Annotated in this window: 60 protein-coding genes, 1 pseudogene and 1 CRISPR repeat array (1 of these 62 running past the window's edge); of the genes and pseudogenes, 48 read left to right on the top strand and 13 right to left on the bottom strand. The window is 43.6% G+C overall.

Translation table 11 applies throughout. The features are described from left to right. Nucleotides 1–887: 887 nt before the first annotated feature. The 5 genes from HHX48_RS17310 to HHX48_RS17330 all read right to left on the bottom strand — a co-directional run bounded on the left by HHX48_RS17310 (nt 888) and on the right by HHX48_RS17330 (nt 8,125). Entirely contained in the window at nt 888–1,487 is a 600-nt protein-coding gene (locus tag HHX48_RS17310) for a methyltransferase family protein (protein ID WP_191026596.1), read from the bottom strand. A gap of 125 nt (nt 1,488–1,612) precedes the next feature. After that, nucleotides 1,613–4,723, bottom strand: coding sequence for an efflux RND transporter permease subunit (locus HHX48_RS17315; RefSeq protein ID WP_139758264.1), 3,111 nt, complete (start codon nt 4,721–4,723; stop codon nt 1,613–1,615). 60 nt (nt 4,724–4,783) lie between these two features. Beyond that, nucleotides 4,784–5,719 carry an efflux RND transporter periplasmic adaptor subunit gene (locus HHX48_RS17320; protein ID WP_191026597.1) on the bottom strand — a complete coding sequence of 312 codons (936 nt, stop codon included), beginning with the start codon at nt 5,717–5,719 and terminating at the stop codon, nt 4,784–4,786. Then, a complete protein-coding gene (locus tag HHX48_RS17325; RefSeq protein ID WP_029937684.1) occupies nt 5,719–7,053 on the bottom strand; it encodes a TolC family protein in 1,335 nt (444 codons plus the stop codon). The genes HHX48_RS17320 and HHX48_RS17325 overlap by 1 nt, the downstream gene beginning before the upstream one ends. 454 nt (nt 7,054–7,507) lie before the next feature. After that, complete coding sequence (locus HHX48_RS17330; RefSeq protein WP_015065928.1) at nt 7,508–8,125, bottom strand: cation transporter; 618 nt, start codon at nt 8,123–8,125, stop codon at nt 7,508–7,510. Between the two features lie 79 nt (nt 8,126–8,204). Between HHX48_RS17330 and cadR the strand changes: the two genes are divergently transcribed. The 11 genes from cadR (at nt 8,205) to HHX48_RS17385 (ending at nt 13,635) form a co-directional block, all read left to right on the top strand. Then, entirely contained in the window at nt 8,205–8,594 is a 390-nt protein-coding gene (gene cadR / locus HHX48_RS17335; RefSeq protein WP_015065929.1) for a Cd(II)/Pb(II)-responsive transcriptional regulator, read from the top strand. A gap of 128 nt (nt 8,595–8,722) precedes the next feature. Then, nucleotides 8,723–9,487, top strand: a complete 765-nt coding sequence (locus tag HHX48_RS17340) for a helix-turn-helix transcriptional regulator (RefSeq protein ID WP_139758262.1) — start codon at nt 8,723–8,725, stop codon at nt 9,485–9,487. A gap of 97 nt (nt 9,488–9,584) precedes the next feature. Further along, nucleotides 9,585–10,028: a hypothetical protein gene (locus tag HHX48_RS17345; protein WP_191026598.1), complete on the top strand. Its 444-nt coding sequence runs from the start codon at nt 9,585–9,587 to the stop codon at nt 10,026–10,028. A gap of 190 nt (nt 10,029–10,218) precedes the next feature. After that, nucleotides 10,219–10,374, top strand: a complete 156-nt coding sequence (locus HHX48_RS17350) for a hypothetical protein (protein WP_168190734.1) — start codon at nt 10,219–10,221, stop codon at nt 10,372–10,374. Nucleotides 10,375–10,509: 135 nt separating this feature from the next. Next, nucleotides 10,510–10,890: a DUF7659 family protein gene (locus HHX48_RS17355; RefSeq protein WP_139758260.1), complete on the top strand. Its 381-nt coding sequence runs from the start codon at nt 10,510–10,512 to the stop codon at nt 10,888–10,890. Nucleotides 10,891–10,993: 103 nt separating this feature from the next. Continuing rightward, nucleotides 10,994–11,224, top strand: a complete 231-nt coding sequence (locus HHX48_RS17360; RefSeq protein WP_139758259.1) for a hypothetical protein — start codon at nt 10,994–10,996, stop codon at nt 11,222–11,224. A gap of 111 nt (nt 11,225–11,335) precedes the next feature. Then, the gene (locus HHX48_RS17365) at nt 11,336–11,905 is read left to right on the top strand and encodes a hypothetical protein (protein ID WP_139758258.1); all 570 of its coding nucleotides are present in this window, start codon (nt 11,336–11,338) and stop codon (nt 11,903–11,905) included. Nucleotides 11,906–12,079: 174 nt separating this feature from the next. Continuing rightward, the gene (locus HHX48_RS17370) at nt 12,080–12,514 is read left to right on the top strand and encodes a GIY-YIG nuclease family protein (protein ID WP_139758257.1); all 435 of its coding nucleotides are present in this window, start codon (nt 12,080–12,082) and stop codon (nt 12,512–12,514) included. A 262-nt stretch (nt 12,515–12,776) separates the two neighbouring features. Further along, complete coding sequence (locus HHX48_RS17375) at nt 12,777–13,115, top strand: hypothetical protein (RefSeq protein WP_191026599.1); 339 nt, start codon at nt 12,777–12,779, stop codon at nt 13,113–13,115. Then, entirely contained in the window at nt 13,112–13,375 is a 264-nt protein-coding gene (locus HHX48_RS17380; protein ID WP_139758255.1) for a hypothetical protein, read from the top strand. Before HHX48_RS17375 ends, HHX48_RS17380 begins: the two co-directional genes overlap by 4 nt. A gap of 32 nt (nt 13,376–13,407) precedes the next feature. Beyond that, nucleotides 13,408–13,635: a hypothetical protein gene (locus tag HHX48_RS17385; RefSeq protein WP_139758254.1), complete on the top strand. Its 228-nt coding sequence runs from the start codon at nt 13,408–13,410 to the stop codon at nt 13,633–13,635. Between the two features lie 37 nt (nt 13,636–13,672). On the opposite strand, the gene HHX48_RS17390 is transcribed toward HHX48_RS17385, so the two are convergent. Next, the gene (locus HHX48_RS17390) at nt 13,673–14,266 is read right to left on the bottom strand and encodes a hypothetical protein (protein ID WP_139758253.1); all 594 of its coding nucleotides are present in this window, start codon (nt 14,264–14,266) and stop codon (nt 13,673–13,675) included. A gap of 153 nt (nt 14,267–14,419) precedes the next feature. Between HHX48_RS17390 and HHX48_RS17395 the strand changes: the two genes are divergently transcribed. From HHX48_RS17395 to HHX48_RS17425, 8 genes are all read left to right on the top strand, one after another. Continuing rightward, on the top strand, nt 14,420–14,644 hold the full coding sequence (locus HHX48_RS17395) for a hypothetical protein (RefSeq protein WP_139758252.1): 225 nt from the start codon (nt 14,420–14,422) through the stop codon (nt 14,642–14,644). A gap of 412 nt (nt 14,645–15,056) precedes the next feature. After that, a complete protein-coding gene (locus HHX48_RS17400; RefSeq protein ID WP_223858525.1) occupies nt 15,057–16,343 on the top strand; it encodes a ParB/RepB/Spo0J family partition protein in 1,287 nt (428 codons plus the stop codon). Nucleotides 16,344–16,390: 47 nt separating this feature from the next. Continuing rightward, nucleotides 16,391–16,759 (top strand): hypothetical protein, encoded by a 369-nt coding sequence (locus HHX48_RS18830; protein WP_223858527.1) that lies wholly within the window; start codon nt 16,391–16,393, stop codon nt 16,757–16,759. A 50-nt stretch (nt 16,760–16,809) separates the two neighbouring features. Further along, nucleotides 16,810–17,220: a PRTRC system protein E gene (locus HHX48_RS17405; protein ID WP_139758250.1), complete on the top strand. Its 411-nt coding sequence runs from the start codon at nt 16,810–16,812 to the stop codon at nt 17,218–17,220. A gap of 14 nt (nt 17,221–17,234) precedes the next feature. Next, entirely contained in the window at nt 17,235–17,459 is a 225-nt protein-coding gene (locus HHX48_RS17410; RefSeq protein ID WP_139758249.1) for a hypothetical protein, read from the top strand. Between the two features lie 117 nt (nt 17,460–17,576). After that, complete coding sequence (locus HHX48_RS17415; RefSeq protein WP_139758248.1) at nt 17,577–18,956, top strand: hypothetical protein; 1,380 nt, start codon at nt 17,577–17,579, stop codon at nt 18,954–18,956. Beyond that, nucleotides 18,922–19,689: a PRTRC system protein B gene (locus HHX48_RS17420; RefSeq protein WP_139758247.1), complete on the top strand. Its 768-nt coding sequence runs from the start codon at nt 18,922–18,924 to the stop codon at nt 19,687–19,689. Before HHX48_RS17415 ends, HHX48_RS17420 begins: the two co-directional genes overlap by 35 nt. Next, nucleotides 19,689–20,459, top strand: a complete 771-nt coding sequence (locus HHX48_RS17425; protein WP_139758246.1) for a PRTRC system ThiF family protein — start codon at nt 19,689–19,691, stop codon at nt 20,457–20,459. The genes HHX48_RS17420 and HHX48_RS17425 overlap by 1 nt, the downstream gene beginning before the upstream one ends. Before the next feature lie 374 nt (nt 20,460–20,833). Here HHX48_RS17425 and HHX48_RS17430 read toward each other — a convergent pair whose 3' ends face one another. Then, the gene (locus tag HHX48_RS17430) at nt 20,834–21,664 is read right to left on the bottom strand and encodes a hypothetical protein (RefSeq protein ID WP_139758245.1); all 831 of its coding nucleotides are present in this window, start codon (nt 21,662–21,664) and stop codon (nt 20,834–20,836) included. Between the two features lie 310 nt (nt 21,665–21,974). Here HHX48_RS17430 and HHX48_RS17435 point away from each other — a divergent pair, with 310 nt between their 5' ends. Further along, nucleotides 21,975–22,178 (top strand): hypothetical protein, encoded by a 204-nt coding sequence (locus HHX48_RS17435; protein WP_139758244.1) that lies wholly within the window; start codon nt 21,975–21,977, stop codon nt 22,176–22,178. A gap of 233 nt (nt 22,179–22,411) precedes the next feature. Here the strand turns inward: HHX48_RS17435 and HHX48_RS17440 are convergent, their stop codons facing one another. After that, complete coding sequence (locus tag HHX48_RS17440) at nt 22,412–23,311, bottom strand: Abi family protein (RefSeq protein WP_139758243.1); 900 nt, start codon at nt 23,309–23,311, stop codon at nt 22,412–22,414. 440 nt (nt 23,312–23,751) lie between these two features. On the opposite strand from HHX48_RS17440, the gene HHX48_RS17445 reads away from it, so the two are divergent. Continuing rightward, the gene (locus HHX48_RS17445; RefSeq protein WP_139758242.1) at nt 23,752–24,390 is read left to right on the top strand and encodes a Ref family recombination enhancement nuclease; all 639 of its coding nucleotides are present in this window, start codon (nt 23,752–23,754) and stop codon (nt 24,388–24,390) included. 38 nt (nt 24,391–24,428) lie between these two features. Here the strand turns inward: HHX48_RS17445 and HHX48_RS17450 are convergent, their stop codons facing one another. After that, nucleotides 24,429–24,911 carry a PH domain-containing protein gene (locus HHX48_RS17450; RefSeq protein WP_168190732.1) on the bottom strand — a complete coding sequence of 161 codons (483 nt, stop codon included), beginning with the start codon at nt 24,909–24,911 and terminating at the stop codon, nt 24,429–24,431. Between the two features lie 199 nt (nt 24,912–25,110). Between HHX48_RS17450 and HHX48_RS17455 the strand changes: the two genes are divergently transcribed. The 11 genes from HHX48_RS17455 (at nt 25,111) to HHX48_RS17505 (ending at nt 37,700) form a co-directional block, all read left to right on the top strand. After that, on the top strand, nt 25,111–25,344 hold the full coding sequence (locus HHX48_RS17455; RefSeq protein WP_139758240.1) for a hypothetical protein: 234 nt from the start codon (nt 25,111–25,113) through the stop codon (nt 25,342–25,344). 37 nt (nt 25,345–25,381) lie between these two features. Then, nucleotides 25,382–25,588, top strand: a complete 207-nt coding sequence (locus HHX48_RS17460; RefSeq protein WP_139758239.1) for a hypothetical protein — start codon at nt 25,382–25,384, stop codon at nt 25,586–25,588. A 377-nt stretch (nt 25,589–25,965) separates the two neighbouring features. Further along, nucleotides 25,966–26,934: a type I-F CRISPR-associated endonuclease Cas1f gene (cas1f, locus tag HHX48_RS17465; protein WP_139758238.1), complete on the top strand. Its 969-nt coding sequence runs from the start codon at nt 25,966–25,968 to the stop codon at nt 26,932–26,934. A gap of 1 nt (nt 26,935) precedes the next feature. After that, nucleotides 26,936–30,307 (top strand): type I-F CRISPR-associated helicase Cas3f, encoded by a 3,372-nt coding sequence (cas3f, locus tag HHX48_RS17470; RefSeq protein ID WP_139758237.1) that lies wholly within the window; start codon nt 26,936–26,938, stop codon nt 30,305–30,307. A 33-nt stretch (nt 30,308–30,340) separates the two neighbouring features. Next, on the top strand, nt 30,341–31,675 hold the full coding sequence (csy1, locus tag HHX48_RS17475) for a type I-F CRISPR-associated protein Csy1 (protein WP_139758236.1): 1,335 nt from the start codon (nt 30,341–30,343) through the stop codon (nt 31,673–31,675). Next, nucleotides 31,675–32,610: a type I-F CRISPR-associated protein Csy2 gene (csy2, locus tag HHX48_RS17480; RefSeq protein WP_168190731.1), complete on the top strand. Its 936-nt coding sequence runs from the start codon at nt 31,675–31,677 to the stop codon at nt 32,608–32,610. The genes csy1 and csy2 overlap by 1 nt, the downstream gene beginning before the upstream one ends. A gap of 19 nt (nt 32,611–32,629) precedes the next feature. Beyond that, nucleotides 32,630–33,634 carry a type I-F CRISPR-associated protein Csy3 gene (gene csy3 / locus HHX48_RS17485; RefSeq protein ID WP_139758234.1) on the top strand — a complete coding sequence of 335 codons (1,005 nt, stop codon included), beginning with the start codon at nt 32,630–32,632 and terminating at the stop codon, nt 33,632–33,634. Nucleotides 33,635–33,645: 11 nt separating this feature from the next. Beyond that, the gene (cas6f, locus tag HHX48_RS17490) at nt 33,646–34,209 is read left to right on the top strand and encodes a type I-F CRISPR-associated endoribonuclease Cas6/Csy4 (protein WP_139758233.1); all 564 of its coding nucleotides are present in this window, start codon (nt 33,646–33,648) and stop codon (nt 34,207–34,209) included. A 128-nt stretch (nt 34,210–34,337) separates the two neighbouring features. Continuing rightward, nucleotides 34,338–36,105: direct repeats of the CRISPR family, unit length 28 nt; unit sequence CTTAACCGCCGCACAGGCGGCTTAGAAA. Between the two features lie 540 nt (nt 36,106–36,645). Further along, nucleotides 36,646–36,945, top strand: a complete 300-nt coding sequence (locus tag HHX48_RS17495; RefSeq protein WP_139758231.1) for a HigA family addiction module antitoxin — start codon at nt 36,646–36,648, stop codon at nt 36,943–36,945. Nucleotides 36,946–37,179: 234 nt separating this feature from the next. Further along, the gene (locus tag HHX48_RS17500) at nt 37,180–37,497 is read left to right on the top strand and encodes a hypothetical protein (RefSeq protein WP_139758230.1); all 318 of its coding nucleotides are present in this window, start codon (nt 37,180–37,182) and stop codon (nt 37,495–37,497) included. Further along, nucleotides 37,485–37,700, top strand: a complete 216-nt coding sequence (locus tag HHX48_RS17505) for a hypothetical protein (RefSeq protein WP_191026600.1) — start codon at nt 37,485–37,487, stop codon at nt 37,698–37,700. Before HHX48_RS17500 ends, HHX48_RS17505 begins: the two co-directional genes overlap by 13 nt. Before the next feature lie 680 nt (nt 37,701–38,380). Here the strand turns inward: HHX48_RS17505 and HHX48_RS17510 are convergent. Further along, entirely contained in the window at nt 38,381–39,160 is a 780-nt protein-coding gene (locus HHX48_RS17510) for a hypothetical protein (RefSeq protein WP_139758228.1), read from the bottom strand. A 461-nt stretch (nt 39,161–39,621) separates the two neighbouring features. Here HHX48_RS17510 and HHX48_RS17515 point away from each other — a divergent pair, with 461 nt between their 5' ends. The 5 genes from HHX48_RS17515 to HHX48_RS17535 all read left to right on the top strand — a co-directional run bounded on the left by HHX48_RS17515 (nt 39,622) and on the right by HHX48_RS17535 (nt 44,738). Beyond that, nucleotides 39,622–39,942 carry a hypothetical protein gene (locus HHX48_RS17515; protein ID WP_139758227.1) on the top strand — a complete coding sequence of 107 codons (321 nt, stop codon included), beginning with the start codon at nt 39,622–39,624 and terminating at the stop codon, nt 39,940–39,942. 109 nt (nt 39,943–40,051) lie between these two features. Next, nucleotides 40,052–40,387 carry a hypothetical protein gene (locus HHX48_RS17520; protein WP_139758226.1) on the top strand — a complete coding sequence of 112 codons (336 nt, stop codon included), beginning with the start codon at nt 40,052–40,054 and terminating at the stop codon, nt 40,385–40,387. A 111-nt stretch (nt 40,388–40,498) separates the two neighbouring features. Continuing rightward, nucleotides 40,499–41,965, top strand: coding sequence for a hypothetical protein (locus HHX48_RS17525; RefSeq protein ID WP_191026601.1), 1,467 nt, complete (start codon nt 40,499–40,501; stop codon nt 41,963–41,965). Nucleotides 41,966–43,923: 1,958 nt separating this feature from the next. Continuing rightward, nucleotides 43,924–44,133, top strand: a complete 210-nt coding sequence (locus tag HHX48_RS17530) for a hypothetical protein (RefSeq protein WP_191026602.1) — start codon at nt 43,924–43,926, stop codon at nt 44,131–44,133. Continuing rightward, a complete protein-coding gene (locus tag HHX48_RS17535; protein ID WP_191026603.1) occupies nt 44,130–44,738 on the top strand; it encodes a hypothetical protein in 609 nt (202 codons plus the stop codon). Before HHX48_RS17530 ends, HHX48_RS17535 begins: the two co-directional genes overlap by 4 nt. A 199-nt stretch (nt 44,739–44,937) precedes the next feature. Here HHX48_RS17535 and HHX48_RS17540 read toward each other — a convergent pair whose 3' ends face one another. After that, entirely contained in the window at nt 44,938–45,093 is a 156-nt protein-coding gene (locus HHX48_RS17540) for a hypothetical protein (RefSeq protein ID WP_191026604.1), read from the bottom strand. Between the two features lie 4 nt (nt 45,094–45,097). On the opposite strand from HHX48_RS17540, the pseudogene HHX48_RS19170 reads away from it, so the two are divergent. Beyond that, nucleotides 45,098–45,331, top strand: a pseudogene (locus tag HHX48_RS19170) (IS3 family transposase); the annotation flags it as partial. A 460-nt stretch (nt 45,332–45,791) separates the two neighbouring features. On the opposite strand, the gene HHX48_RS17545 reads toward HHX48_RS19170, so the two are convergent. Continuing rightward, nucleotides 45,792–46,793, bottom strand: coding sequence for a site-specific integrase (locus tag HHX48_RS17545; protein WP_191026605.1), 1,002 nt, complete (start codon nt 46,791–46,793; stop codon nt 45,792–45,794). Nucleotides 46,794–47,117: 324 nt separating this feature from the next. On the opposite strand from HHX48_RS17545, the gene HHX48_RS17550 reads away from it, so the two are divergent. The 6 genes from HHX48_RS17550 (at nt 47,118) to HHX48_RS17575 (ending at nt 52,132) form a co-directional block, all read left to right on the top strand. Then, a complete protein-coding gene (locus HHX48_RS17550) occupies nt 47,118–47,606 on the top strand; it encodes a hypothetical protein (protein WP_191026606.1) in 489 nt (162 codons plus the stop codon). Beyond that, nucleotides 47,606–48,448: a type IV secretory system conjugative DNA transfer family protein gene (locus HHX48_RS17555; protein ID WP_191026607.1), complete on the top strand. Its 843-nt coding sequence runs from the start codon at nt 47,606–47,608 to the stop codon at nt 48,446–48,448. Before HHX48_RS17550 ends, HHX48_RS17555 begins: the two co-directional genes overlap by 1 nt. Then, nucleotides 48,445–49,653, top strand: coding sequence for a type IV pilus twitching motility protein PilT (locus HHX48_RS17560; RefSeq protein ID WP_191026608.1), 1,209 nt, complete (start codon nt 48,445–48,447; stop codon nt 49,651–49,653). The genes HHX48_RS17555 and HHX48_RS17560 overlap by 4 nt, the downstream gene beginning before the upstream one ends. A gap of 300 nt (nt 49,654–49,953) precedes the next feature. After that, on the top strand, nt 49,954–51,003 hold the full coding sequence (parM, locus tag HHX48_RS17565; RefSeq protein ID WP_191026609.1) for a plasmid segregation protein ParM domain-containing protein: 1,050 nt from the start codon (nt 49,954–49,956) through the stop codon (nt 51,001–51,003). Nucleotides 51,004–51,023: 20 nt separating this feature from the next. Beyond that, nucleotides 51,024–51,560 carry a hypothetical protein gene (locus tag HHX48_RS17570; protein ID WP_191026610.1) on the top strand — a complete coding sequence of 179 codons (537 nt, stop codon included), beginning with the start codon at nt 51,024–51,026 and terminating at the stop codon, nt 51,558–51,560. Continuing rightward, complete coding sequence (locus tag HHX48_RS17575; RefSeq protein ID WP_191026611.1) at nt 51,557–52,132, top strand: hypothetical protein; 576 nt, start codon at nt 51,557–51,559, stop codon at nt 52,130–52,132. Before HHX48_RS17570 ends, HHX48_RS17575 begins: the two co-directional genes overlap by 4 nt. Nucleotides 52,133–52,179: 47 nt before the next feature. Here HHX48_RS17575 and HHX48_RS17580 read toward each other — a convergent pair whose 3' ends face one another. Continuing rightward, nucleotides 52,180–54,441: a DotA/TraY family protein gene (locus HHX48_RS17580; RefSeq protein WP_191026612.1), complete on the bottom strand. Its 2,262-nt coding sequence runs from the start codon at nt 54,439–54,441 to the stop codon at nt 52,180–52,182. A gap of 142 nt (nt 54,442–54,583) precedes the next feature. On the opposite strand from HHX48_RS17580, the gene HHX48_RS17585 reads away from it, so the two are divergent. The 4 genes from HHX48_RS17585 to HHX48_RS17600 form a co-directional block, all read left to right on the top strand. Continuing rightward, nucleotides 54,584–55,063, top strand: a complete 480-nt coding sequence (locus tag HHX48_RS17585; RefSeq protein WP_191026613.1) for a type IVB secretion system protein IcmW — start codon at nt 54,584–54,586, stop codon at nt 55,061–55,063. Beyond that, entirely contained in the window at nt 55,060–55,767 is a 708-nt protein-coding gene (locus HHX48_RS17590; protein WP_191026614.1) for a hypothetical protein, read from the top strand. Before HHX48_RS17585 ends, HHX48_RS17590 begins: the two co-directional genes overlap by 4 nt. Further along, complete coding sequence (locus HHX48_RS17595) at nt 55,760–56,815, top strand: hypothetical protein (protein WP_191026615.1); 1,056 nt, start codon at nt 55,760–55,762, stop codon at nt 56,813–56,815. Before HHX48_RS17590 ends, HHX48_RS17595 begins: the two co-directional genes overlap by 8 nt. Before the next feature lie 170 nt (nt 56,816–56,985). After that, nucleotides 56,986–57,245, top strand: the 5' end (the start) of a protein-coding gene (locus HHX48_RS17600) for a hypothetical protein (protein ID WP_191026616.1). It continues 430 nt past the right edge of the window; only the first 260 of its 690 coding nucleotides appear in the window; its start codon is at nt 56,986–56,988; its stop codon lies off the right edge, out of view.

Raw genomic sequence — 57,245 nt, forward strand, 5'->3', positions numbered from 1 at the left:
CCGAATACATTAGCGCATAACCAGCCCCGTTATCGAAATTAATCATTGCAATAACGAGGCGGACCATACATTTTTGTGTGAAATTTGGCCTGTTAAATTACACACCCTCAAATAATGCCTTGCGATTTCAGTGGCGTCTTTTTTCTTCGCTATGGTGCTAGTAGCCGGGGGCGGTTCCCCGGCACAATTAAATACGGAGCATTTATGCGAATGAAGCTTTCTATATTACTCACCTGGGCTGTGTTAACTCCGATGGCGTCTGCCAGCGACCTGTGTACTTCTAAACTCAACACATACCTTAGTGATTGGGAGCGCAAATTAAACACGTACACAATCAAGGATTTGAGAGATTACAAATCTGGTCAGTTAAAGGAGTGGAGTAAAAGGCAATCTGATGGTGAATCAGATTGTAAAATATGGCATTCGTTACCAGAACAATGGGTCAAAAGAGAAGCTTTAGAAACTCTGTCTGGAACCACCAGCATCAGGTCCCGTTAATCAATTACAAAACTGACAGGTCTCTCCGGAGGCCTTTTCTAACCCTTCGTATTTGGCAAAGTTCTCGCGGATTTGTCCACCAGCATTATCAAGTCACATTGCTACTACATCTAATAAGCTCAGGAGTAGCTATGTGTAGTGGCTCGCGAACATAATCCCTCTGACTTGATTACATCGTACATTTTGGACTCACATTAAGTGAGAATATGACCGGTGCCTGACTCACTTTAATTGACAATGAACTCACGCTAATCGAGAACGGGCTTGCAAACATAATCAGTCGGCTCACTTTATTTAAGAATAACGACAGTTCATAAAAATGGACGTTAAAAGATACCGTTCGTTAGTTTATGCATATAAAGCAGCCTGCGCCATTACTTATTTAAGCGTCAAAACTTAAAGCGTGAAAGCTTAGGTATGTATCGGTTAGTGTCAGACTTATATTTTAGAAAATCATCGCCATGCACTTTCTTCAAATAAGGCTCTTCAATTTGTCGAACAATCACTTCAATGCAAATCCAACATACAAAAGCACATGCCCAAAGCAGCAAATGTGGGAACGTTATACACACCCCTGCCCAAAATAGAAAAATACCAAAGTAAATGGGGTTGCGAGACTTTGCGTAAATCCCGTGGGTAATAAGTGCAGTCGTTTCTTGCTGGTCAACGCCAATACGCCATGAATCTCCCATTTGAATTTGAGACAACAAAGTTACAGCAATTCCGCAGGCGCCAATCAAGGAGCCGAGAAGCTGAAATGGAATTGAAGGAACAAATAGTAGGGGCGCACGTCCTAAGTAACCAAAAAGAACTAGACCAAATGCAAAGCAAAACGTAACCACGAATATAGCCCCTGGTACAATTTCTATTAATGGTGCGTTTATAGATGCTGCTCTTATACCAAAATCACCATTTCTCTTATATTGAAAAAAGCTTCTACCGAGGGCGGCTAGCGCCAAAAAACTACTAATTAAAATAAGCGAAACCATATCTATCCTTATCGTACATGACGTTAAGAATATGATTGTAAAGTCTATACTTAATAAAGAGTCAATAGGTACCTAAAAATCGTTCAGGTAAAACTTGGGCATTTACGAATAAATGCCCAAGAACACTACTGATCCCCTTTACTATGCACGAGTCGATAGAGTACAGGCAGCACTACCAGTGTTAGCAAGGTTGACGATATTATCCCGCCGATGACCACCGTGGCCAAAGGCCGTTGCACCTCTGCACCTATGCCCGTATTGAGCGCCATGGGCACAAATCCAAGGCTTGCCACTAGTGCTGTCATTAATACCGGACGCAAGCGAATAAGTGCCCCTTCAACAATGCTATTCACTAATTCTCCGGTTTCTAGCAAACGTTGCTTGATGAAGGACAGCATTACCAATCCGTTTAATACGGCAATCCCAGACAACGCGATAAATCCTACCGACGCGGATATGGATAAAGGCATATCCCTTAACCAAAGAGACATTACACCGCCTGTTAATGCCAAAGGGATACCTGTGAAGATAATCAACGCATCGCGTATAGAACCAAACGCAATTACCAGCATTGTCAAAATCACAAACAACGTAACCGGTACCACAATAGTCAATCGTTGACTCGCACTCTCGAGCTGCTCAAAGGTTCCACCATAGTCGAGCCAATAACCAGCAGGTAAATCTACTTCATCATTGATTCTCGCCTGAGCTTCTTCAACAAAAGTGCCAATATCTCTGTCACGCACATTTGCTGTGACAACAATACTACGTTTGCCATTTTCCCGGCTTATTTGGCTAGGTACTTCTTTAAATGCCAGTGTGGCTAATTCGCTTATCGGTACATGCTCACCAGAGGGCGTGACGATGGGAACGCTCTCAAGCTGAGTGAGTTCATTTCGAATGTCGTCGCCATATCGCACGACAATCTCAAAGCGTCTGTCGCCTTCAAAAATCATTCCAGCGGTTTCTCCACCTGTCGCAGCATTGAGCCATAACTGCAAGTCGGCTATATCCAAACCAAAGCGTGCCAATTGATCAGGCTTTGGTGTGACGGTGAAGATTGGAATGCCTTCTACCTGCTCAAGCCTCGCGTCATCAGCTCCTTCAATCGTTGAAATAACGGTCAAAATGTCAGAAGCAGATGCAAAGAGCGTATCTAAGTCATCCCCAAATAGCTTTATCCCCAAATCTGCCCTTACGCCACTAATCAATTCGTTAAAACGCATTTGTATAGGTTGCGTAAATTCATAATTATTGCCGGGCAAAGTAAACAAGTCCTCTTCAAACGTTTCCACTAACTCAGCTTTTGTCATTGATGGATCGGGCCATTGCTCCCGAGGCTTTAAAATAACAAACGTATCAGTAATGTTTGGTGGCATAGGGTCGGTGGCGACCTCACCCGTACCCGTGCGACCGAATACCGTCTGTACTTGCTCATACTGCATAAGTTTCGCTTCAAGAGTTTTTTGCATTTCAACTGCTTGTTCTACCCCTGTCCCAGGGATCCGTATTGCCTGTACTAAGATATCACCTTCATTGAGCTGGGGAATAAACTCGGAGCCTAATTTACTGCCCATCCATAAACTGCCGACAACCAAAGCACTCGCTGCTACTACCACTAGCCATCTAAAACGCAGCGCTCCGGTTAAAACAGGACGATAGACTGCCTTTGCACCTTTAATAATTGGGCTTTCTTTTTCGCTAATTTTACCTCTCATGAAAATTGCTATCGCCGCAGGCACTACGGTAAAACAAAATACCATTGCGGCAAGCAAAGCCATTATCACGGTCGCTGCCATGGGGTGGAACATTTTACCTTCGACGCCAGTGAGCGTGAACAAGGGGATATAAACAATGGTAATGATCAATACACCAAACAAACTGGGACGTATGACTTCATTAGTGGCTTCATATACAACATTCAGTCTTTCTTTGAGCGGTAGAGTTGCGCCGTTTTGCTTCTGGGATTCGGATAATCGCCTGATACAGTTTTCAACAATGATAACTGCGCCATCGACAATCAAGCCAAAATCCAGTGCGCCTAAACTCATTAAGTTAGCAGACACATCGGTTTTGACCATACCCGATATCGTGGCAAGCATTGCCAGGGGTATTACAGCGGCTGTAATAAGTGCAGCTCGCACATTCCCAAGCAAAACGAATAGCACAACGATGACAAGTAAAGCGCCCTCGACGAGGTTTTTCTGTACTGTGTCGATGGTTTTGTCAACGAGGCTTGTTCTATCGTAAACCGCTTCAAGGATAACGCCCTCGGGTAAGCTTGTTTTAATGGTTTCGAGCTTACTGTCCACAGCTTTGGCGACCGTACGAGAGTTTTCTCCCACTAACATCATTGTCGTGCCAATCACTGTTTCTTGGCCATTTAACGTGCCGGCTCCAGAGCGCAGCTCTTTACCGAGGTTGATTTGGGCGATGTCTTGAATTTTTACCGGTACGCCATCAATGATCTTAACAACCACTTGGCCGATATCGTCGATGCCCTTCAGTTGGGCTTCCGATCTGATCAGTACTTGTTGCCCATTTTGTTCTACAAAACCAGCGCCTTGATTCGCATTGTTGCGTTCTAGCGCACTGAGAAGGTCACCTGTACTTATCCCAAAGTTTATCATTGCGACTGGATTAGGATTCACATGATATTGCTTTTCAAATCCGCCTACCGCATAAACCTCGGTTACCCCCTCAACAAGCGACAATTGGGGCTTAACTACCCAATCATGGATCTCCCTTAATGCCATAGCATCATAGGGTTGACCGTTGTCCTGTCGCGCCTGAGGCTCAGCACTTAACGAGTACATGTAAATTTCACCCAAGCCTGTGGCGATAGGGCCCATTTCAGGGGTTAACCCTGTTGGCAATTGCGCCGCGATGGCGGTGAGACGCTCGTTGACGAGATTTCGTGCGAAATATAAATCGGTGCCCTCTTTAAACACGACTGTGACTTGCGACAAGCCATAGCGTGATATCGAGCGGGTATACGATAAATTAGGCAAACCGGCCAGCGAGGTTTCAACTATAAACGTTATGCGTTGCTCAGTCTCCAAAGGCGAGTAACCTGGGGTTGCGGTATTTATCTGCACTTGCACGTTGGTGATATCAGGCACAGCATCAATCGGCAGTTGTTTGTAACTGTACATACCAAAAAAGGCGACAAACAAGGCGAACAACATCATGACACCACGGCGCTCAATCGACAGACGGAGTATTCGTGCAATCATGCTCTCACCTCACCGTTTTTATGGACTTGGCTTTGCTTTTGACAATAAATGCGCAGGTAATTAGTCATCATCGCCCGCCTCCATTTTTAATAAATCAGCTTTTAGTAGATAGCTATTTTCTACAACGACTTGCTGGCCTATTTGAACGCCCTTCACAATCTCTACTAAACGGTTGTCCGTGTTCCCAAGTTTTACTTGGCGGGGGTAAAATCGTTCCCCTTCTTTGACAAAAACAATGGTTTGCCCATCTAACTCTTGTATTGAACTTTTGGGGAGTGCCAGATTGACTTCTTGGAAACCAATCTGAATATAACCCTCTACCATAGCGCCTAAAGGCCAATAACCACTGCCATTATCAACGTTCACCAACGCGATAGAATAGGGTTTGTCATCCGGTGAGGACGTAATGTGGCTTATACTTGATTGTTGCTGCAATTCCTCAAGCCTTAAAGTGACTTCCATATCAGCGGCAATATGAGTACGTTGTTTGGGGAAAATAGCCAATTGAGCAATTGCGCGAGAGTAATTAGCAACAGAAAGCAGCACTTGACCGTTGGTGAGCTCACCATCATTGGCGTGTCTAGCTATGATTTTTCCAGACATCGGTGAGGTGATTGAGTATTGATTTAAACTCTCGTTTGACTCAATGATTGCCAGTGTGTCACCTTTTTTTACTTTATCTCCAATATTCACCATGATACGTTTTACAACACCGTCGAAGCGGGCACGAATATGACTCAGTGACGCAGGATCATGAACTATCCGCCCAAATGTTCTGGTTGTGAGCGATAATGATCCTGACGCGGCTGAAGCAGTCACGATATCGTGTTCAAGCATCCGTTCTTGAGATAACACTACGTACTCGGGTCTTTCTTCGGCTTCCTCATCGTCATCATCAGCCAGGGCGACAGTAGCAAACAGTAAAGTAAGTAGCATGGCTAACACGCCAAGCAAGTCACGTGCGCTAGTGAGTAATGTAAATTGTGATGTATTCATTATTTTTTCTCTAGTAATTCTGATGATTGAGCAGACGTCGAGGGAGAGTCAGAAAACACGGGAATTCCCGTAAGTGCCTCTAGATCTGCGCTTCGAAGGTGGACTAAGCCTGCGGCTTTTATCAGTGTTCGTTGCATATCTATGAGTTGCTGTTGCGTTGTCACCCACTCTATATAGTTGTAGCGACCACTTTCATAGCCATCCCGCGCCAATTTCAATGCAGATTCCAATGTGGGAACGACATTGTCTTGAAGGGTCGTAACAGTGAGCAAGGCTTGGTCTTTTGCGCTAATGACTTGATTTAATTGGCGAGTGAGTTCACGAATTTTCGCTTGTTTTTGATAGTCGATACTGTCAAGCAATGCGCGCTGTTGTTCGTATTCTCCTAGATTCCGCTGCTTGGTATTTAACGGCACCGAAATACTGGCGACTAACGCTGTGTCATTAATTCCCTGCATTCTTCGGATACCGGCTTCCCACGCAATGTCGAACTGCTGACTGGCCTGAACCACTCTCAATCTGGCCTCTTGTACCCGATAGTTATCAGCATAAAGCAGAACGTGTGGATTGCTTTGAAGCTGTGAAAGCATATGTTCAAGTGATAGTGAATTTGGAAACGATAACAGTGTCCCTTCAACTTCCGCAAACGCAGCGTTAGTGTCACCCCACATGATGGCCAGGTCGCGTTTATACTCATTGAGTTTTTGTTCACTTATCAATAACGACAAACGCGCCTGCGACAACGCTGACTCTGCACGTTTTTTCTCAAGTGGTGAAGAAGCCCCCGCTTCAACCCGTGTTGAGACTGTCTGAAGCATTGTGCGAGCCAGCATTTCAGCTCGTTGCTCAGTCTTGTGCAACGCTTGTTGGACAATGACATTGATATATCGTCGAGTTGTTTCACCCAAGATGTCCAGCGTACGAATGCGCCGTTGTGTAAGCAGTTGTGCTTTTTTTGAACTCACCACATTCATTCGGCCGCTGACTTTATCTCCAAGCTCGATGACCGACGATAAGGTCAGTGTCAATTCGGCATCTTTGATACCAGACACTTCGCCTGTTCCCAACACATTTTCAACTTCAACCCCAACAGACATTTCAGGTCGTAAGCTGGCCATTTTTGATTCACCATCCAAAGCCGAAGATTTAAATTCGAACACAACTAAATCTGGGTTGTTTGATAATGTGCGTTTGAGCGCATTTTCAAGCGTGATTGAAGACTTTTGCGCATTGGCAGATTGAACAGATATGCTCATGGTTACCAGTGCAGCAGATATCAATTTCAGATACGCTGAGCTAGCTTTTTTTATGCCCAATGGGCGTGAAGAACTCATAAAAGAACCTTTTGTTCATAAGATAACGACATACATGGAAAGCACCCATGCAAACATATAGGAGGGAATGGATTAATGTTGAGGTGGGCGCAAAAGGCCTTCGACTAGGCCGTCAGTGACGTTGCGGGAATAACTGTATTGATTGGTATATAACGGTTTAGATACGTCATTTATTGGGTGTTGTGCCAGAAACTTAATCTGTCCACATTGACACAGCACACAATGGAAACACTTAGACTCTTCACTCGACGTATTATCACCAGCATTTACATTTTTTTCGGGAACATCATAAGTGCCTATCGACTTTGATTGTTCAGGGACTGACGATACCTCCGCAGGGTAGTCATCGCATTGAGCGGCGAACGAAAAGCCCGATTGACACATGAGCAAAGTAATAAGTAGCCATGCCAACCTACGCAGTTTTGATGTGCAATTAAAAATTGGCATTTTCTTATCAACTTTGCGCATTAAGCGCTCGCTGTCTTTCATTTCCAGCATCTTCGAGGATCATTTTTGCCCCGCGCAACACAACGCACGAAACTATCACACCGATAACCAGATCAGGCCATCGAGAATCGAGCCAAAACACCAAAACGCCAGCAAAGATAACACCTAAGTTGGCAATCACATCGTTGGCTGAAAATATCCAGCTTGCCCGCATATGCACTTCTTCATTTCTTTGTTTGCGTATGATCACAAGACAAATGACATTAGCAACCAGTGCAACTGCCCCCATAGCCATCATTAGTCCCGATACAGGTTCGCTACCGTAAATTGACCGTCTTACAATATCAATGATAATCAACACACCCAGTGCCATCTGAAAAAAGCCGCTAATTCTAGCCGCATTGGCTTTGTGCAATAGCGATTTACCAATAGCATAAAGGGCAACACCATAGACAACTGCGTCGGCGAGCATATCAAGTGAATCGGCTATTAATGCGGTTGAATCAGCAAGCAACCCGATCCCCATTTCTATAACAAACATTGTCGCGTTTATTCCCAAAAGCCAATACAAAACCTGTCGTTGAGACTGGTCTTTTATTTCAACTTCGCACCCACATCCGCTCATTAGAAACACACTCTTTACTGATGAATAGTATGAGTATAAAGTCTATACTTGGTATAGAGTCAACGGTTAGGAGAAAAAAATGAAAATTGGTGATGTCGCAAAGACGACAGGTTGTAGTATTCAGACCATTCGTTTTTATGAAAAGAAGGGGCTCTTGCCTGAGCTTAAGCGCTCAAGTGGAAATTATCGTGTCTACGACAAGGGGACTATTGAACAACTCCTGTTTATCAAACAGTGTCGTTCATTAGATATGTCTATCATGGAAGTAAAAACGCTAATGGACAGTCGTTCGAGGCCAGATCAGAGCTGTTCAAATATCAATACGTTAATAGCTAAGCATTTATCAGACGTCATTATTCGCATTGAAGAGCTAAACGCATTAAAGTCATCACTCGAAAATATGGCGTCATCGTGTGACCAAGACAAAACCATTAGGGACTGTGGTATTTTAAATTATTTACACACTTAAAATTGTAAGAAGAACACAATTTCACTGTGCGCGCTCACCTTAACTTGTATCTATCGGCTAACATTCGTCATTTGTGTAGATTTATAAGGCAAAAATCAATAGCCTGAACTTTTGATACTGAGTCAGCCATGCATATTCATTTGTGGCCCTACAAAGCGATTTACATCGGAATCAGTCCTGATAATGATGTTCATGCACATCATGCTGTCCAAATTTGCATTGGTTTAGACAAAGACATCTCGGTTCAAGATTTCAAGGCACAAAGTATTCACACCGGACAATGTATTGTGATTTTCGAAGATGTCCCTCACAAGGTTTTGGCACAGGACAATCAGATTGTAGTCATCTATTTAGAGCCTGAAGATAGGCAAAACCAACAATTTCTCAAAGCCTTACGTCAAGCCAGGAGTGATGGAATTAATACTCTGCCGCTTACTAGCAAAGAATTGGGATCCATTTCTCAGCATCTATTTACTGACGTCGATATCGACAAAGTGTGGAAAACAGTAAATAAAGCGGTAGGGCTAGTCTATAGTCCTGCGCTTTCATCGCGCCCTGAGGATAAACGGGTACGAGCGGTCATCGACATTATTGCTTCGCAGAGAGGTTGTGCAATCGATATGGCGTTTTTATCATCGAAGGTTTTCTTGTCCCCAAGTCGTCTAACACATCTTTTTAAGCAAGAAGTGGGTATACCTATTAGTCGTTTTATTGTCTGGTGGCGTGTGCGCGCCGCAATAGAACAACTGAGTAAGTCAGCAACATTGACTGAGGCTGCCCATGCTTCGGGTTTTTCTGACTTACCTCATATGAGTAAAACGTTTAAACAGCTGTTTGGATTTGCACCTTCCTCGTTATTCAAACCGCACACCATTAAAATTCACAGTAATTAGCCGTTTGATACAAGCCGAATTAAGTTTGACTAGGGAATAATATACGCATCAATAAAAACGCGAATGTGTAAATACTATGAGAACGTTGGTCCAATGGATGTTCAGCCCATTATTTTTTTTAAGCTTTATCTTTGCTGCATCCAGTATCTCCCAAAACACAGGATCTGCAGCTTGGCTTATACCCCTGCTTTTATTCGCCATCGTCGTATCTTTTGCAGCTGAGAAATGGTTACCATATGAAAAAGCATGGAATACACCGCAGGGAGATTTCGGGCGAGATATAGTGCATGCCATTGTCAATGAAGGCTCTTTGGCTCTCACGGTCGCGTTTATCCCAATAATGACCGCGATAGTGCCCCACTTCAGTATTGGGAATGCTAAAAATCTCATTGATGGATATTTCTCTCCCAGTCCGTCGAAACCCGGTGGTAAATCGGAAGAACTTAAGCGCGCGCAGCGCGAATGTTTGGCCAACCTGCAAAAGCAGCTACAATACGTTCAGTCCGTCACAGAATCACAGTTTTTTTCAAAAACGCAATAACAGGGAGTCAGGTGATGTTCCATAAAAGAAAGTGGGTTATCAAAAATGCACAAAACAAGGCAGAAGTAGTTGATGCCTTATCTACGAGTCAAAACCAGAACTTCGGTATCCGGTTTGCAGAATTCCTATTTCTAAATGACTCAACAGATACCGGTTTTAGAGAATTTGCCGTCGTGGATGAACCAAGGGCATGCAGGTAGATTCTTGGACAGTGGACTGGATGGCCAAGCGAGAAATTGATAGCTCGATTAGAGAATCCATGCTTGAGCGGGAAGGCTTGGCGGCGTTTTCAACGCCCTACGAATTTAAAAGTGAAATGGTGACTGACCTGCCCACGAACAAATAATCCTATAACCAGGTCTTTTTGACCGGTGCCACTTAACACAGCCGCAGGGTCCTATCTCTGCGACTTCTTTATTTCTTGCGGCCCCGCTAATTTCTGACACGTTTATCCCAACTGAAACAACTAACGGGAAAAACCATGACTGCATTTATCCAAGAGAAGCAAACGGAGCTTTTTAACGAACTGGGGGTGTTCTTTGCCTTTACTAATGAGCAATTTGAGGAGCGTAAGGCTCCAGGCGTCGAATACTGCACAGTTCTTGGTGCTGGCGACTGTGTGCCTAAGTTGAAAGCCAAAGAGTTCTCTGATCGTCTCAAAGTTATTCATGAGGAAGGTCGAGCGAAAGAAATAGCAGAGAAGGGTATCGACCAGATTATTGAAGAGCAGCTGGTAAATCACGAATGCTTCTACACAGGTGATATTGGCAATGCTGTTCATGCCTTGGCCGGATACGGTGTTACGCATTTAAAGGTAGCTGAAATTTACGGAAAAGTCGCTCAGAAATACGCTGATTGGTGATTAGTAAGCGCCGTAAAGTTCTCCTTAAGATTGCGGCGCCAACGCTTGCCAATTGACTATTCCCAACCCTCTCAGTCCCACTGAAACATTTGAGGAAAATACGATGCAAATTACACGTAAGCAATATGATTACCTGCAAGGGTTCTATGCGCATTGTTATGCTGTTTATCATGAAAAATCAGACGCTGATTTTGGTTTTTGGGCTTCGCAGCTGGACGAGGCAAATGTGCCCTGGTGCGTACAAAACAGCGTTGCTGTTACGGCCGAAGATAAAGGCTCAATGTCTTTATATCTTTCAACGCACTTAGCAAATAGAGGCGTATCAATTCACTAAACCAAGGCCTCCCAGTGAGGCTATTTTCTTACCAAATATTTCCTCTGTTTTTGCGCCACCATCAATCCCTGGCACGTTGAACCTACATCAACAAGTAACAGGAAAAGCTCTATGAAACCGATCGAAAAAGTAAGCGTAATGGCCAGACTTGCAACTATTAATCACAGATGGTCCGACTATGGCCACATACACGTATCGTTCTCCCTTGTTAAATCTGCAAATTATTACGATACACCCGAGTTTGTCGGTATGGGCGATGAAATACCCAAATGTCTCAGCGGGATAGGCGATTTACTTATCACCTCTCAGGTTGGCCCCGGCGATGTGGCAGAGAAAGGCGTGATTGATTCCTATTATGGATATGAAATTGCACTAGACCTTAATCAACCAAAAATAGGTTTCAAGCTGGATGAAGCGCTCAAGTCGGGGAAGCGCATTCATAAGCGGATTCAAAAGTTAAATGATAGCGAGGGATACTGTTCTAACATTGTTGACTACTTGCGGTATGTCTTCAGAGCTATGAATGTGAAATACATCACCCACGAAAGCTATTCTGAGCGCAGATTCAACCAGCGCTGGAAAGGATACAAAGCGGCGGACCTGCCAGTCCTTATAGAGCGATGCACTGAAGAGCTTAGTGATGATCTTGGTTGGAACCTGCCGATTAACCAAGCTGTATAAAACTCACTATTTCACAAGGGCCGCGATTGCGGCCTTTTTTTGATTCAACGTTTCACATCTTGCGAAATTCCAACTACATATTTCATAGGTCGCTCCGCCGTTGTACTCTTGTTTAGTGCTATCTTACCAATATTTATATTGAAGTTGGATACTTTGCTATTTAAGGATAAAGTAATGTATAGAGAATATAGAGAGTATGACCCTAATAAGAAGTCTGGTTTTGTATATTTGATTGAAACACCTTGCCTCCCTAATTGGGTAAAAATAGGGTTTAGCAATCATCCAGAACGCCGAATAAAAGGGTTAAACACCGCAGTACCAGAACCATTTAGGCTGATCCAAGCCTGGGTCGTGAATGATTATAAAGCTGCTGAAACGGTCTGTCATAAATTTTTCGATAATTTTCGCAGCGAGTCTGGAACTGAGCATTTTCGACTTCAATCAGGTGTAGAACGCCATGATTATCTAGACGTATATACAGGGGTGATAACTGACTTCAAAGACCGAGATTCTGAGTTGATCAGCGATATAGATTTTGTATTGAAGGACAATGGTTTTGGAGCAGAGAAGTGTGCTATTTTAGATAGAAATAACAACATTCTAGAATAGAAATTTGCTGCAAGAGCATGTTGATTTTTCAAAGGCTTAAATACAGAAAAACAGCTCCTTGAAGCACTTTTTGTGTGGGCTCCTGAGATAAAAATCTTGATCGTCAATCAGTAAAAGCAAAACCTTAAAGCCTCCAGGCGAGGCTTTCTATTGTAAAAAGAATTTTTACTCTATTAACTTAGAACTTCTCTTCCGCACATCTTGCGCCCCCGGCTATTCCTGACACGTTGAATCCAAATTCAACAGAGAACAGGAAAATACCATGCTAAAAGAATTCAGTCCGATTAACCTCAACGGGAAGACCCTTACAGCTGCCCAGGCAGTAGAGCGAGGCTTTTGTATCCCAGTTCCGGTATTTTACATTCAGTACAACCACAATTACGGCAGTGTGGGTAACAGACGTCCAAAATGGAAAACGTCACCGGGCTTTTACCAAAATGGCGGCGCTGACACTCTTCTACAGCACTTTAATAAGAACTACGCCCGCAAGAAAAAAGCCTGGCACTTGCAGATTATCGGTGACAGAAACCGCGACTTCGGAAAATGCGTGGCCAGACTAAGCAAATTTATTCCTCAGACAGTTAAGCCGAGCGCAGCATGAACTTACAGCACGGCTTTTACAGTAAATCCACCAGCATAAACCCTGATGCACGCATGATTCAGGCTGGTGCTTTACGCAGTGCAGAGTTAGCCATGCTGGTGGCGTTAATGGGTTCCGCCATTGAAGAGTTTCAGTTGGATACGGGGGCGCGGCTTTATGCCTACGTCATCGAGAACCCCGAGCCTATCTCTCTTAGCCAGATGCAGTACCACATGAACTCGGTAATGACCAAAATCAAAAAGCTTCGGGTGAAGTTTTAGGCGAACCACCCGCAGCATATACGGAGAAAAGAATGATTGTCGCACGAGCTGTCACCGAAAAAGAGCCTGACCTACTGGTTGGCTATGAAAACTTGAACCTAATCATAAAAGATTTGGGAGGAGAGGTAGTAACTGAATTGCCACCAGCGGACGGGATGTGGACGCACGATGCTCTTGAGCTGGTGGACTACGACATGCATTCTCCATTTGGTTGGGACGCTTATCTGGGCGACCAATGGATAGGTTCATCTGAGGTATAACTAAAGCCTGCCGCCATGGCAGGCTTGTACTTCACAACTAAACTTTGGGAATTTTATAGGATTCTGCATCTATGAACTCGAGGCAGGTAACGTCAATTACTCTAAGTGAGCCACCACTGTCACCGCCTACTAAGAACGCTTTAATTCCAAGAGATAGAGCGTAGTCGTATTTCCTTTTTTCTATATCCTGCTCAGTCAATTTTTGTTCTGATTCAGCTTTCCCAATTTTGTCGTACTCGGAGCGGTCGAAATCAATAAGATCGTTTTTTTCTCCTTCAAATGAAACAATTTCATCTGCCGTGATGTTTGTTAGGCGATATCTATTTATGAATAGCTCTACAAGCTCATCTTTAAGATGCTCCTGTCTATCCTGTGCAACTCTAACTTCCGCTTTTTCGATATCAGAACCCTTTTTCTTCGTAGTTAGGGCCACCATTTCATTATGTTTAGCCGACCTAGCATTTTTCTCTGCAAGGCGTCTAAAAAGAGTAATGCTGAATCCGTATCCATCTACTCCTGACTTACCTTCAGCATAATGAGCTATAGGGTCTGGGTTTTCAATCACAACATTAGAGCCGTGCATTGAGATTGCATCAATATAGTCAGTCTTATCTGGTGCTTTTTGCGACACGTTATTTCCTCATAATCAGTTAGTTACTAGATGGAGGCTGCTAACGGCCCCTTCAAGGATTAGTGAGACTGCTAGTAGTTTCTCCCTAAATTGCCAACCTCCCCAGTCATGCAACGTTAATCCTGTACCCAATAGTCATGGACAGGAGATAACATGCGAACAGATATTCCAACAGTAAATGCCCGTGGTTCTAAAACCGTCATGGGCTTTGTCATGGACGCAGCCGCTGATGCAACACGTGATATGCCTTTCCCATCGGAGCAAGCGCGTCACGCGTGGATTGAGTCCCATTTTGACCAACTACTAAAGCAAGGAAGCCGAAACTTCTGCGCAGCCGGTAATGCTCGACTGAACCTAACAAGATTTGCCAGTAATTAATTTTCAGCCCCCATGGGCATTCTCCCTTGGCCAGCTATTCGCTGGCCTTTTTTATGCCTGCTCCCGCCTTGCCCCGTTGCGCTATCGCTTCTCGGAGCGCGGCTTCACACACACCCTGAAAATGAATAAAAAGCGCTTAAACTATGCATGACTGCATAAATGATAGGTTTTCCCCGAGCCGGTATCGCTGAAAAATAGATATTTATTCACTCGAGCCAACCAGGTAACGATTTTTTTCAGTGGGATAGGAGCCCCGGCGCGAGATAAACCAACTCTTTGCGATAATGAACGACTGATAAAACGATATTTAAAGTGGTTTAGAGGTAAAACAATGCCCATTCCTTGTTAATTGCCGATTAGAGCATTCATGACACGTTACTCCCATATCCTTTGAACAGACCGGAGTACCAACATGGATTTTGCTGCACTACCTGATAAAACCCTTGAGAAAGTTCACCCAAGCTTGCTGCTGGATTTCAGCATGGGCAATAAGCGCAGTTCCCGACCAGAGAAGTCTCGCAGCGAAATGCGAGAAAGCATCCGTAGCCACGGCGTTTTACAAAACCTGATCACGCGCCCCCATCCTACCGAAAAAGGATACCTTGAACTGCTTGGTGGTTATGGTCGCCGTGATTTGGCGCTGGAACTTGAATTATCAGAAGTGCCAGTGCTGGTAAAGCAGGTAGATGATCGTGAAGCCTACATAATCCATTTACAGGAAAACACCATTCGCAGCGACCTGTCTATTGTAGATGAAGGTCGTGCAGCACAGGAATTTAATAGCCTGTACGGGGGGGACCGCCAGTCAGTGTCAGATGCGCTTAACTGGCCGCTAAAGAAGGTTAATGAGCGTCTTGAATTAATGAAGTGTACCGACAAGGTACTAGATGCGCTCAGTCGAGAAAAAATCACTGTTGGTCATGCAATGGCAATAGCGCCATTTTCACATCAAGGTCAGGATAAACTTATTGATGTGGTATTAGCACAAGGCTGGTCAGCAAAAGAGTTAAAGCTACAAATCGGCGCAAAGCAAACACCATTAAGTATTGCTAAGTTCGATAAGGGTGAATGTAATAGTTGTCCACATAACACCTTTCACCAGATGGGCTTGCTCGATGATGTAAGCACCGAAGCAAAGTGCGCCAAAATCACCTGCTTTCGGGAAAAAACGGCTGAGTGGCTTGCAGGTATTCGTAAGCAAGCGGAAGAACGGTTCGGTAAGGTGCTATACCTGTCTGAATCAGCCCAAAAAGACCGTAGTACGGTCAATGCTGATGTGGTGGGGGAGCAACAATATAAAGACGGTTGTACGCCCTGTGAAAAACGCATAGTGGTTATGTCAGACGTAACGGGTAAAGAGGGTGAACTGACCGAAAACCAGTGTATCGACAAAGTATGCTTTGCCAAGTGCCAGCAGTCTTTATCAAAGGCAGAAAGCGCGGCTATGGCATCAGCTAACGTGCAGGAGGTTGCAAAAACCGACCCTGCAAAAGCTAAGAGCATGGCAAAATCTCAAGCGAAATCCTCAGCCAAAAGTCTGAGTCCGGCACCATCGGCAACATGGCCCAGGAACATCATAAAGCATTGTTACGCCAAGCAAGTGCAAGCCACTTTGCAAAAAACAATCTGCTTAAAAGCGCATTTATGCTTGCTGCGCTGGTGGACTCAACTGGCTATAGCGGTAAAGAAAAAAGCCTAACAGGTGGATTTGGTTCAGTTGTCCAATACGCATACAAAAATCTTGATATGCAAACCATGCAGGAGGAAATGCTTGCGGCTATCAGTCACGGTATGACTGAAAAGGATAATTTAAGCGGCTCTGATGCAACAAATCTGATGATTGAACTACTCAAGTCTGAGCCAGAACACGCTAAAAGTGTCGCGGTTAAGGCATGGGAGCCTAACGAAGCCAATCTGAAAATCTTCACCACACAGCAAATTATTGAAGTGGCTAAAGATGCCAATGTTCCCGCCACTATGAACGCCAAAGAGGAAGGTTCCTTCACCAAAGCCACTAAAGGCAAAAAAGCGGATTTGATTAAAACGCTGGTGGAACTTGACCACGATTACTCTGAATTTGCACCAAGCTGGTATCTGACCCACGTTACTCAGTAACGAATACAGGCGGGGGAGTCACCCCCGCCAAACTTTAAAAAGGAATAGTAATGTTTACTGAACTGTCACAACTGATTCATAAAGCCAATCTGAAACAATTATCACTCTGCGTTCAAGATGGTGGTAACGGCAAGCTGAATGTCGTGGTAATGACTGAAAACAATATTGGTGATGCCGCCGATCCGAAATTACGCGCAGCTTTGACTCAGCCATTGAAATTAACTGCCAGCGCCGCCGATTTGGATGATGGTTTCATCAATCATCTGAATACCTTCTCTGAAAGCTACGTGGACACCACTTTAAAAGCCAATACCGCACAGGCCACGCAAAGCATGGCGAATGCCAGCGCCCCTGCCAAGCAAGAAGAACCAACTGATCCGGTAAGTGAGGCTCTTGGAGAGGACGCACAGCCTACCGACACGCCAGCCGCATCATCCATTGCAGATTTAGATTTAGATTAACAGGAGCAAAGACCATGACAGCATTTATTCAAAGCACGCCGCTTAAACGGGTTTTCAAATTAGGTTCTCTGGAAGTTGACTGCGAGTGTCCGAATGCAACATTTGAAGAAAGCATCAAAGCCATTCGAAAAAACTATTCGTTTTTCCGGTTCGGTAAGATTTATGAGGACGATGGTGTTGTTGAGGACGACCGCATTGTTTACAACCTGCCTAAGCTGCCACCTAACAGCAATGGCTAAATCTGATGCTAATGGGCCAGCCACCGCCTTTCAAGCGTGGCAAACCGCGCTGGAAAGTGACAACGCAGCTTTCCATGAGCATCAGTTCATTCGAATGGAACTAAAGGAAAAACGTCGATGTCAGTTACCGTTGAGCGCCCTAGAGCAGATACCAACTTCGCAGAAAAGCCCCTCACCATACCGAGTCTGCCTGATGTAAGGCCGTTCGGTTATGAGCTGGTGGGGCAGCAAATAACGTTTGATAGTGACGCACAGCACGTATTGGCACCAGTTGAAGGTTGCTCCCCACTGCTTGAGAACCTCAACGCGATTGAATCTTACTTAAAGCCTTACTTTGAGGTTTCCCACACCAGTCATGATGAAGCTATTGCTCTGCTAAATACGCTAAAAAAAGACAGCGATTTTGATGCATTGCAAAACGATGTTTTTGAAGCAGCAAGACAATCCCTTAGAAAAGTGCAAAACGCATTGCTGGACAGTATTGCAATGGTTCCACAGGCCATTGAAACATTGACAGGTGAAGTACCAGCTTTCAGATACGATAACGTTAGCATTGGGTTGTTTGATAGAAATGAGAGCGGCTTTTATGGCGAAATTTCTGAAACCGCCCCCACCAGTTGCGTTTCAATCGAGACAACTGAGCCGGTTTCTTGTTTTTTGTTATACGCTGAAAAATTAGATCCCAAAACACGCAAGTTCTTAGCAGCTATAGCACTTCATATAGCCTGTCAGTGTGAAACCACACCCGTACCTCATGCCTTTGGCTGTCATGACTGGACAGACGATTATATTACTTTGACAACTGAACAGGCTTTACAGCTTGAAACTTATGCTAAGCAAGATGCTTGGAAGCTTGATTCATTTTCACAGTGGTTTCGCCAGCTAAAGCACATTATGGGTGATGCGATAAGTGATTTAACATCAATGATGTTTGATATGCACATGATGGACTTAACGGATATTCCAGATGGAGACTTTGATGAGACTGAGGGCGAAACAGGTGATTTTTTGCAATCCTACAGAGAAAGCGCGTCCGAATCACTAATGAAAATCGTCCTTCAGTCCGGTACTGACTATACCGGCGGCGAAATTGATGAAGTGTTTCTTCAGGATTTGCAGGACTGGCGCAGTTCGCCACATTGTCAGCATACCGTAGTGGTGGACAAGCTAATCGCTGTTGCCACGGTAATTCAAGAGCACCTGCCGCAAGGGGGAGACGCACTTGAGTCGCTAACTGATATAGAAGATTTTGGCGTAGGGTTGCTATATTCAATGCCCTCAATCGATGCTTGTTACAGAACGAAACAACTCATCAATGAACACGCTCAATATCAAATGGAAACCTGCGAACAGTGCATCTTTGAAGCTGACTGGACTGACTCAGATTGGGTCGAAAAAGCACAGCGTTACCTTATCGGCTGGTGGTTAATGAACTATTTAGAAACCATCATGGAGTCGTACAATGCTAAACCCTATGGCGCACAAACCGAATCTTAAACCACAGGCTGAGGTGCCCGTTCCTCAAAAGGCTATCGTTTTATACGGGCACGACGACAATTACCAAGACTCCACCAGCCAATATGCCACTATCCATGATATAAAAAATGGTCAGATGCAAGCAGGGCGCTTGACCGACATAGCCAATATCCGGCGCACAATCTCTCGCAGAGCCAACAAAAGCGTTAATCAGCCTGCAAAGGTTGATTTAAGGTCACTGATTGCACCCGATAATGTGCTGGTGGACACCCCCAACTTGCTGGTATGGCACACCCCCAAACAAAAGCGCGATATGTGGTTCAATGTCGGCAAACAAACACCGTTAAAGGTTTGGTGGCCGAGTCTGGTTTTTGCTGTTAATCCTGGGAGTAATTTCAGTGCTTTGACCGTTTATGCCAAAGCGACCAATCAGCGTCCATCCACTCAGACAAAGCTATATCATGCACCGCTGATGAATATCAGTGGCGGCTCATTATGTCAGGGGGGCGCAAGGGTTCCTGCAAAAAGAGATTTCACAACGTTAAATGAAATGGAAGACACCTTATTCGATTCTTATTTTACTCACACTAATTATAGAACTAACCGCTTTCGTTCTTACTACCTCGATAATCGCCAACATGTGCAGTTCTGGCAAGATAAAGAAAAGGCCGATGCCCAAGTAAAAGCAGGGGAAATGCACTTCGCCGGTACGTTCGGTGAATGGCTGACCAAACACGCACAAGGAATCCGTTAATGAGCTTTATCACTCCTACTTCATTTTTTAATAAAACCGTGAGAATCACTGTCATCGGTGCCGGTGGCACAGGCAGCTACTTGCTTAGCTACCTTGCACAAATAAACTATCTGCTACGCATGGTCGGTGGCGAAGACTGCCCCTTGCAGGTGCATGTATATGATCCCGATACCGTCAGCGAAACCAATGTAGGTCGGCAAAATTTCTGGCCTATGGACATTGGAATGAATAAGGCTGATGTGCTTGTTAACCGTATCAATATGGGTTTTGGCACCAACTGGAAATCACACGCGGTGGCTCATGATATGAAACCGTCCGGACGGGCTGACATTGTAATGACATGCTTAGACAGTGCCCAAGCAAGACACAGCTTAGGTAAAGCCTCTCAGGATTTTTATGGGGGCGATACACTCTGGATAGATGGTGGTAATGGAGCAAAGACCGGACAGGTCATTATGGGGCATTTGGGTCGCAGGTCACAAAGCCGCTTGCCTAATCTTTACGATCTGTATGGCGACCTGCTGCTTGATAGCCCCGAAGAATCGGCACCGTCATGCAGCCACGCTGAATCCATCCGTAGACAGGATTTTGGTGTTAACCATACCACAGCGTTCTACATGGCCAATCTTGTCTGGCAGATGCTCAGGCATGGCAAGGTAAACTATCAGGGCGGCTTTTTTGACCTTGAGCAGGGTGAGTTAAATCCTATCCATCCTATACCAGATGTTTGGGCCGCATTTGGTTACTCAGGCAAAAAAGACGACGCCTAAACCAATTCAATATCGAACTTCCACAAGGTGATCGACTTCCTGTAAGTGGTCACCTTGCAAGCCCCAGGGGCCCCGATTCGCTATCGCTGCCGGGGCGAGAATTCAAAACTAAAAATTTCGTATAACAAGGGAAGCATAAGCTTCCCTTGTTTAAACTTTATTAGGTGACTTTATTTTATATAAAAAATAAATCCAACCCCCGACAAGAGTCAGCAAGTTTAGAGCGACGGTATAAAAGCCAACAAGTGATGCATTTTTAAACTTCGTTTTCAAACTTATTACAGTAAGAAGCGACAAAAGCATACTAAGAAGATTTATATAGCCTATCGTGGTCAAATTTATATCCATAGTATTCAAACCTTTTTAAGCGCTGTTTACGATTTTCTTTTACAGGTAACCCGCTTTGTAACTGTATCCATATGACAATCTATGATTGTCACACTACCATTCGGAATAGTTGAAGTGCTGACGCCCGTAATAATATAGTTATGACGATTAGCAGCGCCGTTATAAAGTTGGAAGGTAGACTTGTCTGTTTTGAAAAGACCTTCTAGGTCAGAGCTCTTTGAACCAATTGTATTTCCAAGTTTATCCGTGCCCTTCAAAAACTTGAAGCGTAGTTTCCCTTCATGGTCAATACCTGTTAAAGCAAAGTCGGCATTAGATCCATCAGCGAACTTCACAGTTATAGTTAAATTTACATTCACTAAGGTCCCGAAGACTGAGAGTAAAGAACCAAAATAGTTACCTACCATCTCATTCCAAGTTTGATTATCTCTATAGTAATTGATGACTTGATTCTGCGCCAAGCTGTTAGCAGGCATTTTCCAAGCGCTATCAGCTATGTCACCTGGTATATCTTTAGAAGTATCCACAAAGCTTGTTACTGAGCGTTTGACCCCCATCGCGTCTTTGAATGTGTAATAAGAAGTATTATCTACTGCCACTTCGCCAACAATAAACACAGACGGCTCACCGTAACTGGGGTTACCTGCTTCATATCTTACTCTAAATTTTTTGATAACCTCCGTGTTTGTATTACTGACATAGATATAACTGGTTCCGGAAATAAGCTGAGCATTAGCTTTAGCATTATTGAGAAAATCAGTAGTAGTATTGCAGCTTTTGCAGTCGACTAGTTTAGCCTGTGATTGAAATGCAATAAAACAAACTAGATATATGAGGTGTTTAAATCTTAAACGCATAAAAGTTCCTTTTACATTAGTATTCCGACAAGCAACATTGCATTGTGGTGATGGAAATTTATTCACTTATGCGAACTCAAACCAACAAAATTTTTTCACCCTTTAGATAAAAAAATAGAAAAAAATTGTTGTTTCAAAATAGTTACACAGAAAAAAGTTAAGTGTCCTTTGATAGGTCTCACCGAAACAAGAATTTTCGGCTTGCTCAGCGCTGCATAAAGCGCATCTTCCATAGCTTCCTTCCTATTTGTGTAATGTCAGCATCGTGACACGTTAACCCCATGAACATTAACAAAAAGGGGGAAGCCATATGACTTTATCTCGCGCTATCTTGACTTGGCTTAAAGACGTTCTCAAAGACTTAGGTCTGGGTTTGTTCGCGCTTGGCCTTAGCGGCTCGGCGCTGGTGGTAGACCAGTCAGTTGCACTGCTGCAACTTTCTGTTGTACTATCCTTCTTAGGTTTAGGAATGGTCGCAGCCTCTTTCGTGCTGGTTGTGGCTTTTAAGGTCTAGGAGGTAGCATGGAAATCACTGTCGATACATCGAACTTTTGGTGGTTGCTTTTAGCACTTTCAGTTGCCGGAACAGCTATCTTTTCGTTTATATACTCTCAGCGACATAAGTTGGAAGAGTGGGGCCGTAAACACATGCACGATTGAAGAAGCGCCAATAGGCGCTTTTTTTGTACCTGAATTTCCCGCCAGCCCCCTTACGCTATCGCTTTAGGCGTCTTAAAGGTATTTCAACTAATTATTCCAAAAATCAAAATCGTTATACTGCTTTGGGAAGCCTATATGAGATGGATCTATAGCGGGATATTCACTAACTAACCCTTTCAGTCTTTCAGCCCAAGAAGTGTCTGGGCTAACCTTGCGTAATAAATAGCTCAACATAACTAAAGTATTATAAAGTTTATTTTTATCACATTTAGTAAATGCTTTTATGAAACTTCTGTCCCCATTTGTTGGGATTTTTAGCTGAAATTGCAAGTTTCTGTTCCAAAGTCTTGAGTGATGTGCACAAATGTTTCTTACTACTGTAAGGTGATGAAGAAAGGACTTTAAAACTTCATGGTTGAGGTTATATTCTTGCGATATTAACTTTAGAATTTCGAGGTTTCTAGTTGAAGAGAATGCTTTGGATAACGAACCAAAGCTCATTACTTCGCAACATATCCAAATAGCAGGAGTGGCTTCGTTATACTTTTGCATCTGCTCTTTAATATAAGACTCTTTAGTCCGATTAAGCTCGCTTAATAAAGTGGAAAGAAATTGTAAATGAGTTTTACCTTTGCCAAAGTTGAAGTTTCTAGGGTTTAAATGTCCGTGAGGCCCATTTATATGAGAAAAGTTGTATGCCCAGCTAGTCCTCAGTGAAACCTCTATTCTTTCCACAGCCTCCAAAATCAATATGCGTAATTCACGGTCAAAGACATATGTTTGTAATACGTCTTCAAATCGAGTCCCTTCATAGAACGTATGATTCTGTTTATTCTCTAGAAAATACCAAGCGTATACACCAAATCTGTAGTAATTAATGTGAGATAAATAGTGTTTCGCACTTGCTCTGTCTGAAATGATTAAGCCGCGACTTTCCAGTTTTGAAAGTTGCTCTTCAAAGGTGGTAGGTGATTTCCGAAAATCCATTTTTATAAGCTCCAGAAACAACGAACCCCTCGCAGGGCGCTGTTCTGATGGGTAGCGGGAGGGGTGTTATTGTCTGTAACAATAGTAGCTGAAAGCCATCTTGTAAAGAACTATTTTAAATCGTGGAGTGGTGGTAGCAAGTTGTATGGTGCAGAGATTTGATTCTCTTTGAATTGCAAACTCACCTGCATATAGCACGTTAGTCCTAAGTTCAAAGCACACTTAGGAATCACACAAATGAATACTTTCCCAGCCCTTTCAAACGGAACTACCGCTCTCATCTGAAATGAAGATGGTGGATGCGAGTACTTGGGTACCCCTTAAACTAAAGAGCAAGTTTCCGATGTACGCAAAATGTTTGCCGGCGACACCATCATGGAACAGCTTGGCATGGCCCGTTACGCCGGATTCATCTGATCCGGCCTTAACGGGAGTCACCAATGACAGATGTTCAGATAGAGAAGCGGCTTGCACAGCAAAAGCGTAGTCAGGAGCGTGCGCGTCAACGCCAGATAGAAAAGCAGCGCAGTCCAGAATACCGCGCCAAACAGCGCGAGAAGCAACGTGCTACTGCTGAAAGGCAGCGGGCAAAGGCACTGGCCAACAAAGATAAGCAGTTGGAAAAGGCCAGAGCGCAGGCAAAGGCGCAACGTACCAGAGCCATTGAGCGAGCTGAGCTGAAAGGTCCTAATTCGCCAACACGCAATAAACCCATAAAGTTTAAAGGTATGGCAGGCAAAGCCCGCACCAAATCTGACATGTCGCTTCACGATAAATTAGGGCAGCTCGGCTGTATCTGCTGCATCAATGCTGGTCTGATTCAGCCTTTCTCCGGCTCTCCGGTATCAATCCATCATATCCGAGGGCGAACCATTACAGACGCTCATAAGTATGTGCTGCCACTGTGCGCATGGCACCATGACACCCCCGTACCACAAGATTCAGGAGTGAGCTCAGACATATTCCCTATTCACTCAAAGGGAAGTGAAGGTGGTCGAGTCAGGTGGGAAGAAGTAAATGGTAAGCAGCATCTATTGCTGGAGCAGGTGATGGAGCTGGTCGGAGAAGGTCATTATTAGCAAAATGAGTGGGGCTTGTGAGCCCCACTCATCAAAGGCTAATCACGTTTATCATTTATGAAATCATAAACTTCTTTGTAGTTAGGAATATACCAGAGTTTGATATCGCTTTCTGAGGCCGTCTGAATGTTGATATCAGCTACACCTGCCTCTTGCTGGCCAATTGATTGATGAAGCGACATAGAAACAATATCAGAGTATTTAAAGCTTTTTGTCGTAATGCTCATAAGACCGCTGGTGGCGCTAACTGTTTTGTCACCCAAAACGTATTCTGATTTATTCAATGCTTTCTTTGACATCTGGTATATCAGCGCTAAACCCACAGCGGGTCCCAGAATCAAAGCAAATATGCCAACTGCAACTAGGGACACTTTATAGTCCACTACTTCCTTGAGAACATATGCCGTAAGTAAGCCTAAAGGAAAGCCTGGTACCCATGCGAAAAAAAGGACAGGTACGACGATCATTGGTCGAAGAAGAAAGGCTCTTAATGAAAACCGGGGGTTAATTTTTTTATTCATTCCATTGACCATTGTTTTTATAATGCCCGGAAATTTACCCTAACATTCAATACTAAGCAATAATCCCATTATGCAAAACAGTGCCTAAGTCTTTAAATTATCAAAGATTATCAGTAGGTCTAACTTCTGCCGTTTTTGCTCACTCCGGTCAACTTGTCACATTTAACCCGTATCCAAAGCTCAGCACAAGGAAATAATCATGGGCGATTCATTCACAGCATATTTAAATGGCCACCCTTTTTGTCCTCTCAGCCGAACCGGCTCTTATTGCGCTAATTTAATGCAAGCTCGCAATGGCGCAGAGCGAGTACTTAGCCAATCAACCGCAGTTCGCGTGGATGTATTTCGCAATGGCGCGTTCAAGGGTGAAGTCAGACGCACTCGTTTGCCGTTTTCAAAAGAAAATACTTACAGTTACACCGGCTACGTGTGAGCTGGATATAACACTATAACGAAAGAAGGAATTTTCTATGATTGATGGTCAGGCAACACCATTTGGTAAACCACACTTTCTACCCACGCAGCCTAATGATGAAAAGCTGAGAACCACCATTCAGACGCTTGAATCTCGCTTTGTCGATATAGTAATTGCCATGAACGGGCTACCAATGTTGATAGAAAAGCATGTTAGCAATGTCATGGCATACCGGCATGACAAGAAGAAAAAATACGAATAATCCATAAGTGATAGTGAAAGGGGGGTAGTTATCTAGACTCAAAAACTAGCAGGGTTTTAGTGCTCAGCTCTTTGGTAAGTTTATTATAAAGCGCGCCTTACGCTCTCTTGGAATATTTCTATCATCGGCTAAGTCGTCGATCATAATGTTCGGGACGATTTGATGGGAAAAATAGAAGCCAAGTTTGATGAACCATTGGCGAAATGCTTGATTTGAGCAAGTGAAAAAAAGACTTCATTCGATTCCACCTAGATATTCGATAGATACAACTTTAATTACAACGCGCGCAGGATATCAATCAACTTGCCTATTATCCTTCTAGACGTTAGGTTAAACCATATCCCACGAATTTCATAAAAATCATAAGGAAATGATTAATGGAGCAGTTCTCCCCCTCGGAAATGAAAACTATTCTGCACTCAAAGCGTGCGAATATGTATTATCTTGAGTACTGCAGAGTTTTGGTAAAAGACGGGCGTGTAGAATACGTTACCGATGAAGGAAAACAGTCCTGTTATTGGAATATTCCTATTGCCAACACTACCACGCTGTTACTCGGTAATGGCACATCAATTACTCAAGCGGCAGTACGTGAATTGGCAAAAGCGGGTGTATTAATCGGCTTTTGTGGCGGGGGGGGAGCACCATTATTTTCAACTAATGAGGTCGACGTTGACGTCAGCTTCTTTAGTCCACAAAGTGAATACCGTCCAGTAGGCTATTTACAAAATTGGGTTTCGTTCTGGTTTGATAAAAGCAAGCGACTGCAGGCCGCAAAGCTCATCCAACAACATCGTATCAAATTCACCCGAGCTCAATGGCTTAAAAATAAGCAATTAAAAGAAGCAAAGTTCACGGTTGATCCTGATGCTTTGAATCAGGCGCTAGTTCAATTTGAGCAACAAGTTCAAAGCTCAAAAGATACACAAGCACTGATGCTCAGTGAAGCACGTTTGACAAAAAATTTGTATAAAATCATCTGTTCGGTCACAGGTTACAATGATTTTTCCCGAGTGAAACAAGGGGCAGGAACTGATTTTGCTAACCACTTTTTAGATCATGGTAATTATCTCGCTTATGGATTAGGGGCCACGGCAACCTGGGTTCTGGGGCTGCCCCATGGGCTATCCGTTTTACACGGTAAGACCCGCCGCGGGGGATTAGTATTTGACGCTGCTGATTTAGTTAAAGACGGTGTCGTTTTACCACAAGCGTTTTTGAGCGCGATGAACGGAGATAGCGAACAAGAATTTCGTCAAGCCTGTATAGCCGCTGTTCGCCAGAGTGAAGCGCTGGATTTTATGATCGATAGCCTCAAGGCTATCAGCGATAAATGTAGCGCCTAGTATGAATATTTTATTGGTATCGCAGTGTTCAAAAAAAGCTCTCAAAGAAACTCGTCGTGTTATTGATCAATTCGCAGAGCGGGCGGGCGACCGAACGTGGCAAACGGCTATAACGGAACAAGGCTTAGTTACGTTACGAAAATTACTCAAAAAGACCGCGCGACGAAATACCTCTGTGGCATGTCACTGGATTCGGGGGAATAACCGAACGGAATTAAAATGGCTGGTGGGTAATCCGCGTCGCTTTAACGAATGGGGCACTGTTCCAACCAATATCACTGGGCGAGATATTTTGCGTTCTGGCGATGAGAATAAATGGCACACCGTAGAAGATATCCGAATACTGGCGGGCATTGCGGCGCTGTTTCATGATTTCGGTAAAGCCAATAAAGCCTTTCAAGACAAGCTTAATCCTAACAACAAAACTCAAAACTATGAGCCTTATCGTCACGAATGGGTCTCCGTGCGGTTATTTGAAGCCTTTGTGCTCTATGCGACTGAAGGAGTGAATACCAATGAACAAGACGCCGCATGGTTAACCATCTTAAGTGATTTGCCAGATGACATAGAAAGCAAGGTCATGGCAAACCTTAAAAAAGACGGAATCGACAAAAAAATCTATTCGCCATTGAGTTTACTTCCACCTGTTGCCAAAGCCGTTGCCTGGCTCATTCTCTCTCATCATAGATTGCCAGAGCCTTCAGATGGCAATACAGATTATGAGAAGTATCCAGAATCATTAATGGACGATTATATTGATGCAAGTTGGAATTCTCCGCAATGCGGTAACCAAGATTGGAAGCTCTCTGAGATTGAAGCTGTTTGGGCTTTTCAACAAGGCTCGCCATTTTGTAGCAAGGTCTGGTGTGAACGTATTAGCCGTATCGCATCGCAAGGTCGTAAGCGTTCACAGCTGCTAACTACAGAGTGGCTGAACAAGCCTTTTTCTTTGCATCTTGCACGCTTAGGATTGATGTTGGGCGATCATTATTATTCGTCGCTAAAATCTACCGGCTTGAAAAGCCCATGGCACGATAATAAAGGCTATAAAAAGGTATATGCTAATACCTGGCGCGAGCGTGGCAGCCGAGATAACGGAAAATACAATCAAACCTTAGATGAACATTTGATTGGCGTGTACCGTCATAGCCATCAAATAGTACGGTCTTTGTCCTCATTAAAAGAATCCTTACCTGTCATTACTCGACACCCACTATTAAAAAAACGCACACCAGACAGTCGCTTTGCCTGGCAGAATAAAGCCTACGAGTTAGCTGTCAGTGTTCGAGACAACGTTAAACAGCACGGCTTTTTTGGTATCAATGTGGCGTCTACCGGCAAAGGTAAAACCTTTGCCAATGCGCGTGTTATGTATGGCATTGCTGACGAGAAAAAAGGGTGTCGATTCAGTGTGGCGCTTGGGCTTCGCACGCTCACTCTGCAGACGGGGGATGCTTTTAAAGAGCTACTGCGACTGGACGATGAAGATTTAGCGGTTCTTATTGGCTCAAAAGCAGTGAAAGACTTGCATGAGCGGGTGCAAACCAAGCAAGTGTTAGCAGAAGAAAGCAAGCAAGATGCTTTATTGGGTTCTGAATCGGCCAATGACTTTAGTGATCGGGATAGCTACGTTAGTTATGAAGGGATGCTAAGCGATGGGCCCTTATCGCGTTGGTTAGAAAACGCCCCTCAAAACAATAAACTGGTCAATGCGCCCGTGTTGGTGAGCACCATTGATCACCTAATGCCATCAACCGAAGGCAGCCGAGGCGGCAAGCAAATAGCCCCCATGCTGCGCTTGCTGACCTCTGATTTAGTGCTGGATGAGCCTGATGACTTTGGTTTGGAAGATTTGCCTGCATTGTGTCGACTCGTGAATTGGGCTGGCATGTTGGGATCTAACGTATTGCTTTCTTCCGCTACCTTGCCACCTGATTTAATTCACGCGTTATTTGATGCGTACCTCGCCGGTCGTAAACACTATGAAACTTCAGTTAGTGTGAACCCGAGTCGCACGCCCAATGTAGTATGCGCCTGGTTTGATGAATTTCTTAGCGATTCTATCCAGGCGAGTAACTTATCTGTATTTTCTGCCCATCATCAAAAACTCATGGCATCGCGTGCTGACAAGCTCTTAGGGCAATCGATCAAACGTCTTGTGGCGTTGGTTGATTGTGACGATAAGAATGGTAGTGATGAGCAAGGGAATGGCGAGATTGTCGAAGCTACGGTGATTCAAGCCTTATCTAATCGTATTCACCAAAGTATTTTAGCGCTTCATAACGATCATCATCACCCGCATCCATATTTATCTGCAAAAACCAGTTTTGGCCTCGTGCGAATGGCTAACATTAATCCCTTGGTCGCGGTTGCTAAATCCTTGATGAACAAGCCAAGTCCAGACGGCATTCAGATTCACTATTGTGTTTACCACAGCCAGTTTCTCTTATTGCAGCGTTCTGCGATTGAACAAATGCTGGATACGATATTAAACCGGAAAGATTCTAACGCCATTTGGGGGCAACCTAGCGTGAGTAACGCGCTAAACGCTCACCCAAATGACCAGCATATTTTTGTTGTATTAGGGAGTCCAGTCACCGAGGTGGGGAGGGATCATTCCTATGATTGGGCGGTCGTAGAGCCGTCATCGATTCGCTCTCTGATTCAATTGGCAGGGCGAGTGTTACGGCACTCCGACGCCACAGTAGATAACCCTAATATTCACCTGTTGAATCAAAACATACGGGCAATGAAAAATGAAAAGGCTGCCTATACCAAGCCAGGCTTCGAAAGCCCTGAGTTTTTGTTAGAAAGCCACAAGCTAAACGATTTGGTAGAGGTAAGCGAATACCAGACCATCAGCGCCTTACCACGCATCCAGAAGCGAAATAAGTTAGCACCAACCAAGCGTTTTGTGGATTTAGAGCATGCGGCGCTGCATGCTCAGTTGTGGGGAACGGCTAAAGAAAACGGCGAAGCGTTTGCCAGCTTATGGTGGGAAAAGCCTTGTCATTGGACGAATCACCTCCAACGCAAGTTACCATTTCGTCGTCATACGCCGGATGAATCTTATTGTTTCTATTTAGACGAAGAATACGAGGAACCCACCATGCATCGCTGGCACGAAAGCGGTGAGCTAAAAGCCGACGACAAACAACATTTTCAGCGCGACCAACAGCCAGCTTTTGCCACAGGCGTACATAACTGGGCGAAACACTTTGATTATCAAAGCACATTGATTGCGTTGGCAGAAGCTCTCAATAGAGAACTCAGTGAGACATCTATGCAATTTGGCACTATTCGGCTACGAAAGAACGACGAAGATAATGTGTGGCAACAGAGTGAAGTATTGGGTTTTTACAAACCTTTTTAGCAAAAGGAATAAAACGTGGAGAAGGGAGGATAAATGGAACGCGAAGAAAGAACGCTATCAGAAAAGATCCGCGATTATATCGACAGCCGCAAGCGGGATAAGCTGGAAAAATTCGATAAGGATACGCAAAAAGGCGTGAGCGCTGCATCGACTGAAGATGTCGCCGCTTATGAATTGCAGCGAACAGCGTTACGAGTTACCGAAGAAGGCCGTTTCAAACCAGTGAATTGGCTGAGTGACGCGGCAAACCGTGCTAAGCAATTACAGCTTGTAACGCATGCTCTGAAATTTACCCATTCTGATGCTAAAGGAACAAGTTTGTTTGCAAATGCTAATAAATCAGCGTCCACATTTATTTCTACCTCAAGTATAAACAATCCAAAGATTGATGTGGTGGGCAACGCGGCGGCACTGGATGTGGGTAAGTTGCTTTTGCTTGAAAGTGATAATGGCAAACTGCTGGCAAATTTTGTTCAGCAAAATGACATGTCGCCCTTTGAACCGTTTGCAGAATCTAAAGCACAACTAAATGACTGGTTGGGTGGCTTTAAATTGGCGGTGACGGCCAAAGATCCCACCTCCCATAAATTAAGCAAGCAACTCTACTGGCCAGTTGATGATGATTATCATCTGGTGTTGCCACTTTATGGCACGTCACTTTCTCAGGAAATATTTGAACGCGTCCAGTATGCGCGCTTCTCAGAAGAGCAAAAAGAAGCTCGCGCAGCGCGTCGCAGTGAGAAAATGTCAGACATTGCTACCATTGAGTTTCAAGATATTGCGGTGCAAGGCTTTGGGGGCACCAAGCCGCAGAATATTAGTCAGTTAAATTCTGGACGTGGTGGGCGAGCATTTTTATTAAGTAGTTCCCCCCCTGCCTGGCAAAGTCAGCAAAAACCACCGCTAAAGGTAAAATCTATCTTTCGAGGACCGTTTTCGCGCCGGGTTTACGGGCAAATTATGGGCTTGAAAAAATTTTTGGTTGCTAATTTGAATAAACGTAGCGATATGAAAATCCGTACAGAGCGCGCGCGTCGTATTGAGGATATTGTTGATCAGTTAGTTGCCTACGGGACCGGCGTTAGAACATCTTCACCAGGTTGGTCCTCTCTTCCAGATTGTCATTTACCCCTACACCAAAAGCTTTGGCTAGATCCTAAGCGGCGAGACTTTGATAAAGAATTTGAAAACGAATTTGATAAGAAAGAATGGCAAGGTTTGGTCGCTGCGGATTTTTCTCGTTTCTTAAATACCGAGTTGGAGAAAAATTCTGATATCGCCACAGGCGATGTAGAGTTTATGCAATGGAAAGTTCTTACCGCGCAAGAGCTCCGGCTGGTAAAAGACGATGTAGAGGAGGCCTTTTAATGGAAAAGCTTTTGGTAATCAGACACCTTCAGGTGGAAGCTGCCAATGCCATTGCCGGTATTACATGGGGCTTTCCGGCCATGACCAGCTTTTTGGGATTAACCCATGCCCTGCAAAGAAAAGTTCAGGCAGGGATTTCGAATAAAATCACGCTGTCAGGCTGCGCGGTGATCTGCCACGCCAGCCAGGTACAGGCCCATAGCAATAATATGAGCCGTGAGAACTACTTTGCCCTGACCCGGAATCCATTAACCAAAGACGGCAGCACCGCGCCTTTTAATGAAGAGGGCAGAATGCGTATGGATATCTCTCTGCTCATTTTACTTTCGGGCCCTACGCCGCCCATGTTCGAGGATGAACTTGTTGAATTTATTAAAAGTGCATTACTCACCTCTAGAGTTGCGGGCGGCAAGGTGAAGCAACTCGGTGAAGTAGAACTTATCAAGGATATAGGCGCGATAAATCGAGAATCTGGCACGCGAAAATCATTCTTACGCAAACTGTTACCAGGTTTTGCTCTGGTTAGTCGTGATGATGTACTTCAATCGCATATCGAAGAAAGTCAAAAAACGCCTTTAGATGCATTGTTGGATTTCAGCATTAAAAGAATGGCCGCCCAAACAAAAGGCGATAGAGCTGAATGGCGTACAGAGCGCCTCGATTATATTGGATGGCTTAAACCAATCATGGTTGGCTACCAGGGTATATCGGATTTATATGAGGCCGGAGAGGTAGGTCATGTACGCGACCGCACTTGCCCCGTACAGTTTGTTGAATCGATTTATTCACTGGGTCAATGGATCAGCCCTCACCGGATAAGCGATTTGAAACATCTTTTCTGGCAACAGGAATATCACGCAGACAATGCACTTTACCTTTGTAAAAACAACTATCAGCCTGACGCACCTGCATCATTGAGTAGCGAAACAGACTAAACCATTAAGGAGAAATAGCATGGCAGCAATAAAAACCGCATCAGTCTTAGCATTCGAACGTAAACTGGCAAACTCAGATGGCTTGTTGTTCGCTGGAAACTGGGCAACGCCAGACGGTGAATGGAAACCCATAACGTTAAAAGTAAAGTCGGTGCGCGGGACCATTTCTAATCGACAGAAAAATACCATTTTGAAGGATCCAGCAAAGTTAGATCAGGAAGTAAATAAAGCGAACCTGCAAACTGTCGATACCGCCGCATTACCCTTTGATTGTGACACATTAAAAGTGGTATTTAGCTTGCGGGTTTTGGGTGATTTAGCTACTCCTTCTGCGTGCAACAGCCCTGAATATCAGGAAGTATTACGCAGCACAATTGAGTCATACATTGAAGAACAATCGTTTGATGTATTAGCGCATCGCTATGCGTCTAATATTGCCAACGGCCGCTTTCTTTGGCGTAACCGTGTAGAAGCTGAAGATATTTCTGTTCGTGTCACGCAGACAAAAAAGGACGGCGATACGACGTGGGTATTCAATGGCTACGATCTCGCGCTTCGCAATTTTGATTTTCAAAGCGATGATTTAAAGGCCTTTGCCAAAGAGGTGCAAAAAGGGTTAACCAGTGATGCCTTTGCCTACTTCCAAGTTGAAGCCTTCGTAAAATTGGGCGAAGGGCAAGAAGTATTCCCCTCGCAAGAGCTTGTTTTAGATGGTAAGTCAGATAAAAGCAAGGTCTTGTATCACGTTGACGGTATCGCCGCGCTACATTCTCAAAAAATTGGCAATGCCATTCGTACGGTAGACACATGGCATCAAAGTGCGGCGGAGGTAGGTCCGATTTCGGCAGAACCCTTTGGCTCGGTTACCAGCCGGGGTAAGGCGTACCGTAATAATAAAGACGATTTTTATACGTTATTTGATAAATGGATGGAAAAAGGGCAAGCGCCTGAGCTGGACCAGCAGCATTATGTGATTGCTAACCTTATTCGTGGCGGCGTGTTTGGCGGCAAATCGGACACGTAAAAGGAAGGTTTATGGACCATTATCTAGATATTAAAATTTTAGAAGATCCAGAATTTACGGCTCCAATTTTGATGAACGCACTGTTTAGTAAACTACACCGAGCGTTGGTGGCCGTATCCGATAACGATATTGGTGTAAGCTTTCCTTCGGCAAACAGAAGCACGCTAGGCAAACAACTGCGAGTACATGGTACTAAAGAGCGTCTGGAACAATTGGAGCAATTTCCCTGGCGTAAGGGGCTGGGGGATTTTACTAATGTAGTGGGTATTAATAAAACGCCGGATACCAAAGAGTATTGGTTGGTGCAGCGGATGCATGTTCAAAGTAGCCCGGACCGACTTCGCCGCCGGGCGATGAAGCGTCATAGCTTGACCTACGACCAAGCCGTTGAACGGATACCAGACAGCGCTGGAAAGCGGCTTGACCTACCTTTCATCCGAATTAAAAGCCGATCGACAAACGGCCAGCAGTTTCCTTTATTTATTAAGCAGACGCTGTTAGCGGAAGTGAAAACCTCCGCGATATTTTTTTCGAAGTACGGACTAAGCGCCACAACACCTGTACCGAAGTTTTAACCCTTTTTCTAAGTATCAACCACGAAGCCTGTACAACGGGCTTTCTCTTGTTCATTAAAAAAAGGGTCATTTGGCCAGAATCCACTCATGTTCTTTAACAATCAGTAAGATAGTGGTATTTTTTTCTACTTAACCGCCGCACAGGCGGCTTAGAAATTCTGCTAATTCCATGCTCAACGACCCTTATACTTAACCGCCGCACAGGCGGCTTAGAAAAAGTAAAAAAGCACATAATAGGTCAGCATCAGCTTAACCGCCGCACAGGCGGCTTAGAAATGAAAGCCTTTACCGGCTCACAACAAAGATACCTTAACCGCCGCACAGGCGGCTTAGAAATTGTTCGTTAATAAACAAAGGGAGTAAAAAAACTTAACCGCCGCACAGGCGGCTTAGAAATGCAGGCAATGCAAAACAAAGGGCGCACCTGACTTAACCGCCGCACAGGCGGCTTAGAAATAAAGATGCCAGCTTTGATGATATTACCCTGGCTTAACCGCCGCACAGGCGGCTTAGAAATGAGAAAATATGCTTCAGATGCAACCCTGACACTTAACCGCCGCACAGGCGGCTTAGAAATCTCCCGATTAGCGTAAGGGGTTTTTTTAAATCTTAACCGCCGCACAGGCGGCTTAGAAAGTAAAAGTGCGGGTATTTGTGTTATCGCTGACCTTAACCGCCGCACAGGCGGCTTAGAAAAACCTCTTATGCAGATGGCTTGCACATTTCAGCTTAACCGCCGCACAGGCGGCTTAGAAAAGAAGAAAAGCCAGCAGCAGATAAGCCGGTTACTTAACCGCCGCACAGGCGGCTTAGAAATGACCGGCTCACAAAAGCAGCAGGCTGAGGAACTTAACCGCCGCACAGGCGGCTTAGAAATTACAAGCAATCATGCAACAGGTGGAAATAGCCTTAACCGCCGCACAGGCGGCTTAGAAAGATGAGTCTGATAATTCCATTGAAGATAGTTACTTAACCGCCGCACAGGCGGCTTAGAAATTAACGGCCTTGAGCCAGCTGACATGATTGTTCTTAACCGCCGCACAGGCGGCTTAGAAAGACCCGCCCGACACCAGGCGCACGGGTTTACCCTTAACCGCCGCACAGGCGGCTTAGAAAAGCACGTAATGGTTTAAAAGGGAGCCATCCGGCTTAACCGCCGCACAGGCGGCTTAGAAAATCATCGTATTTAACGAGAATCTGACGCTCAACTTAACCGCCGCACAGGCGGCTTAGAAAGTGGACGCATCCAGAACCGGCGCACCGTGTCGCTTAACCGCCGCACAGGCGGCTTAGAAATATAAATTTTCGGCTGATGCGTGTAAGCCGTCCTTAACCGCCGCACAGGCGGCTTAGAAATATAAAGATGGCATGAGCGAAGATGAGGTAAACTTAACCGCCGCACAGGCGGCTTAGAAATCGACGTATCCGTACCCGTTCCAGGCTGAGCGCTTAACCGCCGCACAGGCGGCTTAGAAATGGTTGCACCATTCGCGCCCCACACGTAGCGCCTTAACCGCCGCACAGGCGGCTTAGAAATGCAAGGAAAGTTGCGCGCCCTCTGCGGCTACCTTAACCGCCGCACAGGCGGCTTAGAAAACTATGGATGGTGATCGCTTTTTCTGTAGCGACTTAACCGCCGCACAGGCGGCTTAGAAAGACGAAATCAAGATCCGGGGCTGGTTTGAAAACTTAACCGCCGCACAGGCGGCTTAGAAAAAATCACCCGGCCCGGCACACCAACGCCCGCCCTTAACCGCCGCACAGGCGGCTTAGAAATTATTCGGGAGACAAACCTGGACGACTACACACTTAACCGCCGCACAGGCGGCTTAGAAAAATCCACAAACCCAGAAAGCAGCCGAACCCGTCTTAACCGCCGCACAGGCGGCTTAGAAAGGCGCCAAACGTTACATGATGCGCTTACGATAAGACGCTACAAACGCTAAGGCTGATGCTGAACGAGAGGCTGCCACCGAAAGCCTGGCAATGGCAGAATCTGTACTTCGCCATTTGCGCAGTACGTATTTTGGTATTGAAACTTAATTGTTTAAAAGTCAGTAAGGTTTTGAGGTTTATGCGCTTAACTTTTAAAATCTCACTCAGGAGTGTATACTATAACTATACGCACAAGGATTATGTTTTGATTGTTAGTTTTAAGTCATCTGTTTTACAAGAATTTTTTGAGTCTGGTGACGTTACATTACTTCCCTCAGCTTACGTTTATGAAGTTGCGGAGGTTCTCGAGTATCTGGATGCAGCGATTCAGATCACAGACTTGGAGCTATTAGGTGGTTTTACCATTTATGAGTACCAGCCAGACAACTGGTCAGTAACAGTTACCGTAAACAGCGTTGAGCCAGTTGGTAGTGTAACGTGTATGTTTATGAATAGTAATGCGTACGATGTCGACTTGAATCAGTACGATTAGGAGGCACTATGTCAATTAAACGTAGTCGAAATTTTCCATCTACCCATCCTGGGACGGTTTTTAAAAGGCGAGTTCTTGACCGCCACGAGATAAGCATTAAAGAAGCAGCTGAGAAGTTACACGTAACCCGCGCCCACCTTTCGCGATTCGTTAACGGCAACGTAGGTGTAAAAGTCGACTTTGCACTTCGATTAGAGAAGGCCAGTGGTATCAGCGCTCAGTTTTGGATGAACCTTCAACAGGCCTATGATTTGCATATGAAGCGTGATGAAGTCATAGACTGTGAAGAGTTGTACGAATACGCCTAATTCGCTTTGTCATTTAGTTAATAAAGGTACCTAGTCGATGGTACCTTTTTCATGCACTTATTACTTCCTCCAAATTTGACATCCTAATTCTCTCTGCAACCTTGTAATCGGCCAAATAAGCCAAGGTGTGGAAATAATCATTTTTACCCAGTTCGCGGCGATAAATTGCAGGTACGATAAATAACTGAATCCCGCCAATGCTGGTGGGCATAGCTAAGCAAATTAAGAAATAGTATGGAACAGTTAGCGTTAAACAAAAACTTACGCAGGTTAGTGTTCATGTGGGGACTATGCGGAGCGGCGCTTGTTCCTGGCGTTGTAATGCTTTTGATAATAGCGATGACCATTCCCCTTATGATCGAGGTGCCAAGTTTTACCATCGACATGGCGGAATATTGGTTGGGTGACACACTCAGGGCAATAATAAGTCTTACGTGGCCGGCGATTCTGAAAATTGGCTTAATCATTATGGTGTCTGGCTACATCGTCACTTTTGACAAATTTATTCAGGCGAACAGGGGAGAAACGGGGGAGGGCGTATGCGCACAATAGAGTTGGAATTGACCGGTGATGACTGTTCGACGATTACCCAATACAAAACGTCGGTCGAAAGAGCAAAAGGTTATACCGGCCGCATTATTATCAATACCCAAAGATTGGCTGAGCTTCACGAAGAAAATGCCTGGGCGCTGGTACAGGTCGCGTTGTTCAGAATCAAGCATGGCTCTAAGCAATCAGGAAAAAAACAAATATAAATATACGGCCAGCTTAAACAGCGAGTTGTTGGACTCAACCAGTCCCTCACTGTGCCTTCGGATTGAAAATGCAGGGACTTACGTTCATTCACAGGTAAATATATTAGTTCTTCGATGGGAAGCAGTTGCCAGAGCGAGGAGTTTACTCGGATACAGGGCCTCGTATCCAGTGAATTAATTAAATTTCCCTAATTTAACAAGCAAGATTCTCGAAGTCTAATTTTACTTTATAGTACATTCGTAATCTAGACTATGGAGTTAACTCAAATATAAAACAAAATACCCTAAAAGAAAAACAACTGAAAAGCAGAACATCATAAACAAAGGAACAGGGATTTTTTGTTTATCTTTTCTGAAATACCTATTGAGGTAAAATATGCCTGTCAATAAAATAATAGAAAAAGCAGAGGTTAAAGCAACGATGAAGAAGTTAGCGAGACCAGTCCAGCCTCCTGAGAATGAACTTCCTATGATGAAGAAAGTCATTACCAAGAGGCCAAGTAACAGGCTTAAAAGATTTAAAAGCCTAGTAAGCATACGTAATCAATTTCCAGTCGGTGCTAAGAAGCAAATCTCGTAGCGCTGAGAAGAACCAAGGCTCGTTTCAATTATATAGACTTTACATACATAGTTTACATTATATTCAAAAAGGGTGTTTACTACACCAGAAAATGTTTCAGTCAAATTAAGGTTATAGTCTTGGTGGCTCCATGGCTCCATGGCTCCATAGTGCAGCTTGGTTTACTACTATTTATGGACACTGAGCAGTAAGCATCGCGAGCTTCTTCTGATTGTTCGACAAAATCAGCATATTCATCGGCAATTTCACGTAAAGCTTTTCTGGCTATTGCTCTTGTTAAAAGTGAACTTGAATTGTAAAGAGCGTCTTCAATAACACCATATAAATCCTCTCTGAAAATTGCATCGCATAGGGCTTGTGGTTGACCCGAGTCGTAACAGCTGTCATGAGCAGCGCAGGCGGGTCCAAATATTCCGTCCGGGATAAAGCTAGCTTTTTGAGGATTTCCGGAAGGGCCGCAAGCCAGACCCATTGACCCATGAATTTGGCTTTGTGTTGATAGAGGGAAAGCAGATTTATCGGCTAATTTCATTGTGCTATCAAAGGACGTTGTGTTGTTTAGATAGCCTATGTAGTAATCTATAATATTATGGTACATATCAATAGCATCGAACGCTTCTTGTGGTACGGAAATAGGTACTGCTTGGGTGCCGCCTAGCATCGGCTCATAATACAACTGAAATGCTTTTACTTTCGAGTGCCTCAAATTAAACACTAAAACTTTTCCACTATTAGCAACGTTAGCTGCTCTTGAAAAATCTGTTGAAGAAGAGCAGGTGTCACAATAGGTAATCATAAAATCATCAGCTGAAGATGCTGAGCTTGAAAATGACAATAGAAATAAAGCTTGCAATGTAACTATTCGAAGTATCCATTTCATTAAAAATCTCCCTTTGGTTTTTCTTAAGGGTAGATTAAAAAATAAACAAGTCAACATTTTTTTTAAAAGTACTTGTTTAGTTTTAATTGGTTAACAATATTACAAATATTGCTGGGCATTTTCGAATTTAACAAGAAGTAGGTTCTACGCTGAAAAATTGAAAGGTGCCGTATGTAAGCTCTAGTAGTTAATTAGAAACAATTTTTATTTAAAATATGACTTTCAGTGCGCTCATTAGGCATATGCTAGAGAAAGCAATAAGCCGGTATAGAGAAGATGCCACAGTTGAGGTTCTCGAGTACTACACAGAACAATAGCCAACAGCTAATCACTTAAAACGAATACCGCCCCCGGGGCGGTTTTTTATTGGTGGTGATTAAGGTTCCCTCACATTCGCCCCCAGCCCTGAATCAGTCACATTACCTATGAAGCAATTAGCCAAATTAAGGTATAGGAACATTATGAAAATTCAGGCAGTAGTAAATGAAAAAGACACATGCGTATTTGAAATTCAGCAGGTATCCAAGCTGCGGGAAGTAAGGGTCACCGTCAACTACAAAACCGGCGCTATCACTTATAGCGACCCTAAAGGCCGCATGACGAATGAGGAAAAAGCGCTGTTTGTAGAAGGTATCCTGACAACACTTGAGAAATGTGTTCAAAACTGCCTGTCTCTTATGAAGACGAACCCAAGCACCGCATTAAAGAATCTGGTGAAAATGTGGCAGGGGCAACAGAAAGCTATTCGGGATGCGAACGTTTATATTCAGTTGGCCAGCTAAACCAGACTTACTAAGAAGCCGCCCCCTTGGGCGGTTTTTGCTTCCACCGGATTGGTCACCGGCTCTCCCTCTGACACATTCTCCTTAACGCGATCATTAAGGACTCACCATGTTAGAGACATTCAAGAAAATCAATTTCACCCCCGTTGCCGGCTATCAGTATCCCATTACTGTCACGTTACCCTGCGGTAAAACACTACAAGGTATGGCTCTTTGTGTTGATGATGTGGTTTGCAATGGCATCTATGAATTCTCCGCTGGCTTTAACAGTCTTGAAATAGGCGCATTGAATCATTTGGATGAGATTGGCGATATGCTTGATCACGATTTTGTAGAAGAAAGCATTTTATATGGACTGAATGATGGTGGATGCATGCAGGTACGCACTAACTATGGATTGGAATGGGAAGTAAGCGACCAAGGAGTTCCGGTAACCACCCATTAACGTATAAGCAAAATCAGCTGGGCTGTATCAGCGGCCCTTACCTTCCTTTAAAATCGACAATCACCACCCCCGGCATACGTTAACCCCAGATAAAGAAAAGGAGTTAACCACATGTCTGTATATGTTTTAGATAATCACGAGTTCGCAACCCTGGCTACCTTTTTGGTAAACACCACCAGCAGCGAGGCTATTAAAGCTAAGGGCGTTAAATCCATTGCTCACACATTACGTGAAGCAAACATACAAAGCTTTATGGGTCGCTATGACGCTGACAGCTATGAGCGTGACATCATCAACCTGAGCATTGAAAGCTTGCCTGATGCAAAAGAGATTTTCTTCATGGCTCGCAACCTGGTTATTGAGAGCATTGAATGGCCGGACTACTTCAAGTCAGAGGCAAAAAAATTAGCCGATGAGATATTGCGCTTGTCACTATGCCCGGCTGTTGCTGGTGGCACTCAGACATTCAACGTGACTGTGAAAGAGGCAGAAACTGCAGCTGGCAATATCATTCACAACAAAGGGCCATTCGGGGGTGAAGGCATAATCGTAGGTGCCAGACGTGAAGCTGGTGGTTATATGCTGGGTACCGGCAAACTATCCGGACTGGTCTGGGACGTTATAAAACTCGATGGTTCGAACAGAAATTTTGTTCTTACCCAGTGGCATGCTGAGTCGTGTGAGTTCGCTGAGTTTGATTTGTTACCTCTGATGTCGGTAGAAGCGGTTGAAGGCCTAAGAGATCAAATCCTTGAGCAGCGACTAAAGGACCAGAAGGCCAGAGAAGAAGCGATTAAGGAAACACAGAAGCAAACAGAAGCGTTTCGCGCCCACTGCAAAACCATCATGCCAGAGAAAACAAAAGCCATTATCATCGCTAACCTTGTCGAGGATGAGTCAGATACGATGAGCGACTATCACGGCAGCACCACTAAAAAAACAATCTTGCTTGCATGGTCTAAGCATACCCGGGATATATTTTCAGAGATGCGCAAAGCGGCCGCTAACCATCCTTCAACCGCGGCACTAAAAGATGCTCCTGATGAAGCAGAGCATCGTGAGAAGTGGTCAATGGGCGGCGGCTATTACTTGAAAGACGGTTACCGTCACTCTACCGGTTGGGAAGTTCGCAAGGTCAAACTGTACGATGAGCGCAGCATTCCCCTTGCAGAATTAGCAGAGTGTCTGCAGCCAGCGAAAAAGACTCAGGCGCCCACAACCCAAACTACAAAAACTGAAACACGCGCTCAGGCTCCAGATACAGCAGACGGTTACATCAACATCGAATATAACGAAGAGAAAAACGGGGTAGAGCTTCGCTTTCAGGAAAAGCCAGAAGGAGAGATTCTGGAGTCGTTAAGAGCGGGTCCATTCCGGTACCACCGTAAAGGGCGATTCTGGTACGCCAAACAGTCAGATAAAGCAGAAGCAAACATCGCGGTTATTCTGGGCCTCATCTCCAAGATGCTTACTGCCTGTGATAAGCCACCATCAGGAAAGTCTGACGATAAGCCGGCGCCAGAATCACGCCGGGAACCTGCCACGCTGATCACAATGAGTTCCATCCTGTTCGGTTAAGCCCTTCGGGGCTACGGCCCCAACTCACCCTCTAGCTGGTGGTTTGAATAAAATGTGAATACGCATTGAATAGATGCATAAAAGTTAAAAATCTCACGGGGATATATCACGCATTCCCGCATATGTATTCAAAGCCATAAAAAAGCAGGGTTCTTTTCCCGTCCGATACACCCAAGTGTTCCCATCAGGCATAGACAAGTAAGCATGGCCAAAGCGGAGCACCAGCCAAACCCCTGGCATCGATAAGCATCAACTAAAGTCCGCTATATACCCGCTACCTAATAATCCATAAGAGCAGCCATCTTTGCTACCAACTCACGTTTACCATCTACAAGGCAGTGGCCACGTACACCAAAAGTAATTCAGGACATAGCACTGCCGGCTAACAATTTCGGTACAAGACCAGGAGCACTGAGTATTTAGAAATGAGGTAGGGGAGAAGTAAAACAAATAGGAGAGACATCGAACATTGTTCAGGAGCATCTCATAAGGTTCGTAATGAGAAGGTACCCACAATCGTCAGGTACACAATTCAGAAAGTGAAAAGGCATGTTCAGAACAATACCGTTTCGATGAGCTATGCTGGTATTCGGATCCTGAATCAAACGCAGCTGGTGGATCTGACCGGCCACTGCGGTAACGCCTCCCAATTCGCTATCGCTACTCGGGGGCGTTTTTAAAAAAAACATCATCCGAATTTCCAAACACTTCTTCTACGCACGGTCAAATATCGAGGAATCACATTCTGCAGCTTGTAAGCCTTAAGGTGCTATTTTTAGTGTTTCAGGCCGCCCGGTCATTTTTGACACAAGGTGCCCGCATGAAACTGATAAGCACCATACGGGAGTGATAAAACGCGCAAGGCTCTCGATAACAATTTTCTGACTCAAACTATGTCATACCCCTATTCGCTATCGCTGCTCGGGATATGACAATTTTTTTGTGACTGCTACACAGCTTTGTCCCTTTTCGCTATCGCTATTCGGGAACAAAGCCTTAAATACAAGTGCCTTCGTTTGCCATTTATTATCTTATATTCTTTTTTCTAGCACTGTTTGAGAGCGTTTAAGATGTTTTTGATTATATGTGTGCTGTTTAAGGGCAGAGGATGTTTTGAAGAGTTCTACGGTCTGACAATCAAATATTATCAACCAGCCTGGTCAGTAGCAAACCTTCTGTACAATAAGTAACGCAAAATCAGTTTTCCTTTCAGCTCATCAGTTTTTTCTACTCCCCCTGTTACTGCACGGAATTGAAGCCGTACATTGTGCTAATCCAAAAGCAAGCAGTAAGGTCAGTGTATTGTTGAAAATATTATCTTCAAACCCAGCCAGCCAGAGTGGTTTTATATTAGTAGGTAACTCGAACGAGCCACGCATCTCTATTCAAGCATAGCAATGATTAAACACAACTGAAGCCCATCCTGCTTCTCAGATTACTGTTCGTGTAGTTATTTCCACATCACGTCAAAAGGTAAGGGGCTCATTTTTTAAGAAGCGTAGTAATAAAGAGCTTTATTTACTCATAAGAGCATCCAAAGCCTTGCTAAAACTACGAGTAAATTAGATTTTTAGCACTACACTCATTTTCTCTACTCCCCACGTTACTGCACGTGCAGTAAGCGTTTTTCATATACGATGAAATTAGGAAATTAAATCTATAAATTTTTAAGAGCAGACAATATTAAACTTGTCTTTTAAACAGTGAGTAACTGCCGTCTAATCGTCCAGATTAGAGCCTGAAACATGAGAAACGCCATTCGTCTTTTAAAAGGACGTCTGGCGTCATCTGTTATAATAGCAAGACCCCAAAACGCATTTAGACTGCCCTTTGGGGTCGCGGTAGGGTTTAAGTGACTGTTTTGTATAGGTTAATCTTTTCTTCCTCCTTTTTTGCAGTTGATTTTAGGTAATGTACATTTAGGACATCGAAGTTTTTTGTTTTTTAGGAGCAATTTGATGACTATGCTGCATAGACCACACAACCCGGATGATTGGATCGTCCCTGAGAAAGAATTGGATGAGATGATGCAAATGTTTAATGTTGCAAATGGAGCATGTGTCGGGGACCCGATTGATATCCGAGTCAGAAATCAATTTTATAAGATGGAGGCTCAAGGTAAGCGAATGTACAAACAAGCAATGGTTAAGATAGGAATCGAAGTATGAACACTGGAGTGGGTAGCCGAAACAAAAATAAAACGACCAGAAAAATTTTTTTAGGGAGGTTAGCAGCTTTTATAGCGCCTGCGATTTTAACGATGAGCTTAATGCAGGGCTGTGGGGATAAGGGACACCAAAATCAAAATAATCGATACCCAGAAACCAGTGTAGCTACTGAATTTCTTTCAGAGTCTGAATTAACAAAACTTCTTAATTTTGCTGGCACAAAATTAGGTTTATTGGGTATTGAATACTCTACCTACTCTTGGCAAGTCTCTAATCAATTGAGTCGAGACATGTTAATGGACAGAGTTGAAGCTCGAATGAAAGGATTTCCAGAATTATTTGTTTCTACCGAAAAGGTGTTCAAAGAGTGGAGAGAAAAAGGTTATGAGCATGAGATGGTATTAGGCTACAAAGGTTTAGATAATATCAATGTGGCCATACTGGGAGACTATTTAGATAAAAAGTACAACGGTGCAGATATAGGAATAAAGTATGGATTAACGAATCAAGACTTAGCAACCTTGATCGTCAAAACGAAGGGCAATCGACGTCTCTTTCACCAGTCCATTGTTGAGCACACGATGGACATGAAGCGTGACGATTAAAACAGTTCTTGGCCTTGGCTAAATTCTTTTGGACAAATAATAGCTTGGGTTCTACGGCGCTTTGCGCATGCACGAAGAACTGTAAAAGTGCCGTAGCCAGCTTGAACCGCATTGCCCGGATAATGTCAGTAAACGGGCTTTATGTCTGGCCGCGTAAGAAAGGCTGAGGCGCGAAGGGAAAACCAGTGTCCCTTGCCTATTAGCGAACCACCTCAGACGCGACTTTACCAAATAATTGCCGGAATCCAAATGCTTCGCTGACATCACAAAAGTCACGACGAAGAAAGTTAAACTCTAACTGTGCGTGGTGCTTCACCTGTTCAGCAATATCACTATTGAAAGCTCGATGCATCATTGTCGGGACACATTTCACTAGCGGTGATTATCTGGAACTGCTCAAGCGCGAGAATCTAATCAGTAGAATGAGTACCGTAGGCCATTTCGCTGAAATCACCGGCTGTGAGGGCTTCTTCGGTGTATTGAAGCGGGAACGAATCAACTATCGGCAGTACCCAACAACAGGTGAAGCAAGAGCTGACATATTCGATTACGTTAAGAGAGCTCATAATCCAAGTATGCGATGTAGACTGTAAAACCATGACAGCAGGTTTATGTCATCAAATCGTCCTCAAATCGGGGTAGAACCCTTTTAGAGTTCGGTGCCATAAGAGAAAATCGCTATCTCCCCCCAGCTCACGCAGTAAAAAGCAGTTTGATAGTATTAGTTCTTCAAGTCCCTATTGCCAGGTTCACCGCCTTGGGATGCGTTATAGCCTTAATGCTATAGGTTGTAGTTACTTTGCTTGTAAAATTAGAACCAACTTAAGCGTGTTTTTCTGTACTCTTGAACTGATTTCAGAAGACGTTTTGATAAATTTTCATTATTCAAACTTCCTCTTATCTTAGGGATGGGTACTAAGAGAGCATTAACTGACATATCTTTGAAATAGATGGGTTTATAACTACTAGCAGTTTATTCTTAGAAATACACTGCGCGGTTGAAATAAGCTTACAATTATCAATCACATTGTTTCGGCGCCATTTAAAATATTCTTATACAAAGTTAGGACCGGTAAGCTTAGATAATTTACTTGCCATCAGTGGACGCACTTTGGATACATCAACCTCGTTGGCTTTGACCTTTTCTCCACGAGACCTACCGCTTCTCTTTCTGCCATAGTGCTCAGTAGCTGTTAGGTCATTTCCATGACCAACAATTGCGGCGATTTGCTGTAAAGAATATGAGTTATCAGATTTCATGTCAGCAATGCACTGGTGCCTGTATGTATAGAGGCTAATATGTCTTGATCGGCCGTTGAATAGCTTGTTTATCACTCGGGCAAATGCCTGTCGAAGGGCATTGTAAAATTTCGTGTAATCAACAGAATGCCCGTTTGGAGTCTTTAAATCATGAGCATAAATCAAAGCAATTTTGATAAAAAGCAATTGTTTTTTATTAAGATACGATAAGTCGAGATGACGTTTTTCGCCAAACGACCTGCCGTTCGTTTGCTTTCCATTATGTACATGGAGCATCGGCCAACTGCCACTATACGCTTTTGGGTCATAACCTGCCCTACGGAACTCTTCTACGTTTTCATAAACCGCTGCACTGTTCAGCTCTATTGGGCGCATTCCGGTGAGAAGAATGCATTCAGTAAATGCTAGAAGATGCTTGCCCCAGCTAGAAAAATCTTTAGCCATAGTTTCAAGTTCTTCTCGGATACTTGACTCTTCAACTTCAGTTAGGCTTTTCTTCTTTTGGCCGCTTGTTCTATCAGTTTTCGTGAGGGACCCGTCTGGTGAAATTCCTTGCAATTGCTCCTTTAGATCAAGTCGATTTAACTGTTCGAAGTAATAAAGCAAGCTAGCTTTTTTCTTAAACCAAGTAGCTTTGCTAATAGAAGGTTTTTCCACAAGGAGCTGGTTTAGAAGCTCATCTGGGAATTGGGGAGAGTCGTGGGGGCAATTTATTCTCTTAGCCATAGTTATGACGCGGGAGGTATATTCAGCAATAGTCTTCTCAGTTTTTGTTCTTACTTGCATCCATCTCACTCGATTAACCTTTCTCAAATAATTTAACTGAGGAAAGTAACTGCCTCTACAGAATAATGTGAATAAATCGGGTTTTAGGTTTTGCTCACCTAGTTTGCTTTGTATTGTTGCTCACAATATAGAAAGGCGAGACGCCATTTGTACTTTTGACTGCCCTTTGGCGTCACCTCATGAAATGAAATGACGCTAAAGAGCAGTTCGGCGACGCCATACGTCTTTTTGATGTAACAAAAGCGTCTTGTGTTGGTCTTTTTTGTAACTTGAGCACAAGTGCGAGTCGCCGGGTATATTTGGCGAGACCCTAAACATCTTCTTGGTGGGTGAATGAAAAAATTGACAATTTTAGCAATATTAGGAGTTATCTGTCAGGGATGTACAACTACTCCGAAGGTAGTCGTACCTGAAAGAGCAAGTCCAGTTGAAGCGAAAATAAATAGTTTGGCTGAGATTGTTGTAAAGCGAACGACGCGAATTCAACAACTCCAGGAAGCTAATTATATTGCTATTAACGGCCAGGCTCCCAAAAGACCTGACTTGGACTTACTGCCTGTTTTAAAACAGGTCAAGTCACTGGGTAAACAATATACTGGCCCGTTGGATACCTTTATCAAAAGACTGTCTGTTGTATCAAGCATGAATCCCCCCCGGTTTCTAAACGTTAAGCCAACGTTCGACATAATCGTGACAGTTGATACTGATTATAAGTCAGTTTTCTCGATGTTAGAGCAAGTTGGTGCTGTGACTGGCTCCAGAGCTGATGTTTATTACAAAGCAGCTGAGAACCTAATTGAAGTTAAGTACGCAGACTATTAATGATGAAACGATTTATACCGTTATTAATATGTTTTTCTTCAATTGCGTTTGGGGCTGAAACGGTAAATTTTCCTATAAAATTGAAGGAAAAAGGGAGCGATGAGTCGCGGCTTGTGATGAAGTCGATTTTGGATGCATCAATAGATAGTGAAACGAATCAGCAGCATGTAAAAGATGTGGGAGAGCGCTTAAAGAAGGTGACTCAGGCTGCGTTCGACTGGGGTGTCAAAGAGGGGCAGTACTACTTCAACAAAGTTAATCAAAATCAGCTGAATAAGTACGATTCGAAACTTCAAGTGTTAGCAAATTTCGCGCAATTCATAGTAGATGGAAAATTGCTGTTACCGAAGGTTGTCATCAGCGAGCGTCTTTTTCAACGGATAAATGACAGCAAAGTAAGAACAACTGGGTTTTCCTACTCACTTTTTGAGCCTGCTAAAATTATTACACAGCCGCCCACATGGAGAGATTACCTATCAATTGCTTTGCAAAAGCCAAGCAAGCCTTCAGCTTTATTTCTGCCTCGTTCGAAGCAAGAAGAGTCCGTATTTAGATACGAATTTGAGCGAGGCTGGGAATACGGTCGAGAGCAGGCCTCTATTATTTTTGATGAAAATTACAAACGTTTGGAACGCGATTTAAAGCTTCACTTCAACTTCCTAGACCTGGCAATGACGAACGTTTTAAGAATGCCCTCACTACGCTCAACAGATCCTACAGTAGTGGTCTCTTCTGACGGGAAGACATTATACGGAAACGATGTAATTTATAGTATCGACCAGCAAAGTACTTTTGAAAAACTTGATAAGTGGAAGCCAGTGTTTATCGAGGGGGACAGATGATCGAGATTCATAATCGCTTTACTCGTGATCAACTGGACACATCGCTTAAATGGGCAGTGAAACATGCAGTAAACGACTTAATAATTGAAAGTGGATCTCCATTGTGGGCAAAAAAAAATGGTGTCACTTCGCCTGTTTCAAACCGACCAGTCAGTCAAGAAGAGGTTTCCCAGCTGCTTCAAGATTTGTATCTTGCCAGTGGCCCAGACCATCTCACTAAAGGAAAATACCTGAGGTTCGCTTACGAAATATTGATAAATATCGATGAGAAGCATCGCTTCAGGGTGACTGCAACAGGTGTCAAATCAGAGTTTAATGACAATGGTATTGAGCTTATCTTTAGACCTTTTCCTAAGATGGCCCCCCAACCTGATGAAATAGGTCTACCTAGGGAATTTGTAGATTCTTTTGACTCAGACTTTGGTGTTGTATTTGTTTCTGGCCCTACAGGTTCTGGCAAATCAACAACTATCGCTTCAACTTTAACTGAACGAATACTGAGTAAAAATGAACGAATTCTGACAATAGAAGATCCTATCGAATTTGATTTTAAAAACATCCCCAACCGAATTGCCAATGTAGTTCAGTCCGAAGTTCCAATGCATCTCATTGACTACGAGACGTCTACAGCAAATAGCCTGCGTCGGTCGCCTGACATTATTTTTTATTCTGAGGTAAGAGAGGCATCTGTCGGGCAAGAACTACTTAGGGTCGCTAATACTGGACACTTAGTTGCTACTACGTTGCACGCGAACACAGCTGAAATGACGCTTCCAAGGTTTGTTGACATGTTTGAATTTGGTCAACGCCCAGTTATTACAGGTGATTTAATTGAGTCTATTAGAGGGATTCTCAACCAACGCTTATTCAGAGCCCCTGACTTAACATCCCGAACAGCAGTGCGGTCATGGGTGGTTTTTTCTCAATCTATTCGTGATGAAATGTATGACAAATATGCTGAAGGTTCATCTTTTCGTTTAAAACAGCAAGTAGCGAAAGCCATTAAAGACCATGGGCTAAGTTTTATTGATGATTTGCGGGCTAAATTTAATGACGGCCAAATTGCTATCTCAGATTTCGCACGTGCAATACAGAGTGTAGGTGAGCCAAAAGATTTAAGGATCATTGGCTCCAAGCTCGATGAATTTATGGACAGAGGTTTCATTGATGACAATGATTATAAATACTGGAAGAGAAATTTGTGACTAGACCCAGCGCTCGACCCAATCATGCTGCTACATATCAGCTGTGGAAAGCTGGAAAGAGAGCAAAAATGAATCTTATGGTTACTGGTTTAGATTGGCTTTCAGTTGTTCCATTTCCTCTTCTCTATTTTTTTTCGAATTACTGGTACTTAGGATTCTGTTTGTCCTGGGCGACCATGTTTTATTTTTTAGAGTTATATCGCATGACACCCGTCCAGGGATTAAAGCGCGTTCGCTCAATTATTGCGGGAAATACACGCTTTGTTTCCCGTTATTCTAAACGTCAAAGGAGATTCTCCAGTGGTAATTAAAGATTTGTCGCAGCTTCCTCCACCATATGAATTTGAGGATGGTATATACCCCGTGGTAGTTGACAATGGCTACGCTCAACAAAAATGTGCTTATTGGGCGAATGTAGATGGCGAAAAAACTCGGGTAAACTTTATTGTCCCTAGCCGGGCACAAATGGGCCGTATCAATGTTGATGTTCATGGTGAAGCATCTGGGGTTTATACCGTTGCAGGTTCAGATTACACGGTTGCAGCAGATATCCGTGAGCCAGAGGTAATGCGTTCCAAAAATTACGCTTTTTCTGAAATCAACTGTGCTTTAGTTCACCATACATTGGTATTAGCTGGTTTTGGCGGAAAAAAAGTAAAGCTGGCTACAGGTCTACCCTTTTCTCATTATTTTCGCAACCGAAGTATTGATGAAGTATTTATGCAGAAAGTAAAAAACAGCTTGCTCCAACCTTGTAAGTCAGCTGTTGGAAAAGCGATGCCCGAAATAGTCAGCCATACGATATATCCCGAGTCCACAGCTGCAGCAGTATCCTATGCATACAATGAGGAAACTGGAGATCTTAAAAGCTTTGAGAACGGCTTAGTAGTTATCGATATGGGTGGCGGTACTACTGATATAACCATTGTTAATGGTGATTTTACTCTTGATATGGATTTAAGCGGTTCCCGGCAGCTTGGTGTTATTGATATTCGTGAAAGCTTAAGAAGTGCTATAGAAGCTACATTCGAAGTTTCAGGTATGACTGATAAACAGTTAGACCATGCTCTGAGATCTGGCGAATTCAAATTATACGGCGAACCTAAAGACATTACCTCTTTGATCGACTCTTCTACAAAACTAACAGTTAAGAAGCTCTCTACGTTGCTTTCTGAAACGATTGGAGAAGGAGCTTTCCTTGATGATATTTTATTTGTTGGCGGAGGCGCACAGATCCTCTCTAAAGCATTTAAAGATCGTTATCAGCAATCACACGTCCCACCAGAGGCGGAATATGAAAATGCTAATGGAATGCTGGACTATATGATATTGACCAGTGAGGCTGCTTAACCAGGACCGATGTGACCAATATGGCTAAGAAGTATCGAATTATCGTCCATTTATATCGTAGCTCCCCATTTGAAAATGAGGTAGCAAAATATATTGAAAATTGTAGCCAGGAAGAAATTAGGCATCTATTGTCAAAAGGACTCTGGTTAGATGATTTTATTGAATTTACAGGCACAAATCTAAGTGATACTCGATTTGATGGCTCTTTCATGGAAGGAGGTGACAATGAATACTCCTTTTACCTTCGTTTCCCAAGTTCGGAATCAAAGCTTTCTATGTCAAGAACGCAGCGAGTTCGAGAGCGTGTTCTAAAATTTAATACTTTCCCTGCACGTTTAGCATATCTAAGAAAAATTATATTTAGGGGGTATCTTGCTGAGCATGCGTTTGAAGAAAAGTACAGTGCTCTTTTCTCGACTCTTATGTCTCAATCAGCGGCTGAACGACAAACTCTTAATCTAGCTGCACCACTAAAAGAGTCTTCTGCAGTTACTACTCCAGATAATATGACCATGAAAAGAGAAAGTGCAAAGGCGAGGTTAGGGGGGTTAATGTGAGAAAAATAATAAGCTCTATCGCTTTGACTGTAGTGCTTGCAAGCAATACAGCTACAGCAGGCTTCTATATTGATATGCAAGGACTGAATAAACCCCTTAATAAGACATCAGGGGTTGCTGACGGTTATAAAATGCTAACAGGTAAGTATTACGGAGTCATACACGAAATAGGCAATGGCAATCCGGGCAAAACGCAAAGTTTTGGCGATAATTCAACCATTGCTGATGCTATGTTTATGATTATGCCTGAAGGTTGGTACGCTTTTGTTGATGAAACTGTTGAAGAAATTCCATTGGTTTCTTGGGATGCCAGCCATGACAAAGGTCAATATTGGACAAACGTGCTTGCTGATATTGGTAAAGATTATGGTCTTAGATATGTGATAGATTGGGACCAGAAACTAGTACAAATAGATCTAGAGCCTGATTTCACCAAACCAGATTATGATGACCCAATTGTTGTAGCAGATTCAAATGAAGAGCGGCAAATGTTTATTTACAAGAAAAAGCCGAACTTGTCTGGCTACCTCTTGAAGGATGGCGAATACATTCCTGTTAAAGTTTCAAATTAAATACTTCCATGCAAAAAACCCTGTTAGCACAGGGTTTTTTTATATAACTATTTCAAATCCTTGTTTTGTGTTCCCTCAAGAGGTCCAGGAATGTTTCCTCCTTGAGGGGTTACTCCTCCAAGCCCCTCTGGCGCCTTAGAGATAGTTGACTGCACAGTGCTAAATTGCTGATTTCCGCTATGGACATAACCTTGGGCACCCATTGAGTCGGCGCCGTGGCCAAGTGCCCTAAGTGCCTTGTCATTGATTTCATGCATGATAGAGAACACTCGTTCAATAACAGAGACACAAACTGCGATCAGAGCAGCCGTAAGTCCAAAAAAACTTACTATCCCGGTCGTCGTAGTACTGCTCATGGATTCGGCAAACGGGGTCCATAGAAGAAAAGTGATATAGCCCATCATCAATAATAAAGGGTAAACGACAATAAAGCTGATCACTAACATAGGGAATCTTAAGAATGAACCAAAGGCTAATATATAGCCCTGCTTAGCGCGTTCACCTACGAAACCATGCCCATCTGTGAATGCGTGAGAAATGCCATGTATGGGAGCTAATATTATTTGTTCCAGTGCTGCACTGAAAGCTCCAATAACTCCTCCCAACCAATGCATTAGCGGAATGGTCGGCAAATAAAAGGCAAGGTAAACCCCCATTGTTAATAAAAGTGCAATGAGAAGCATAAGACCAGTAGCAATTTGTTTAGCCATTCCTTCGGCGGTACCAGTGGCTATGGCTTTACCAGTTTCCAGCATCGTGCCTATAAATGGAAGGCTAGTAACTTCGACTCTAGATAAATTGTCACTTACCTCCACAGTAATATTCGCAGTAAGCAGAAGTGCAATTAATGTTTCTGCAGTCACGATCATCTCGTGCCCTAATTCCATCAAAGCAAACAGGGGATCGTTAGTTTCATTTACGGTTCTTAGTGAAGCGCCAATTAGCCAAGACATCGCTTTATCTTCTAGATGTGATAAATAGTCAATGTTCTCAGTGCTTGCAGAGCTCAGCCGGCCACTACGACCTTCAGTTACTTTGTCTACTAAACTCCATAGCTCTGTTAAATCTTCATGATGCAAAGCTTTGTCTTCAATATTACTTGCCTGAACCTCCATTGAAGTAAGCATGCTGGTGAAAGCCTGTGTTCTTATAGAATCAACCCACCATGTAGATCCTAGGCCTATGAAACCTATGTCATTTAGACTGTAATTATCAAGAAATGAAGGCGTAGATTTAAGGTAGTTAGGTAACTCAGAATCTGGTTTTTCTAATTCTAAGGATTTTTCATTTGCATAATCAATTCTGGCTAATCGAATAGCGTTGTTATATTCAGCCGCCAAGTTTTCGATAGCTAATTTCGTCTGCTTCTTAATAATCCGCAAATCTTCGTGATCAGCATCACTGATATACACCTTATTCACAAAATCAGCTGCAGGCTTGCTCATTTCGTTGAAAAGGTTTTGAAGTGCTGCATAATTACCGTTTAGTAAATTATTTTCGGCCCGGCCATCAGTCGTCATACGGAAGTCTGGTTCTGAAAACTCAATCACGTACTCACCGCAGGCCTTGTCTGAGTAGCCACCCACCTTAAACCAGCTGTCGGACTCATCACCATATTTAATGCCATAAATGTTTGTCGCATTGTCACCTGTGCCTTCCAAGTCAATGACAATAGAGGGTGTGATAACTGTTTCTCCCGAAGCAGTTCCTTCCGCAGCGTTTATACCATGAGCACATACGAGTGTTTCAAATGCTTGCGCTGCAATTTCATCTGAATTTATAGGCAGTGTCTTCTGATGAAACGCGCCAACAGACATGAAAGAAGTAGCTTTATCAGAGAGATTATTTGCAACACTTAAACTATGACCTGTTAAATAAATATGGACGAGCTGGTAAAAACAATAACCTGCAGCTAATGGAACAACAGATACTAAAGCAATTACCATTCTTACTGGAACACCAGTAGAATCTAATTTCTGTTCATTCATTTTTCCAGAGTGAATGGAACCGAAAAACCATTTAAATCCACCAAATGCTACCAGCAATGTAGCCACAACAGCTAACGCTCCGCACCAAGCTAGCATTACAGAGCCAAGAACCGTATCTGGTTTTTGTGGAAGTTCCCCCCCAGAGATGATGTTCGTGACATCGCCTAGAACACCGCGAAGAACTTGAACACCTAAGTCATTAGGATTTTCTATGATTGGCTCACTTTCATATACATCGCTCCCACCTTCCTCCTGCGCTACTGCTTTCCCGCTTATTAGAAAAAGCAGAACTGTCAGTGTGATAAAACACCAATTTTTCATTCTAGATGCCTAATAGTGAATTTCCTGATTTATCGCGCTTATTACGTTGTGACACACAACCCGCGGCTTGATAATCCTATTGTCGTGCAGAGAGGTTTCTTTGCAATTTGAAACCGGATTTATTGAGATTATTAGGTAGGCCATGTCTGTAAACATAGAGTTTGATGACAATGCTATTCAGAAACACTGGAGCATGTACCCACAACTACAGTCATTTTTTGACAGAATGTCATTGGCTGAAGTCTGGGTTCTTGATGACGAAATTAGTGTAAAAGCTCGTGTCGCAAATTGGGTCGAGTCACTAAATGAGACAAAGTTGAAAGCTCTTAATGATGACCTCCCTTCGCTGTTAACTGTACTGGCTTTTCAAAGAGTTCAGTCATCGATGTACCTTCTGCAGCAACTCGAAAAACGCTTACCAGGTATAACGAATTCACTCACATTTTCAGCTAATAACTTACTCACAAGTGAGCAATATAACCGGCCAGCAAAAATTTTACTTGAGAGGCTGGCCGCAGCTCATACTCAAGTTTCTTTGCAGGAGCTTTTGAACAATGAGCGATTAGCACTGGTTTATGCGGCACTTAATAATGTTAATGACAGAAAAGGGAAAATGTTATGAATCGTCTCAAAGTGATTTTGTTTTCTATGGCATTATTACCAGCCCCTATCTTTGCTCAACAGGCTGGCGGTGGAGCAAGCAACGCTTTTTCCTGCCCTTCAGGAGATGATTCTATCGCTTGTAAGCAAAAGGAGCAGGTAGAAGCTATCTGGGTAGATATGAATAAATCAGCTACCTATCTCACCGATGAACTAATTCAAAATCCGGATTCCGCCATTGAGGCCGGCTGCCTGAATGACATCATGCAGCTTGACCTGTCCGTTATCACAGTAGACCCATATGGCATCTGGAACAGTGTCTACGCCGGCCTGAAAGACCAATTAATGAATATGGCCTGTAGTGCTGTTGAAGATAAGCTAAACGAGGCTTCTGCTTATTTGGATGCAAAGCTTGAAGCGCCAATGGGACTAGGCAGTGTTTCGTTAGGACAGAGCGGAAGAGCTAATAGCTTTTCAGATATACAGGAATCTCGTGTCTATATGAATGACAGAGAAGCCCAGGAAGCTGTAGTCGAAGAGGTATTTGGTGAATATCCCCGGGTGAATCAGCGGCGATGGACGGAGCAGGAAATTGAGCAAAGGCGGATTGAAAATGGCGGGCCGAGTACTCGTTCAAGACGTTCTGCGCAAGAGGAGAAGGTAAGATCTGTTTTAAACGTAAATCGGATATTTGGTGAGAGTGACAAAGGAAATAAAGATGAGTAGATTCAGGCTAGCATTCTTATTAGGCACTATGGTTAGTAGTAATGCATTTGCAGGCTGTGACTCGTGCTTGCAGACAAGCATAGAGTCTGCATCTGCATCAATAAATAGTTCACTGAGCTCACTAAAAACTACCGTTAACACAAATGTTTCTGCTACGGAAACTCTCAACAATACAATTTCTGCGTCATCATCATCATTGGTGGGTTTGCTTGAGTCGCAAAATACACAAATGGTGACAGCAATTGATGCGGCTACTAATAAAATTATTTTGTCAAATGACAAGCTTAATAAAACAATAATTAACCTTACTGATTTCATGACAAATGAGATATCGCAAGCTATGAAGTCGGAATTCAAGGTTGATGCTTATTTGAGAACAAAAGAAACCCTTGGGCCTCAGTCACAGCCGGTATCAGGTGACATCGCGGTAAATAGAGCCCCCTTACTACAACAAGCAATCGTAGATTTTGAAACCAAACTTGCTGATCAATTGGTGCAATTCAAACAATGGGCTTTGCTGAAAGGTCATAAGGATAATGGTCAAAAACTCAGACGCCGAGAAGTAGACAAAAAAATAGAAGAGTTGACTCCTCAACTGGACAAATTGACACAGAATTTACTGACAGAACAAGAGGTGGAAGACTTACTGACCCTGATTAAACTCATGGTACTTCCTTCACCTAAGCCCACCGATACACTTGAAGGCGAAGATGCAGCCGAATACTACCGCCAATTACAAAAGAAAACTTTAGCATTTTCAGTATTAGCCAGAGATGTACTACTAAGAGCTCCATTGATAGAGACTAAAGATTGGCAGATAGGCTATACCAAAGTAAATGATATTGAGGGCAGGACTTCTTTAACAGAGTTTATGTTGTCAGAAACACAAAGAAAGTACTTTTCACCAGAATGGCACCTGGATATCAAAACAAAAACAAATACAGGCCTTCTCAGGGAGCAGGTATATCAAACTAATATGACGAATTATCTGCTGAACGAGTTAATTGAAGAAGAGCGGCAAACTCTTGGATTGTTGAGCTTTCAATGAAGTATTTTTTCCATAGTGTTTTAGTTTTATGCCTAACTTTTACATCACTTAATGCCAGGGCTGAGTTTGGGTTTGGGCCATGCTGCTCCGGAGCTACATGTGGAATTGTACCATGCGACTCTACTTGCGCGGGGCCGGCTTTAGATAGATTCGGGAATTCTTTCTCCTCCTTGTTAGATGATGTAAGTAATGAGCATAGTTCATTAACACAAGAAACTGAAAACGTTAGCACCGCTGCTGTTGATTTTTACTCTGATTTAGCAGAGCAGAAGTCCAAAAACACTAGAAATGCACTGGTATCAATGGGGGGGATGACTGGCAAAGTAGCTTTAAGCAAACGACAAACACTAAAAGTTTTGCAATCTCAATATGAGCAAGTTACAAATTTGGTGGTAGAGGCAATAAAGAGCCTTTCAAATATTGGAAGGTA

Origin of the sequence: Salinimonas profundi (genome assembly GCF_014750655.1) — a bacterium.
Taxonomy (GTDB): Bacteria; Pseudomonadota; Gammaproteobacteria; order Enterobacterales; family Alteromonadaceae; genus Alteromonas; species Alteromonas profundi_A.

Coding starts and splice junctions, on each gene's coding strand:
- HHX48_RS17310 (WP_191026596.1), bottom strand. CDS start 1,487: ATGGTTTCGCTTATTTTAATTAGTAGTTTTTTGGCGCTAGCCGCCCTC.
- HHX48_RS17315 (WP_139758264.1), bottom strand. CDS start 4,723: ATGATTGCACGAATACTCCGTCTGTCGATTGAGCGCCGTGGTGTCATG.
- HHX48_RS17320 (WP_191026597.1), bottom strand. CDS start 5,719: ATGAATACATCACAATTTACATTACTCACTAGCGCACGTGACTTGCTT.
- HHX48_RS17325 (WP_029937684.1), bottom strand. CDS start 7,053: ATGAGTTCTTCACGCCCATTGGGCATAAAAAAAGCTAGCTCAGCGTAT.
- HHX48_RS17330 (WP_015065928.1), bottom strand. CDS start 8,125: ATGAGCGGATGTGGGTGCGAAGTTGAAATAAAAGACCAGTCTCAACGA.
- cadR (WP_015065929.1), top strand. CDS start 8,205: ATGAAAATTGGTGATGTCGCAAAGACGACAGGTTGTAGTATTCAGACC.
- HHX48_RS17340 (WP_139758262.1), top strand. CDS start 8,723: ATGCATATTCATTTGTGGCCCTACAAAGCGATTTACATCGGAATCAGT.
- HHX48_RS17345 (WP_191026598.1), top strand. CDS start 9,585: ATGTTCAGCCCATTATTTTTTTTAAGCTTTATCTTTGCTGCATCCAGT.
- HHX48_RS17350 (WP_168190734.1), top strand. CDS start 10,219: ATGCAGGTAGATTCTTGGACAGTGGACTGGATGGCCAAGCGAGAAATT.
- HHX48_RS17355 (WP_139758260.1), top strand. CDS start 10,510: ATGACTGCATTTATCCAAGAGAAGCAAACGGAGCTTTTTAACGAACTG.
- HHX48_RS17360 (WP_139758259.1), top strand. CDS start 10,994: ATGCAAATTACACGTAAGCAATATGATTACCTGCAAGGGTTCTATGCG.
- HHX48_RS17365 (WP_139758258.1), top strand. CDS start 11,336: ATGAAACCGATCGAAAAAGTAAGCGTAATGGCCAGACTTGCAACTATT.
- HHX48_RS17370 (WP_139758257.1), top strand. CDS start 12,080: ATGTATAGAGAATATAGAGAGTATGACCCTAATAAGAAGTCTGGTTTT.
- HHX48_RS17375 (WP_191026599.1), top strand. CDS start 12,777: ATGCTAAAAGAATTCAGTCCGATTAACCTCAACGGGAAGACCCTTACA.
- HHX48_RS17380 (WP_139758255.1), top strand. CDS start 13,112: ATGAACTTACAGCACGGCTTTTACAGTAAATCCACCAGCATAAACCCT.
- HHX48_RS17385 (WP_139758254.1), top strand. CDS start 13,408: ATGATTGTCGCACGAGCTGTCACCGAAAAAGAGCCTGACCTACTGGTT.
- HHX48_RS17395 (WP_139758252.1), top strand. CDS start 14,420: ATGCGAACAGATATTCCAACAGTAAATGCCCGTGGTTCTAAAACCGTC.
- HHX48_RS17400 (WP_223858525.1), top strand. CDS start 15,057: ATGGATTTTGCTGCACTACCTGATAAAACCCTTGAGAAAGTTCACCCA.
- HHX48_RS18830 (WP_223858527.1), top strand. CDS start 16,391: ATGCAAACCATGCAGGAGGAAATGCTTGCGGCTATCAGTCACGGTATG.
- HHX48_RS17405 (WP_139758250.1), top strand. CDS start 16,810: ATGTTTACTGAACTGTCACAACTGATTCATAAAGCCAATCTGAAACAA.
- HHX48_RS17410 (WP_139758249.1), top strand. CDS start 17,235: ATGACAGCATTTATTCAAAGCACGCCGCTTAAACGGGTTTTCAAATTA.
- HHX48_RS17415 (WP_139758248.1), top strand. CDS start 17,577: ATGTCAGTTACCGTTGAGCGCCCTAGAGCAGATACCAACTTCGCAGAA.
- HHX48_RS17420 (WP_139758247.1), top strand. CDS start 18,922: ATGCTAAACCCTATGGCGCACAAACCGAATCTTAAACCACAGGCTGAG.
- HHX48_RS17425 (WP_139758246.1), top strand. CDS start 19,689: ATGAGCTTTATCACTCCTACTTCATTTTTTAATAAAACCGTGAGAATC.
- HHX48_RS17430 (WP_139758245.1), bottom strand. CDS start 21,664: ATGCGTTTAAGATTTAAACACCTCATATATCTAGTTTGTTTTATTGCA.
- HHX48_RS17435 (WP_139758244.1), top strand. CDS start 21,975: ATGACTTTATCTCGCGCTATCTTGACTTGGCTTAAAGACGTTCTCAAA.
- HHX48_RS17440 (WP_139758243.1), bottom strand. CDS start 23,311: ATGGATTTTCGGAAATCACCTACCACCTTTGAAGAGCAACTTTCAAAA.
- HHX48_RS17445 (WP_139758242.1), top strand. CDS start 23,752: ATGACAGATGTTCAGATAGAGAAGCGGCTTGCACAGCAAAAGCGTAGT.
- HHX48_RS17450 (WP_168190732.1), bottom strand. CDS start 24,911: ATGAATAAAAAAATTAACCCCCGGTTTTCATTAAGAGCCTTTCTTCTT.
- HHX48_RS17455 (WP_139758240.1), top strand. CDS start 25,111: ATGGGCGATTCATTCACAGCATATTTAAATGGCCACCCTTTTTGTCCT.
- HHX48_RS17460 (WP_139758239.1), top strand. CDS start 25,382: ATGATTGATGGTCAGGCAACACCATTTGGTAAACCACACTTTCTACCC.
- cas1f (WP_139758238.1), top strand. CDS start 25,966: ATGGAGCAGTTCTCCCCCTCGGAAATGAAAACTATTCTGCACTCAAAG.
- cas3f (WP_139758237.1), top strand. CDS start 26,936: ATGAATATTTTATTGGTATCGCAGTGTTCAAAAAAAGCTCTCAAAGAA.
- csy1 (WP_139758236.1), top strand. CDS start 30,341: ATGGAACGCGAAGAAAGAACGCTATCAGAAAAGATCCGCGATTATATC.
- csy2 (WP_168190731.1), top strand. CDS start 31,675: ATGGAAAAGCTTTTGGTAATCAGACACCTTCAGGTGGAAGCTGCCAAT.
- csy3 (WP_139758234.1), top strand. CDS start 32,630: ATGGCAGCAATAAAAACCGCATCAGTCTTAGCATTCGAACGTAAACTG.
- cas6f (WP_139758233.1), top strand. CDS start 33,646: ATGGACCATTATCTAGATATTAAAATTTTAGAAGATCCAGAATTTACG.
- HHX48_RS17495 (WP_139758231.1), top strand. CDS start 36,646: ATGTCAATTAAACGTAGTCGAAATTTTCCATCTACCCATCCTGGGACG.
- HHX48_RS17500 (WP_139758230.1), top strand. CDS start 37,180: ATGGAACAGTTAGCGTTAAACAAAAACTTACGCAGGTTAGTGTTCATG.
- HHX48_RS17505 (WP_191026600.1), top strand. CDS start 37,485: ATGCGCACAATAGAGTTGGAATTGACCGGTGATGACTGTTCGACGATT.
- HHX48_RS17510 (WP_139758228.1), bottom strand. CDS start 39,160: ATGAAATGGATACTTCGAATAGTTACATTGCAAGCTTTATTTCTATTG.
- HHX48_RS17515 (WP_139758227.1), top strand. CDS start 39,622: ATGAAAATTCAGGCAGTAGTAAATGAAAAAGACACATGCGTATTTGAA.
- HHX48_RS17520 (WP_139758226.1), top strand. CDS start 40,052: ATGTTAGAGACATTCAAGAAAATCAATTTCACCCCCGTTGCCGGCTAT.
- HHX48_RS17525 (WP_191026601.1), top strand. CDS start 40,499: ATGTCTGTATATGTTTTAGATAATCACGAGTTCGCAACCCTGGCTACC.
- HHX48_RS17530 (WP_191026602.1), top strand. CDS start 43,924: ATGACTATGCTGCATAGACCACACAACCCGGATGATTGGATCGTCCCT.
- HHX48_RS17535 (WP_191026603.1), top strand. CDS start 44,130: ATGAACACTGGAGTGGGTAGCCGAAACAAAAATAAAACGACCAGAAAA.
- HHX48_RS17540 (WP_191026604.1), bottom strand. CDS start 45,093: ATGATGCATCGAGCTTTCAATAGTGATATTGCTGAACAGGTGAAGCAC.
- HHX48_RS17550 (WP_191026606.1), top strand. CDS start 47,118: ATGAAAAAATTGACAATTTTAGCAATATTAGGAGTTATCTGTCAGGGA.
- HHX48_RS17555 (WP_191026607.1), top strand. CDS start 47,606: ATGATGAAACGATTTATACCGTTATTAATATGTTTTTCTTCAATTGCG.
- HHX48_RS17560 (WP_191026608.1), top strand. CDS start 48,445: ATGATCGAGATTCATAATCGCTTTACTCGTGATCAACTGGACACATCG.
- HHX48_RS17570 (WP_191026610.1), top strand. CDS start 51,024: ATGGCTAAGAAGTATCGAATTATCGTCCATTTATATCGTAGCTCCCCA.
- HHX48_RS17580 (WP_191026612.1), bottom strand. CDS start 54,441: ATGAAAAATTGGTGTTTTATCACACTGACAGTTCTGCTTTTTCTAATA.
- HHX48_RS17585 (WP_191026613.1), top strand. CDS start 54,584: ATGTCTGTAAACATAGAGTTTGATGACAATGCTATTCAGAAACACTGG.
- HHX48_RS17590 (WP_191026614.1), top strand. CDS start 55,060: ATGAATCGTCTCAAAGTGATTTTGTTTTCTATGGCATTATTACCAGCC.
- HHX48_RS17595 (WP_191026615.1), top strand. CDS start 55,760: ATGAGTAGATTCAGGCTAGCATTCTTATTAGGCACTATGGTTAGTAGT.